At 47.7% G+C, this 50,921-nt stretch carries 48 protein-coding genes; 17 read left to right on the top strand and 31 right to left on the bottom strand.

What is annotated here, in order from left to right; all coding sequences use genetic code 11:
• Window positions 1-1,036, top strand: a 1,036-nt coding sequence (locus OXH00_17630) for a VWA domain-containing protein (protein MCY3742840.1), incomplete at its 5' end; no start/stop codon positions are given.
• A gap of 34 nt (window positions 1,037-1,070) precedes the next feature.
• On the opposite strand, the gene OXH00_17625 is transcribed toward OXH00_17630, so the two are convergent.
• The 5 genes from OXH00_17625 to OXH00_17605 all read right to left on the bottom strand — a co-directional run bounded on the left by OXH00_17625 (window position 1,071) and on the right by OXH00_17605 (window position 5,843).
• Entirely contained in the window at window positions 1,071-2,069 is a 999-nt protein-coding gene (locus OXH00_17625; GenBank protein MCY3742839.1) for a branched-chain amino acid ABC transporter permease, read from the bottom strand.
• A gap of 1 nt (window position 2,070) precedes the next feature.
• Entirely contained in the window at window positions 2,071-2,994 is a 924-nt protein-coding gene (locus tag OXH00_17620) for a branched-chain amino acid ABC transporter permease (GenBank protein MCY3742838.1), read from the bottom strand.
• 86 nt (window positions 2,995-3,080) lie between these two features.
• A complete protein-coding gene (locus tag OXH00_17615; GenBank protein MCY3742837.1) occupies window positions 3,081-4,280 on the bottom strand; it encodes an ABC transporter substrate-binding protein in 1,200 nt (399 codons plus the stop codon).
• A 64-nt stretch (window positions 4,281-4,344) separates the two neighbouring features.
• On the bottom strand, window positions 4,345-5,112 hold the full coding sequence (locus tag OXH00_17610) for a hypothetical protein (protein MCY3742836.1): 768 nt from the start codon (window positions 5,110-5,112) through the stop codon (window positions 4,345-4,347).
• A gap of 113 nt (window positions 5,113-5,225) precedes the next feature.
• Window positions 5,226-5,843 (bottom strand): phosphatase PAP2 family protein, encoded by a 618-nt coding sequence (locus tag OXH00_17605; GenBank protein ID MCY3742835.1) that lies wholly within the window; start codon window positions 5,841-5,843, stop codon window positions 5,226-5,228.
• A gap of 251 nt (window positions 5,844-6,094) precedes the next feature.
• Between OXH00_17605 and OXH00_17600 the strand changes: the two genes are divergently transcribed.
• A complete protein-coding gene (locus tag OXH00_17600; GenBank protein MCY3742834.1) occupies window positions 6,095-6,385 on the top strand; it encodes a helix-turn-helix domain-containing protein in 291 nt (96 codons plus the stop codon).
• On the opposite strand, the gene OXH00_17595 is transcribed toward OXH00_17600, so the two are convergent.
• The 3 genes from OXH00_17595 to OXH00_17585 form a co-directional block, all read right to left on the bottom strand.
• Window positions 6,327-7,772, bottom strand: coding sequence for a sulfatase-like hydrolase/transferase (locus tag OXH00_17595; GenBank protein ID MCY3742833.1), 1,446 nt, complete (start codon window positions 7,770-7,772; stop codon window positions 6,327-6,329). The two genes, OXH00_17600 and OXH00_17595, sit on opposite strands and share 59 nt — an antisense overlap.
• Window positions 7,773-7,863: 91 nt before the next feature.
• Window positions 7,864-8,685 carry a LamG domain-containing protein gene (locus tag OXH00_17590; protein ID MCY3742832.1) on the bottom strand — a complete coding sequence of 274 codons (822 nt, stop codon included), beginning with the start codon at window positions 8,683-8,685 and terminating at the stop codon, window positions 7,864-7,866.
• Window positions 8,686-8,720: 35 nt separating this feature from the next.
• On the bottom strand, window positions 8,721-9,557 hold the full coding sequence (locus OXH00_17585) for a LamG domain-containing protein (protein ID MCY3742831.1): 837 nt from the start codon (window positions 9,555-9,557) through the stop codon (window positions 8,721-8,723).
• Between the two features lie 191 nt (window positions 9,558-9,748).
• Between OXH00_17585 and kdsB the strand changes: the two genes are divergently transcribed.
• Genes kdsB through OXH00_17555 form a run of 6 tightly spaced genes read left to right on the top strand, consistent with a single transcriptional unit; the run spans window position 9,749 to window position 16,502 of the window.
• Entirely contained in the window at window positions 9,749-10,480 is a 732-nt protein-coding gene (gene kdsB / locus OXH00_17580; GenBank protein MCY3742830.1) for a 3-deoxy-manno-octulosonate cytidylyltransferase, read from the top strand.
• Window positions 10,481-10,489: 9 nt separating this feature from the next.
• Window positions 10,490-12,103, top strand: coding sequence for a CTP synthase (locus OXH00_17575; protein ID MCY3742829.1), 1,614 nt, complete (start codon window positions 10,490-10,492; stop codon window positions 12,101-12,103).
• Window positions 12,104-12,119: 16 nt separating this feature from the next.
• Entirely contained in the window at window positions 12,120-13,388 is a 1,269-nt protein-coding gene (locus OXH00_17570; protein ID MCY3742828.1) for a lactate racemase domain-containing protein, read from the top strand.
• Between the two features lie 28 nt (window positions 13,389-13,416).
• Window positions 13,417-14,676 carry a lactate racemase domain-containing protein gene (locus OXH00_17565; GenBank protein MCY3742827.1) on the top strand — a complete coding sequence of 420 codons (1,260 nt, stop codon included), beginning with the start codon at window positions 13,417-13,419 and terminating at the stop codon, window positions 14,674-14,676.
• Window positions 14,677-15,216, top strand: coding sequence for a TRAP transporter small permease (locus OXH00_17560; GenBank protein ID MCY3742826.1), 540 nt, complete (start codon window positions 14,677-14,679; stop codon window positions 15,214-15,216).
• Window positions 15,216-16,502: a TRAP transporter large permease gene (locus OXH00_17555; protein MCY3742825.1), complete on the top strand. Its 1,287-nt coding sequence runs from the start codon at window positions 15,216-15,218 to the stop codon at window positions 16,500-16,502. Before OXH00_17560 ends, OXH00_17555 begins: the two co-directional genes overlap by 1 nt.
• A gap of 86 nt (window positions 16,503-16,588) precedes the next feature.
• On the opposite strand, the gene OXH00_17550 is transcribed toward OXH00_17555, so the two are convergent.
• The 18 genes from OXH00_17550 to OXH00_17465 all read right to left on the bottom strand — a co-directional run bounded on the left by OXH00_17550 (window position 16,589) and on the right by OXH00_17465 (window position 34,351).
• Window positions 16,589-17,731, bottom strand: a complete 1,143-nt coding sequence (locus OXH00_17550) for a mandelate racemase/muconate lactonizing enzyme family protein (GenBank protein ID MCY3742824.1) — start codon at window positions 17,729-17,731, stop codon at window positions 16,589-16,591.
• A 7-nt stretch (window positions 17,732-17,738) separates the two neighbouring features.
• Window positions 17,739-18,956 (bottom strand): putative DNA binding domain-containing protein, encoded by a 1,218-nt coding sequence (locus tag OXH00_17545; protein ID MCY3742823.1) that lies wholly within the window; start codon window positions 18,954-18,956, stop codon window positions 17,739-17,741.
• Between the two features lie 261 nt (window positions 18,957-19,217).
• Window positions 19,218-19,895, bottom strand: a complete 678-nt coding sequence (locus OXH00_17540) for an alpha/beta hydrolase (protein ID MCY3742822.1) — start codon at window positions 19,893-19,895, stop codon at window positions 19,218-19,220.
• Window positions 19,896-20,054: 159 nt separating this feature from the next.
• Window positions 20,055-20,651 carry an HD domain-containing protein gene (locus tag OXH00_17535; GenBank protein MCY3742821.1) on the bottom strand — a complete coding sequence of 199 codons (597 nt, stop codon included), beginning with the start codon at window positions 20,649-20,651 and terminating at the stop codon, window positions 20,055-20,057.
• The gene (locus OXH00_17530) at window positions 20,635-21,426 is read right to left on the bottom strand and encodes a phytanoyl-CoA dioxygenase family protein (protein ID MCY3742820.1); all 792 of its coding nucleotides are present in this window, start codon (window positions 21,424-21,426) and stop codon (window positions 20,635-20,637) included. The genes OXH00_17535 and OXH00_17530 overlap by 17 nt, the downstream gene beginning before the upstream one ends.
• Before the next feature lie 91 nt (window positions 21,427-21,517).
• Window positions 21,518-23,314 carry a metallophosphoesterase gene (locus OXH00_17525; protein ID MCY3742819.1) on the bottom strand — a complete coding sequence of 599 codons (1,797 nt, stop codon included), beginning with the start codon at window positions 23,312-23,314 and terminating at the stop codon, window positions 21,518-21,520.
• A 122-nt stretch (window positions 23,315-23,436) separates the two neighbouring features.
• Window positions 23,437-24,294 carry a phytanoyl-CoA dioxygenase family protein gene (locus OXH00_17520; protein ID MCY3742818.1) on the bottom strand — a complete coding sequence of 286 codons (858 nt, stop codon included), beginning with the start codon at window positions 24,292-24,294 and terminating at the stop codon, window positions 23,437-23,439.
• Window positions 24,294-25,157 (bottom strand): phytanoyl-CoA dioxygenase family protein, encoded by an 864-nt coding sequence (locus tag OXH00_17515; GenBank protein ID MCY3742817.1) that lies wholly within the window; start codon window positions 25,155-25,157, stop codon window positions 24,294-24,296. Before OXH00_17515 ends, OXH00_17520 begins: the two co-directional genes overlap by 1 nt.
• Before the next feature lie 47 nt (window positions 25,158-25,204).
• A complete protein-coding gene (locus OXH00_17510) occupies window positions 25,205-26,062 on the bottom strand; it encodes a phytanoyl-CoA dioxygenase family protein (protein MCY3742816.1) in 858 nt (285 codons plus the stop codon).
• A gap of 113 nt (window positions 26,063-26,175) precedes the next feature.
• Window positions 26,176-27,030: a phytanoyl-CoA dioxygenase family protein gene (locus OXH00_17505; protein MCY3742815.1), complete on the bottom strand. Its 855-nt coding sequence runs from the start codon at window positions 27,028-27,030 to the stop codon at window positions 26,176-26,178.
• 58 nt (window positions 27,031-27,088) lie between these two features.
• Window positions 27,089-27,934: a phytanoyl-CoA dioxygenase family protein gene (locus tag OXH00_17500; protein ID MCY3742814.1), complete on the bottom strand. Its 846-nt coding sequence runs from the start codon at window positions 27,932-27,934 to the stop codon at window positions 27,089-27,091.
• 155 nt (window positions 27,935-28,089) lie between these two features.
• Window positions 28,090-28,743 carry a DUF1326 domain-containing protein gene (locus tag OXH00_17495; protein ID MCY3742813.1) on the bottom strand — a complete coding sequence of 218 codons (654 nt, stop codon included), beginning with the start codon at window positions 28,741-28,743 and terminating at the stop codon, window positions 28,090-28,092.
• Window positions 28,744-28,921: 178 nt separating this feature from the next.
• Window positions 28,922-29,578: a hypothetical protein gene (locus tag OXH00_17490; protein ID MCY3742812.1), complete on the bottom strand. Its 657-nt coding sequence runs from the start codon at window positions 29,576-29,578 to the stop codon at window positions 28,922-28,924.
• Between the two features lie 22 nt (window positions 29,579-29,600).
• Entirely contained in the window at window positions 29,601-30,314 is a 714-nt protein-coding gene (locus tag OXH00_17485) for a hypothetical protein (GenBank protein ID MCY3742811.1), read from the bottom strand.
• Window positions 30,315-30,414: 100 nt separating this feature from the next.
• The gene (locus OXH00_17480) at window positions 30,415-30,894 is read right to left on the bottom strand and encodes a carboxypeptidase-like regulatory domain-containing protein (GenBank protein ID MCY3742810.1); all 480 of its coding nucleotides are present in this window, start codon (window positions 30,892-30,894) and stop codon (window positions 30,415-30,417) included.
• A 49-nt stretch (window positions 30,895-30,943) separates the two neighbouring features.
• Window positions 30,944-31,792 carry an amidohydrolase family protein gene (locus tag OXH00_17475; protein MCY3742809.1) on the bottom strand — a complete coding sequence of 283 codons (849 nt, stop codon included), beginning with the start codon at window positions 31,790-31,792 and terminating at the stop codon, window positions 30,944-30,946.
• Window positions 31,793-31,841: 49 nt separating this feature from the next.
• Entirely contained in the window at window positions 31,842-33,371 is a 1,530-nt protein-coding gene (locus OXH00_17470; protein ID MCY3742808.1) for an ABC transporter ATP-binding protein, read from the bottom strand.
• A gap of 2 nt (window positions 33,372-33,373) precedes the next feature.
• Complete coding sequence (locus OXH00_17465) at window positions 33,374-34,351, bottom strand: BMP family ABC transporter substrate-binding protein (GenBank protein MCY3742807.1); 978 nt, start codon at window positions 34,349-34,351, stop codon at window positions 33,374-33,376.
• A gap of 326 nt (window positions 34,352-34,677) precedes the next feature.
• Here OXH00_17465 and OXH00_17460 point away from each other — a divergent pair, with 326 nt between their 5' ends.
• The 4 genes from OXH00_17460 to OXH00_17445 all read left to right on the top strand — a co-directional run bounded on the left by OXH00_17460 (window position 34,678) and on the right by OXH00_17445 (window position 38,001).
• Complete coding sequence (locus tag OXH00_17460) at window positions 34,678-35,121, top strand: hypothetical protein (protein MCY3742806.1); 444 nt, start codon at window positions 34,678-34,680, stop codon at window positions 35,119-35,121.
• Between the two features lie 6 nt (window positions 35,122-35,127).
• Window positions 35,128-35,358, top strand: coding sequence for a hypothetical protein (locus OXH00_17455; GenBank protein ID MCY3742805.1), 231 nt, complete (start codon window positions 35,128-35,130; stop codon window positions 35,356-35,358).
• Between the two features lie 85 nt (window positions 35,359-35,443).
• Complete coding sequence (locus OXH00_17450; protein MCY3742804.1) at window positions 35,444-36,118, top strand: DUF1080 domain-containing protein; 675 nt, start codon at window positions 35,444-35,446, stop codon at window positions 36,116-36,118.
• A gap of 35 nt (window positions 36,119-36,153) precedes the next feature.
• Window positions 36,154-38,001 (top strand): tetratricopeptide repeat protein, encoded by a 1,848-nt coding sequence (locus tag OXH00_17445; protein MCY3742803.1) that lies wholly within the window; start codon window positions 36,154-36,156, stop codon window positions 37,999-38,001.
• A gap of 119 nt (window positions 38,002-38,120) precedes the next feature.
• Here OXH00_17445 and OXH00_17440 read toward each other — a convergent pair whose 3' ends face one another.
• Window positions 38,121-38,819, bottom strand: a complete 699-nt coding sequence (locus tag OXH00_17440; GenBank protein MCY3742802.1) for a discoidin domain-containing protein — start codon at window positions 38,817-38,819, stop codon at window positions 38,121-38,123.
• Between the two features lie 648 nt (window positions 38,820-39,467).
• Here OXH00_17440 and OXH00_17435 point away from each other — a divergent pair.
• The 4 genes from OXH00_17435 (at window position 39,468) to OXH00_17420 (ending at window position 45,718) form a co-directional block, all read left to right on the top strand.
• Entirely contained in the window at window positions 39,468-40,913 is a 1,446-nt protein-coding gene (locus OXH00_17435) for a menaquinone biosynthesis decarboxylase (protein MCY3742801.1), read from the top strand.
• Window positions 40,914-41,047: 134 nt separating this feature from the next.
• Window positions 41,048-42,118, top strand: coding sequence for an NAD(P)/FAD-dependent oxidoreductase (locus OXH00_17430; GenBank protein MCY3742800.1), 1,071 nt, complete (start codon window positions 41,048-41,050; stop codon window positions 42,116-42,118).
• A gap of 18 nt (window positions 42,119-42,136) precedes the next feature.
• Window positions 42,137-45,010 (top strand): DNA polymerase I, encoded by a 2,874-nt coding sequence (gene polA, locus OXH00_17425; GenBank protein ID MCY3742799.1) that lies wholly within the window; start codon window positions 42,137-42,139, stop codon window positions 45,008-45,010.
• A 408-nt stretch (window positions 45,011-45,418) separates the two neighbouring features.
• Window positions 45,419-45,718, top strand: coding sequence for an RNA-binding protein (locus OXH00_17420; GenBank protein ID MCY3742798.1), 300 nt, complete (start codon window positions 45,419-45,421; stop codon window positions 45,716-45,718).
• A gap of 201 nt (window positions 45,719-45,919) precedes the next feature.
• On the opposite strand, the gene OXH00_17415 is transcribed toward OXH00_17420, so the two are convergent.
• From OXH00_17415 to OXH00_17400, 4 genes are all read right to left on the bottom strand, one after another.
• The gene (locus OXH00_17415; protein ID MCY3742797.1) at window positions 45,920-46,696 is read right to left on the bottom strand and encodes a LamG domain-containing protein; all 777 of its coding nucleotides are present in this window, start codon (window positions 46,694-46,696) and stop codon (window positions 45,920-45,922) included.
• Between the two features lie 376 nt (window positions 46,697-47,072).
• Window positions 47,073-48,068 (bottom strand): tryptophan--tRNA ligase, encoded by a 996-nt coding sequence (trpS, locus tag OXH00_17410; GenBank protein MCY3742796.1) that lies wholly within the window; start codon window positions 48,066-48,068, stop codon window positions 47,073-47,075.
• A 57-nt stretch (window positions 48,069-48,125) separates the two neighbouring features.
• Complete coding sequence (locus tag OXH00_17405) at window positions 48,126-48,935, bottom strand: SAM-dependent chlorinase/fluorinase (protein ID MCY3742795.1); 810 nt, start codon at window positions 48,933-48,935, stop codon at window positions 48,126-48,128.
• Window positions 48,936-48,944: 9 nt separating this feature from the next.
• Window positions 48,945-49,745, bottom strand: coding sequence for a sugar phosphate isomerase/epimerase (locus OXH00_17400; protein MCY3742794.1), 801 nt, complete (start codon window positions 49,743-49,745; stop codon window positions 48,945-48,947).
• 279 nt (window positions 49,746-50,024) lie between these two features.
• Here OXH00_17400 and OXH00_17395 point away from each other — a divergent pair.
• Window positions 50,025-50,921, top strand: an 897-nt coding sequence (locus OXH00_17395) for a CofH family radical SAM protein (protein MCY3742793.1), incomplete at its 3' end; no start/stop codon positions are given.

Here is a 50,921-nt window from a genome sequence, read left to right as displayed (position 1 = left end):
TAAAAATATGGACTGGCTCCGTTTTGGCAATCCCGAATATCTCCATCTTCTATGGGCAGTGCCACCTCTAATTTTCTTATTTCTCTTTGGACTGCGACAGAAGCAGAATGCCCTGCTACGATTCCACAGTAATGTCGATTCCACGCATCTAAAACACCATAAGATTCAAGCCGGATTGTTGCTCCTAAGTTATCTTTGCATCACGCTCGCAATTGCGCGTCCGCAGTGGGGCGCGAAACCCGAATCAGTCGCTGAGCGGTTGGATGTTATGATAGCACTTGATATTTCAACGAGTATGCTCGCGGAAGATGAGAAAACCGTTCGGCGACTTGACCACGCCAAGGCGTCCATATTCTCACTGTTAGATGCGCTTGAGGGGGACAGGATCGGATTACTCTACTTTGCAGAGGCGAGTTTCGTGGTATGTCCTCTGACGAGTGATACTGTAACACTCAGGGAATTCTTGGAGGCGATAACCGTAGAAACGCTTGCGCACAGTGGCACCCGTATTCGTAACGCTATTGAAACAGCAATAGATCGACTTATTCCAGATCAAAATCGGACAACAATCACGTCCGATTTCGGTGGACAGAAGGTCCTGATTCTTTTTTCAGACGGAGAGGATCACGGACGCGGGGCAGTTGAGGCGGCGAAAACAGCGACCCAGAGAGGTGTACATATCTATTGTGTCGGTGTTGGTAGCCCTGTCAGGTCTGTGCCTATACCACTGCCGAGCGATACCGGGACAGAAGCTACACCCTACAAGCGTGATGCCAATGGTCAACTCGTGCTTACAGCGTTAGATGAGACGCGCTTGCGAGAAATCGCCAAAGCTGGAGACGGCAACTATTACCATGCAACAGCAGGGATTACGCAGTTAGCAACGGATTTAGCACGGCTCGAAAAGCAAAAATTCAGAATCCGCGCTGATGGCGACTATCAAGACCGCTTCCAATGGTTTGTTGCTGGGGCGTTAATTTTGCTTATCTGTGAGGTGCTACACTTTACCCTATTGTTTCGCAAACCACGCCGTTAAAAACCGAACAGTGTTGGTTAGGATTCGGTTGATATTATGCTTTTTTTAGGGATAACCCGCTTGGACGGAAGCGCATCAAAAGAATGAGGATGATTCCGAAGATGAGGTATCGAGCGTTGCCGAATTGGTAGGGAATAATGAAACCAGGTCTCAAAACTTCACCTAAAGAACCGAGAATCGCTGCGCCTATCATGGCACCTCGGATACTTCCCATACCACCGAGGACTACCATACACAAGATCAAGATAGATTCCCAAAAATCAAAGAATGGCACACTGATACTAACCTGAAATTGCGCAATGAACCCTCCACCGAGTGCTCCAATCGCAGCACTCACAGCGAATGCCAGCGATTTATAGCGACTGACGTTAATTCCCATACTTTCTGCTGCCTGTTCATCTTCACGGATAGCGACCCATGCTCTACCGACACGGGAATGCTGTAGCCGATAAGTGATAAAGACAACCAACGTTAGCAGGATAAGAATATGGTAGTAGTTATGCCAATTTTGATTGAAGGATACTCCAAAAAGTGTAGGAGAGGGGATGCCACGCAGCTGACCGTTTGGCGCGCCAACCAACCACTGTTCGTTTCTCACAATACGGAAGAACAACTCAGCAAAACCAAAAGTAACAATCGCAAAGTAATCACCGGTAAGTCGCAAAGTCGGAGCACCACGCAATAACCCCCACACGGTTCCATGTAGCACAGCGAGGGGGAGGGCAACCCAATAACTAACGCCGAGCCGTGCCATCAGTATGCCTGCTGTATAACCACCGATAAGGTAAAAACAGACATACCCCAAATCGAGTAATCCAGTAAATCCGCACACAATGTTCAGTCCGACCGCGAGCAGCATGTAGACGCATGCCCGAACGATAATCCGTAGCATATACTCGCCACCCGGCCATCCAAGATAGATACCGTACTTTGACAGAAAAGTAATTATGTCATCTACACCATACATCAGTAAGGGTAAAAAACAGACAACTAAGCCAAAGGTTATAGTTTTGGGTGTGAGTTTATCTTTCATATTAAGCTCGATTTGCTGTTGATTTTCCGAACAGTCCAGATGGACGAATAACAATCACTGCAATCATGATAATATAAGCAATTGCTAACCGATACCCTGAGGAGATGTATCCGGCTCCGAAAACTTCGGCTAAGCCGATGATGATGCCGCCGAGCATTGCGCCTGTGATGTTGCCAATACCGCCAAGAACGGCAGCTGCAAACGCTGCGACCCCTTTGTAATACCCCATAGTAGGTGTAATATTTTCGCTCAAGCCTACCATTATACCAGCAACTGCCCCTAAAGCGGAACCAATAGCAAATGTTACTGCAATGACTTGGTTTGTCTTAATTCCCATTAAATTTGACGCTACACGGTTTTGTGCACAAGCCCGCATCGCTTTACCTATTTTGGTCAGGTAAATCAGTCTGTTTAAGGCGATCATTAAAACAACTGCCAGTAAGAGAATAGACACGTCACGATAAGGGAGGATACCCCCGCCCGGCAGGGGTATGGCGTTTAAAATCTCGCCTGTTTGCATATTGACTTCGCTTACGAGGAATGCTGGAAGCGTTTCGGTTGGAAATTGCTGGGGTCTCGCTGACCAAATCATCCGGGCGAGGTTTTGAAGCACAAGGGATATGCCTATCGCTGTAATCAACGCCGATAAACGCGGCGCGTCCCGAAGGGGTCGGTACGCTACGAGGTCTATCAACATCCCTAACAGTGCACATAGGAGCATACTGGCGGGTAATGCTATCCAAAACGGTATATTGAAAACCGCAATAAGCATCAGGGCGAGGTAGGCACCAAACATAAAAATCTCGCCATGTGCGAAGTTAATCAACTGGATAATGCCGTAGACCATGGTATAGCCTACGGCAATAAGTGCGTAAATGCCGCCTAACACCAACCCGTTAATAAATTGTTCCAATAATTGCGCCATAATTAACTTCTTCGGGTGTTAACCTTGTAGAAAAAAAAAGACTCTGGACGTTTCTGCTGCTTACCTTCTGCTTTGAATAAAACTGCTTATTTCAACTCAGACAGCTGTTTCTCTGCGGCAACAAATTGTCCATCTTTCACAATTTTTACGTAAGCCGGTTTGTTAACGGTATCACCTTTTACATCAAAATAGGTTAACCCTGTAATCCCTTGGTAACCTTCTTCAGGTGTGTCTAAGGAGGCTAAATGCTCACGGATGGCTTTTCGGTTATCTGCAATGGATGCTTCGGTGTTATAAGTTTTTTCAAGTGCTTCAGCGATCATTCCGACGGCATCATAGGTCAATGCAGCCCATGTATCAGGAGCTACACCGTGAAGTGTCTCAAAATCCGCTGCCATCTGTTGTGCCTCTGCGCCCCCTGCGCCAAATGTAAAAGGTGTTGTTAGATAAACACCCTCTGCGGCGGAGCCTGCGATTGTGAGGAAATCTGGTGAATCCACGCCATCGGCACCGAAAAACTGTGCGGTAATCCCAGCTTCACGTCCCTGTTTAACAATTAAGCTCGCTTCCGTGTAGAGTCCAGAGATAAAAATAGCGTCAGGATTTTTGGCTTTAATGCTCGTGAGTTGTGCCTTAAAATTGGTACTATCTCTTTCATAAGCTTCCGAAGCGACGAGGGTAAGTCCGATTTTCTCGGCTTCCGCTACGAACGCGTTTCTTAGACCACGACCATAAGCATCATTATCAAAGAAAACAGCAACCGATTCAATACCCATCAAGACGTTATCAAGATATTGCGCAATAAATTTCCCCTGAAAACCGTCGTGGTACAAATTTCGGAAGGTCCACGGGCTTCCTTCACAGACTTCTACAGCCGTTGACCCCGGGGACAGTTCAACAATACCTGCGCGGTCATAAATTTCTTGACCGGCTAATGAGCAGTCACTATTAAAATGTCCAACCACTGCGACAATTTGCGGGTTGTTGGCGATGCGTTCTGCGACGAGGCTTGCCTCTGAACCTTTGCCAGCATCATCTTCAAAAAGTAGCGTCAGTTTCATACCGTTGATGCCGCCTGCTTCGTTAATTTCTTTTTCCTTCAGCTCAGCACCGCGTCGGATCATTTCTCCAAACGCTGCAGCCCCACCTGTATAGGGTGCTGCAACGGCGACTTTTAACTCTTTTTGTGGTTTCTGTGTTTCGCTTGTATTCTTCTTATCTTGAGGTTGACATCCGAAAACGGACACAAACCCGACTATTAGCAACCCTACAAGCCAATTTCTCATGTTATCTATGCTCCCTTCATTTTCTGACAAATCTTGCGTGCTATCAATCCGAAATATGCTTATTTTACGGCAAAATCTGTCTGAAGTCAATTTTAAATTTCAATTTATCTTCTTTGCCATCTGAACGGACGATCCGAACGTCTGGCACAATAATTCTGAGATCCGTTGCATGACTCTCAAGACGGTCAAAAATTAAGAAACCGCTCCGTTTCGCGCCGGAGAATAATTTACCGCTTTCAAAAACAGTGTCCTCTATCACAATACGTCCCCACTCTAACGCCTCAGCATCTACATAAGACTGATAATAACCGTAGTAAGAGGGGTAAGTCGTAGCGGCATAGGGATACGCAGCATTCCATGGATCACCCTGCGAGAGATTCACGTCGTCGTAAAGTGAATCAAAGTAATCGTTAGGCAAATTCGCGTATTGCGCGCCGTTTGCATCCATGAGTATCGCTGCGTCTTCGACAAGAACGCGACGATTCTCGCGATTGTGGACTATAATCTCAAACACTGTGTAGATAGGTTCAACGGCACCGTTCCTCTTGACGATAAGGTAGGGATTCGCTTTCGGATCTTCGGTGAGCGTGAACAATTCCACTTCATCAAGTGGTTTGATAGTAACAGCAACGCCCTTTTTTACGACAGTTGCGGCCCCTGTTTCTGCATTGATCTCGGCGTTAAACCGTCCCGTAATAGGTTCCATATAAACATCGATTGAGGGTTGTGGTGCAGCAGCACATCCTGCCAACAATGCCCCTGTGAGCAGAAGCAAACCGATGCTGCACATAAGTTGATACCGGAAATTGATGCGATTTTTCCTGCGAGCCATGAGTTTAACCCTCCCATGTAATTATATTTTACGCAATGTGAATTTCATTGTCAAGATTTTTATTTTTTAATAGATATAGGTTGCCGGAACTACATGTGATACGCAACCTATCGTTAAAACTCCCATTTTAACAATGTGGTGCGGTTATGCCAGACGAGCATCCCTGTCGCAGTCCCGATTGCCGCGCCAACGACTACATCCGAGGTATAGTGCCGCCCTAAATAGACACGTGAGAAACTAACGAGACCTGCGCCGATATAGAGTGGAATTCGCCATTTCGGATACCGATACCCTAAAATTGTCGCAACACTGAACGTAATGGATGCATGCCCTGATGGCATCGCTGGGTTCCCGAGTGTTTCATCAAGAGGTCGTTTCCTGCCGACCAATCTTTTCATCCCAAAGGTTATGATCCCCGCTCCCATGTATGCCGAAGACAAAAGTTTTCCAGTTTCCCGATGGGATTCATTTCCATAAGAAAATAGGAGGATTGAGGCACCCATCACACCTCGGTAATCTCCGAGCCTTGAGATGCCTTTCATGCCTGTCCATATCGGCTCTTGACGTGGTGGTGAATCGTAGATACGGTCAAAAAGTGTTTGGTCCCAGCGTGACAGGAAATTTTCAGCATTCGTTTCTAATCCTGTCATGAAAGTGCAGAAAACCGTAATACATATAAACCACGGTTTAAAGCCTCTCGCGAAGATGTAACTGACATACCGATACTGCATTATGAAATTCCGCTTGACCTATGACGTTGTATCTTTTATAATTTCGTGAGATGAAGATTAAAAAATTAATTCGGTAATTTGTTGTGAAAGTCCAGTGCGGTTGCATGAAGATTAATTTATTAATTCGGTAATTTCTTGGCGAAGCCCGGTGCGGTTAGGAAACCGCCCCTACCGGGCCTGGGAAAATGTAGAATTACCGATCCATTTTCTTAAACTTCATCAAACCGCACCTACCGACCTGGGGAAAAAAGATGCAGATACGCAATGCCGTGGTTGAGTATGATATCAAGGAAGCGGCGGCGATGCTTGATATCTCACCAGCCGCCCTCAAATGGGCAGTTGACGCTGAACACCTGCAGTGTTACTATCGACGCGGCAAAAATGACTATCGGTTCCATGAAGCGAGTCTCCGCGCCAATAAAGAACTACTCTCACAAGACGATTATCGCACCGAGTTACTCAACGCGTTTTCGGTTTCAGAGATTACCACGGAGCCTGACGCTTCGGAAGCGGATCCACCGTCCAAGCCATCCGATCCATAACCCGTTCCTGCATTTCCAGCCTGATAGCCGTGTGATCAGAGGAATCCCAAAGATTGTCTGTTTCTTGTGGGTCCAAGTGAAGGTCGTAGAGTTCTCCGCCACCGGTTCCGTGGGCGACGACGATTTTATGCTGTTTGCTTCGCACCATAGTAGCATGCGCGGCAGGTTCGCGGTGCCATCCCATGGCGTTATAATACTCGCAATAGACATCATCGCGGTGTGTATTTAACGCTTTTTTGCCCATCAACAGCGGCAATAGACTCTGTCCTTGCATACCGGCATAAGGTTCCATATCGCTTGCCTCAAGCAGTGTCGGTGCCAAGTCTACTAATTCCACAAGTGCGTCCGAACGTGCGCCGTTGTTCAGCATTCCCGGTCCAGAAATAATCAGTGGCACACGGACAGCAGGTTCATAAAAGTAGGGTCCCTTTAGATAAATACCGTGGTCACCGAGCATCTCGCCGTGGTCGGATGTGAAGATAACAATCGTGTTTTCGCGCTGTCCGGTTTCTTGCAAAAAGTCCAGCAAGCGTCCAACTTGCGCGTCGATGACATCAATCATCGCCCAATATGCAGCCCGGACCCACTGATGATCTGTGTCGCTCATTTCGGCATAAGGGTATCCAGACCTATTGCCATAAGCACCGGCATGATCAACCTGTTGCCAGATCGGTTTATTGTCGAGTTCGCCTTCAACATAGTTAGGCAGCGGAATATCATCAAGTATATCGCGATATCGTTCCAATGCTGCTACTGGTGGGTCAAATGCGTGGTGCGGGTCAAACATATTCACCGAGAAAAGCCAGGGCTGCTTAAAACGTTCAGCACTTCCGATAAACGACATTGCACGCTCGATGGACCATGTCGTTTGGCTGTGTTCCTCTGACGGAATCACTTGGACATATTTCGATTCTTGAAACGGTTTACTGTCTCGGCAGAGACCTTTATCGCGTAGCCATTGGATATAGTCGTGCGTGAACCAAGCATCGCTCGGATCGTGTGACCAAAAGAATTGATCATAGCCATCATCAATCCGTTCTTCTGTCCCTTTGCAGACGCGTGGATTACAAGGTGCGAGGTGTAATTTTCCGGATAAACCGCAGACGTATCCAGCATCGCGGAGTAACTTCGTCACCAACACTTCGTCGGGTGGGATTGCTTGTCCATTTTGCCTACATCGTGTTGTACGTGGGTAGCGTCCGGTGAGAAAACTGGCTCTGCTCGGTGTGCAGACCGGACTTTGCGAGTAGGCGTGTTGAAAAAGAACGCCTTCTTGTGCCAACCGGTCCAAATTCGGTGTCTCAACAAATGGATTTCCGTAACAACCTAACGAATCAAACCGCTGTTGATCGCTACAAATCCAGAGTATATTGGGTCGGTTAGCCATGTGTCCTCTTTTTTTAATATTTAGGCAAATTTGATAGGCGCGCTTCACCAGCACGCCTACCGGAAAATGGTTTGAATCCTTCCCACTTTCGTTAATGTGCTTTAAGCCTGCCCCAAGTAGTTGCGAGTTTATCTTGTGCTTCTACTGCAGTGAGCACTGCGCTAAGCCCGTTATTCATGATGTTATTGACCTCTTCCGCTGACAAACCGCGTTTCCAGATATTGAGGTCGTCCATCAGTCCGGTGAACGGACGGTTATTGTCAATGTTATAGCCGACACGTGCCCCCTGATCCCAATCGCCTGCGATAGGCGTACCGACGCGAGCTGCTTCTTCACCGGCTTTTTCACCGTTGATGTAAAGTACCGCTAACCCATCTGCCCGACTGAATGTGCCGCCGTAATGTATCCATTCATTCGCCTTGTTTTCGCCACCACGAATGTCGAATATCGTTGTACCACCGGGACTCCGATTGAGCCAGCGATAATTTCCGCCCCCGCGCGCTTCTGGGTGGACAAGCCATGTATTATCGCCTGCGCGGGCGTTGAAAATCGCCATATCTGAAACGGCTTCAACGTTGAGCCACGCGAGAATACTCATACCTTCGGTAGGGATGTCTTCAGCCTTAACATTGGGACCATCTAAATCCAGAAAACTGCCGGATGCGAAATGGGCGGCTTTCCCGATCTTTCCATCATTAGACTGTGTAACATCTCCATTAATCTCGCCATCGTAGCCACGTCCAGACTTTTCAATGACGGTATTTCCATCAAAGTCTTCATAGTCGAAATACAGTACCAAATCCGGATCTAAAATCTGAGCGGATGCTTCCTGAATTTCTGCTATAAGCATACAGAGCGCACTGATCAGAAGTAAGCACATCAGATAAGCGGTTAGTATAAGGTTTCGTTTCATTAGTTTGGGGTACTCCTTTAATATGAATCATCCGTTTATTTTGATGCCTTAAGTTTTCCCCAGGTCGTCGCCAGTTTACCGCGTGCTTCCACAGCGAGAAACGCGTCAACGCCTTCGTTCATAATGGTATTGACTTCTTCTTCAGTCAAGCCGCGCTTCCAGACGTTCAGGTCATCCATGAGTCCAGCGAAGGGTCGGTTGTCGTCAATGTTATAGCCGACGCGAGCACCAGAATCCCAATCTCCGGCAATAGGTGTACCGACGCGAGCTTTTTCTTCCATAACGTTTTTTCCGTTGATGTAGAGAACAGCTAATCCGTCTGCTCGGCTGAACGTTCCAGCGTAATGCTGCCATTCATTGGCTTTGTTATCGCCAGCCCGAATATCAAAGATAGTTGCCCCACCGGGGCTACGATTGAGCCAACGATACTTGCCACTCCCACGTGCTTCTGGATGTACAAGCCATGTGTTGTCGCCAGCACGGGCATTGAAAATCGCCATATCTGCGATGGCTTCAACGTTGAGCCACGCGACGATACTCATGCCTTCGGTAGGGATATCATCAGGGTCGATATTGGGACCGTCTAAGTCAAGGAAGCTGCCAGTAACGAAATGGGCGGCTTTGCCAAACTTCCCGTCATTAGACTGTGTGACCTTTCCGTTGATCGCGCCGTCGTAACCGCGTCCGGATTTTTCAAGGACAGTGTCTCCCTTGAAGTCTTCATAATCGAAATACAGTACTAAATCCGGATCTAAGGCCTCCGCCGACGCGAATTCTGTCGTATGTAAACAGAGCGCGCCTATCAGAAGTAAGCATACCAGATACGGGACTAACCTACAATTCGATGTTAAAGATATTAAATTGCGTTTCATTTTAAAATCTCCTTTGACTTTGATGAATTGTTCGTTCATTTTTTTTCAAACGACTTCTCGTATTAAAAGTTTACCACTTTTCTATTCGGGTGTGCAATGGAAATCAAAATTTTCTTGATTTTAACTTCATTTTGCGGTAGACTGATTTAAAATATGGATGGGAAATTTAAGGTGTCGAACGGGGGCTAAGGTTGCAAAGTGTAGGAATTATTCCGGCTCGCTATGCCTCAAGCCGTTTTGAGGGCAAGCCATTAGTGGATCTCCTTGGAAAGCCGATGGTGCAGCATGTCTATGAAAGTGCTTGTCGCGCAGAAACGCTGGATGAAGTGATTGTCGCAACGGACGATCGCCGGATTTACGACGTGGTAGCCGGATTCGGTGGAAACGTTGAGATGACAGGTGCGTGTGAAACTGGGACCGAACGCGTCGCTGTTGTCGCGGAACACTTAGCGTGTGATATTATCGCCAACATTCAGGGAGATGAACCGTTACTTAAACCTGCGCAAATAGACCTGATGCTGCGACCTATCCTTGACAAACCAGAGATCCAGGTTTGTACGCTAAAACAGCGAGTTAAAACCATTGTAGATTATCGGGATGTTAACGTCGTGAAAGTCGTCACAGATCTTCACGGCGATGCGTTATATTTTTCACGTGCATCTATGCCCGGTAGCGTCCCTGAGACGGCGTTACATAAATTCCCTATATATCGGCATGTCGGGTTGTACGCTTACCGACGGGAACAACTCCTCGCTTTCACGAAGTGGAGCAGAACCCCCTACGAACTGGCGGAGGGTTTAGAGCAGTTACGCTTCTTGGAGAACGGTATCCCTATTCATGTCGTCGAAACTGACACTCCGCTTATTGGGGTTGATGTTCCTGCCGACTTGGAACGGGTCAAACAGATTTTGGAGGCTTCATAGGATACTTTCATGACAAAATACATTTTCGTGACGGGCGGCGTTATCTCAGGCATCGGTAAAGGCATTACGACCGCATCTCTCGGCAGGTTGCTTATCAATCGCGGGTTTAAGGTGATTGTCGTCAAAATTGATCCATACCTTAACGTTGATGCGGGTGTGATGAATCCATTCCAACATGGTGAAGTTTTCGTCACCCGTGATGGTGCGGAAACCGATCTTGACTTAGGCAATTATGAGCGGTTTCTCGGTATAGATCTGAACAAATATTCTAACTTTACCACCGGTTCTGTCTATAAGGAAGTAATTGAGAAGGAACGACGGGGCGACTATCTCGGTGAAACCGTGCAGCTGATTCCGCACATTACGGATGAGATCAAGCGACGCATCTACCAGATCGGTGAGGATAACGAAGCTGAAATCGTTATTACGGAAATAGGCGGAACTATCGGCGATTTTGAAATGCCACCTTTCGTTGAAGCCATCCGACAAATGGCAGTCGAGGTCGGACGCGAGGATACAATGTTCCTCCATGTGTCACTCATTTATACCTTACCCAATGGCGAGAGCAAGAGTAAACCGACACAGCATAGCATCCGCAAACTCCAAGAGTTGGGGGTACTGCCAGATGTCCTACTTTGTCGCACCAGCCAAATGCTGGATGAAGCTTTCCGTCGGAAAATTGCCCTTCTTTGTGGTATTACTGAAGAATGCATTTTCGAGGGATTGGACACAAAGTGTGTTGATGAAATACCTCTTAATTTTGAACGACAAGGGATGGGACATCTCGTTTTAAAGAGGCTTGGACTTGAGACACGCGCGCCGATGGATGCCGAATGGTGCGCGATGGTCGAAAAATTAAAAAACCCGAAACGGAAAGCCCGAATTGCGATTGTTGGAAAATACACGACCGGCAACGATGCTTATATCAGTGTTCAGGAAGCTCTCAAACATGGTGGAATCGCTAACGAAACCTCGGTCGACATTGAGTGGATAGAGGCGGAGTCGCTCACGGAACATCCGAACCTTGACGCTGTTTTTGAGAATGCTGATGGGATACTCGTACCGGGTGGGTTCGGTTATCGCGGTATTGAAGGGATGTTGGTTGCTGCACGATACGCCCGTGAAAATAAAATCCCGTATTTGGGATTATGTCTCGGCATGCAGTGTCTTGTAATTGAGTTTGCCCGGCACGTTGCGAAACTAAAAAATGCAAATACCACAGAAGTAGACGAGAATACACTCTATCCGGTTATAGATTTAATGCATGAACAGCGTTCAATAGCCGACCTCGGCGCAACAATGCGACTCGGACATTATCCGTGTGTACTTAAAGAAAATACTAAAAGTTATGACGCTTATCAGCAACCTATTATTTTGGAGCGTCACCGTCATCGCTATGAGTTAAATAACCTATACCGATCGCAATTAGAATCGGCGGGACTCTGTTTCAGCGGGTTGTCGCCGGACGAAAGTCTCGTCGAAATCGCTGAGGTAACGGATCATCCATGGATGGTAGGTTCACAATTCCACCCCGAATTTCAATCCAAGCCGCTTGCGCCACATCCGCTTTTTCGTGAATTCATCGCAGCGGTGCTCTCCTATCAATCCGAAATGAAAATATGAAAGGAGAAGAAGAGCAATGAACAACACAGCTAAAGTTCGTTCCCGTGCTTGGTACGGGGATGAGGAACTGACGCTGAATTTTCCGATCGATTGGGAAGTTGAGGTATTAGGTCCGAAAGACGCGCCTGCCCTTTCTGATGCGCAAATTGAAAAGGCATTTGCTGAGCCGATTGGTACCCCGCGTATAGCAGAACTCGCGAAGGGGAAAAAGAGTGCCGCTATTGTTGTTGATGATCTGAGCCGTCCGACCCCTGCCGCGAGAGTTATCCCGTTTATCCTACGTGAGTTGGCATCGGCAGGTGTCCCGAAATCCGAGATCCGATTTGTTGTTGGGCCCGGCTCCCACCGTCCGTTGACCGATCAAGAGATCGCGACAAAAATTGGGACAGATGTAGCGGCTGAATATGAAGCGACGAACCATGATTTCCTGAGCGGTGATCTACGTGCCCTCGGTAGCCTTGATAATGGGATGCCTATCTATATTAACCGTATTGTTGCAGATGCGGATTTTAAAATCTGTGTCGGTGGTATTTATCCGCACAGTTCTGTCGGTTTTACTGGGGGGGCAAAGTTGATTGTACCTGGTGTCTCAGGATTCGCGACAATATTTTACTTTCATACCTATTCATCAAGCCGCGGTCCAGGAATTATTGAGGGGGAAGAAGGCGATGAACCTGACCGACGCGCTTGTGCTGAGCTGGCAGCAAAAATTCTTGGACTTGATGCCATTGTAAACATGACGCTGAATACCCATCGTGAGATCTCTGGCGTGTTCTTAGGGGACTTTGTAAAAGCGCATCGTGCGGGTGCGCGTTTCGCTTTGGAGACTTATAGTACACCGATATCCGAAACGAGTGAAAAAGCGACTAATTTGATTGTGGCGAACTGCTATCCACTCGATTCTGATGCAATCCAACTGGATAAGGCACTGGCAGCCTTTAGTTATTTTCAGAACGCCTATACATTGGCACTCTATCCTGCCAGTGATGGCAGCTGCTACCACGGTCTGTACGATAGACTTGATTATCCGCGCTATCTCCAGCAGCGCGCGGAACAGATTCCGATGGAACCACCAGTGCCGCAAATCGGACCCCGCAACCAACTACACGTCTGGTCTGAGTACTTTGGCGCAGATGAATTCTACAAAGAATACCCAGCTGCACGCCTCTTTCGCAACCTTGAACAAGTGATTCAGCTCTTTGCAGAGAAACTTCCAAAACACGCACGCGTCGGTGTTCTGCCAGCAGCCGGAATTCAGATATTAGGGGAACAACATCGGGGTTAAAAACCTTTCTATAAGATAGAGGACGATTATGAATAACACTGCTACAGTCTACTCCAGTGCTTGGTATGGAGATGAAGAACTGACTTTGAATTTTCCGACCGGTTGGGAGGTGGAGGTACTCGGCCCCAAAGACGCGCCCGTGCTTTCGGATACACAAATTGAACAGGCATTTGCTGAACCGATCGGCACACCTCGTATATCGGAACTCGCGAAAGGGAAAAAGAGTGCTGCTATCGTCGTTGATGACTTGAGCCGTCCGACACCTGCAGCGAAGGTTATCCCTATGCTTCTGCGTGAGTTAGCCACAGCAGGTGTCCCGAAGTCCGCAATCCGATTCGTTGTCGGTGGTGGTTCTCACCGACCTCTCACTGATGAAGAGGTTGCGAAGAAGATTGGTGCGACTGTCGCCGCTGAATATGAAGCAACGAGTCACGATTTCATGAGCGGCGATCTGCGTGCGCTGGGAAATCTTAGTAACGGGATGCCTATCTATCTCAATCGTGTCATTGCGGATGCGGATTTCAAAATCTGTCTTGGTGGTATTTATCCACACGGATCCGTCGGTTTCGGTGGCGGCGCGAAATTGGTCGTGCCGGGAATCGCAGGTTTCGCCACAATGTTTTATTTCCATACGTTCTCACCCGGACGCGGACACGCCGTTATTGAAAGAAAGGGGAGTGAACCGGATCATCGAGATTTCGCTGAGGAAGTAGCGGGTGTCCTCGGGCTTGATGTGATTGTCAACACGGTACTCAACAGCCGCCGTGAAATCTGTGGACTGTTCGTAGGTGATTTTGTGCAGGCGCACCGTAAAGGGGCGCACTTCGCTTTAGACACTTACGGCACAGAGATACCGGAAGCGAGTCGAAAAGAGACCGATTTAGTTGTACTCAACTGCTACCCACTTGACAGCGATCCGATCCAAACGGGTAAAGCGTTGTGGGCGACGCGTTATTTTGAAAAAGCGTATAAAATGGCACTCAACCCCGCATCAGACGGTATCTGCTACCATGGACTGTTTGAGGAGATTGATTTCGCACGCTTCTTACAACAGCGGGCGGAGCGGGCGCAATCTGAACTCCCACCCGCACAACTCGGAACGCAAGACCAACTGCACGTCTGGTCAGAACACTTTTTAGTCGATGATTTTTACAAAAAACATCCGGGGGACCTCCTCTTTAGAGATCTTGATCAGTTGATCGCGCTGTTCGCCGAGAGACTGCCATCTCAGGCGAAAGTCGCTGTTCTACCTTCCGCTGGAATTCAGGTGTTAGCCCCGGAGAAATAGATGCCGATACGAAAAGAAAGTACGGGTAATGCTTTCCTGCAAAACGCTAATACTTTCCTCGGTAAAGTCGAGACCGGCGCGTTGTGTCTCATTGTCGCCATGATGCTCGGGCTTGCGATACTCAAAATTGTCCTGCGTTACGTGTTCAGCACCAGTCTGTTGTGGAGCGATATAATGCTGCAACACTTGACGCTCTGGCTCTGCTTCTTCGGTGCCGCGCTCGCTACCTGTGAGAGACGACATATCAGTATTGATGTACTGAGTCGGATTCTGCCGAGAAGCGTCACGCGTTGGACCCATCTCGTTATTGACTGTATCGCCTTGGTCGTTGTCGGGATTTTAGCGTATTACGGTTTTCTCTTTCTTGGAGATGAACAGTCAAGCGAGGCTGTATTAATTGGCAGTGTCCCGTTGTGGTGGGCGAAAACTATTATTCCGTACGGTTTTGTTCTCATTGGTGTTCATGTGGTACTCCAGATTGGCATCCATCTAACAGGGAGTGCGGATACGCCAGATGCTATCGAGGGGGAACCTGACTGATGGGACTCATAATTGGCATCGGTTTGATAGGTTTCGCACTCCTCGGTGGCGCGCTTTTCGTTTTACTCGGTGGTGCCTCGATTATTGGATATGCCATGGCAGGCGAACCGATTGCGACAATCCTGATTGATTTCAACCGGCTCACCCGGAATTCGACAATCCTCATTATCCCACTTTTCACCTTTGCAGGATACATTATCGCTGAAGGGAAGGCACCGCAACGGTTGGTTGCGTTCGCGCGTGCGAGTGTTGGCTGGTTACCGGGCGGTATTGCTGTCGTCGTTCTCGGTACGTGTGCTTTCTTTACTACTTTCACAGGCGCGTCCGGCGTAACGATTATTGCCCTCGGTGGATTGGTCTATCCGATCCTGCGGCAAACCTATAACGAAAAATTTTCTCTCGGCTTGATAACGGCTTCTGGAAGTATCGGGCTGCTCTTTCCCCCGAGCGTTCCGCTCATCCTCTACGCGATTATCGCCCAGGTTCCTATTGACAGGATGTTCCTCGCGGGGATTATTCCCGGTCTCCTGATTCTCGGTGTTCTGAGTTTCTATTGCTGTGGATGGAGTGTTATCAAGAAGAGTGAGACAACACCGTTTGATTTGACGGTTTTCCTAAGAACACTCTGGGAAGCGAAGTGGGAACTCCTGCTGCCGTTTATTGTGTTGGGTGGTATTTTATCGGGTATCGTTACATTGGACGAGGCGGCTGCACTAACAGCCATCTATGCCTGTATCGTAGAAATGGGCATCCACCGTTCTATTTCGTTGAGAGTGTTACCGCGTATCGTCAAGGAGAGCACCTTACTTGTTGGTGCAATCCTTATTATTTTGGGTATCGCCTTAGGGTTGACAAACTATCTCATCACGCTTGATGTACCGACAGCCGTCCTCGACTGGATTCAATCAACAACAGAAAGTCGTGTCATTACACTCATCGGACTCAACGTCTTCTTGCTCATCATTGGGTGTCTGATGGACATCTTTTCGGCGATAATTATCGTGGTGCCGTTGCTGCTTCCTATTGCTGAGCAATTCGGGATTGATAAGGCGCATCTCGGGATCATCGTCTTAACCAACCTCGAAATTGGGTATTTGACCCCGCCTGTTGGCATGAATCTGTTCATTTCCAGCATGAAATTTGATCGGTCTGTCGTGCTGCTCTACCGTTCTGTCCTCTTATTTATCGCGCTGCTACTGGTAGCACTTGTTTTGGTGACGTATGTGCCGGAGTTGAGTCTCTGGCTCCCGCGAGTCTTTGGAAAAACATCAGCACCACTTCTCTAACTCTTCTTTTTTCTCGTGTTAAGGTTTCTAACTTTGGTGAGTGCTTTTTTGATCGCTGATCTGTAAATATGCCTATAACAGTGCACTTAAACCCGATGATGCTTCAACAGTTCCCAATTCGGCTCAAAACCGATGCCGGGCCGAGGCGGAACTGTAACATATCCATCAGCATCTAAAACCATCTGCGGGAGAAACATTTCACCGCGCAACGGATCAACAACCGGTGGATAGTATTCTAACATCAGACCGTTGTCCCGACTTGCAGCGATATGGATTTGCAATTCTTGCGCACCGTGTGGGGCAATCAATTTTTCGGCTCCCGACGCTTCTTCGACGACCTGCATCGCTGGGTCATAGCCGGGGAGGATAGCGACATCCAGATTGAATACATCCGCGCCGTCGTAATCAATCAGTGTTTGGAAATAGTGTAATCCGTATCCGTTTTCGCCGGTGGCGATTCGTATACCGTAATCTTGTGCTGTTGCCCGTAATGCCTTATGTCCGCGGTAATCGTGGCTATGAATTGGCTCTTCAAACCAGAAGATTTTGTTTGCCTGCAGCGCGGGCAGAAACGCACGCGCTTCTTCAATGGACAAGGCACAATTTGCGTCCACCATCACGGTAATACCGGAGCCGACTGTTTCACGAACCACTTCAATCCGTTTGATGTCCGTTTTAATCCCTGCATCGGGGTCGCCAATCTTCATCTTAACCGCGGTAGCGTTGAACGCATTTATATTCCGCGACATCTCTTCACGGAGTTCATCAAACCCTTTCTCTCTACCGTAGTAGCCACCGGCGATATAGGTACAGATACGTTGCTGTGTGCCACCGAGTAAGGCGTGAACCGATTTCCCTTCTATTTTTCCATGGACATCCCAGCACGCTTGGTTTATGGCTGCGAGTACCTGTGTGTGATACCCACCGGGTCCGTAGATTTTGTAGTTCTCAGCTAATCGTGAGACATAGGCAGTATCCGTTACATCGTGACCAATCAAGGCAGGGCGGAACAGGTCTACAAACTTTGGGAATATGGAGAGTGGACGGGTTGCAGCGGTGCCGCCATTAAAACCGTATCCGACGTGCGCTTCTGTCCCACTTTTGGCGGTTACCTTCACCAGATGGAGCCTGCCTTTATCATAGACATGCATGCCGTTCCAGATAGGCGGTTTGTCCCATTCATAGAGTTGGCTTTCAATGGCTGTGATTTTGAACGAATCTGTAAGCATTGATTTTCTATTCTTTCGTTACTGGTGGTGGTTCTGCTGCGAAGATCGTCAAACGCAATTCTTCGTCAAACATTTCATATTCAGGGGTCTTCCCGCTCAATGCCTCGCTCTCGTTCAAGATGATACCGACACCTTCTCCTCGACGTTCTAAAAAGTGTCGCCGACTCACCTGCCTACCCATCTCATCGTCTAATGTGATTTCGGAAAGCAATCGCGCGAGCAGTTCATTACGCGTGGCTTGGCTGTAACGCAGATTATCCACCGTCACAGTGTTTGCTAATGCCCCCGGCGAATAAAGTTCCAACCGATCGTCAAACATAAACAGCCGTATTTTTGAGCCTGTTTTTGAATAATCTCTATGCACAACCGCATTGACTATCGCCTCGAATACGGCGCGCATGCTATATTCAGGGTAATCTATTCTGCCAATGTCCTTCCGCGCTGCGACGGCGTTGTATCTTTTAACAAATCTCATGGTGTGTATGATCTGTTGGTCAAGTGGTCCCTTAAAGTCCTGCGCATCAAGTTGGTGGTCTGCATCCTTTTCCTTGCTAAGATAAAAAACGGCTTGAATGAAGCTATTGTAAAGGTAGTCATCGGGTTTCTCGTGACACATCAATACACCGGCCACAGAAGCGCGGTTCTGATTACCCTCCTTGACGAGCAAATGCCTTTTAAGAAGTAAATCCTCTATCTCATCATCTGTAGCACCTTCTGTGATAAATCGCTGATAGAGGTTTTGTCTGAGTGTGTCTTTATCCGTATTTGGTACGAACTGTTCGTCAAAAGCGATGATACGTGCTTGTGAGCGGGTTTGGAACAACCGCGCTAACTGCTCGGTGGGCATCTCTCTTTTGCTACTGCCTTGACGAATAAAGTAGCCGTTAGAGGTTTTATGAACAAAAAGACTTCTCGGCACCTCAATTTTTAACAGGTTTTTGTCATCAATCCGTAGTTTTTCTGTAAAAATGAGAACGATTGGATCAATACTGTCCTGACATATTTCGACGACTGTTTTTTCTGCTGCATCCAGTTTTTGTCGGTCAACTCCAACGATTTCCCCATTGTCGTCAACGCCGATCAATATCACGCCACCTCTTGCGTTCGCAAAGGCGGCGACTTCGTCGGCAAGACTACTTCTAAGCGGCAACTCTCTTTTGAATTCAATCGTTGCATCTTCGCCAAGATGTATTTTCTCTATGAGTTCGGTCAAACTGTCATACATATCTTTTCTCCTATTGTCCGACAGTATAGCATTATTGGTGTGTAATTTCAAGAAACTTGATGCTTACGAGAAGGGTTCTTTGCGATCATTATGTCGCTTGGATGTGCGTTCCAAAATAGGATGAAAAATCCCTTACAGAAGAGAAAAGGAACGCCTAATGCCAAAAACTTTACATATTTTTTTTATTTTCTTAAGCGGTGGAAAAGAATAAAAAAGGGCGAGGTTGAGCAACCTCGCCGAGGAAATTAAATAATAGGTTTGTCAATTCAGTGTTTCAGTCCATTCGTTGAGAACTCGCGCCATCTCAACGAAAACATCTTCTTCCGTTTTACGGCGTTTGAGGACCTTGAATCCATGGTCCGCTGTGTCCAGCAGATGTAAGGTTGCCTTGTCGCCAAGTTTTTCGCAGACAGGCTCTAATAGTTCGAGGACTGCCAATTTATCACGGGTGCCAGAGAGGAACAGCATCGGAATTGTGACATCAGCGAGGTGCTCGGCGCGCTCCGTGCCTTCTCTGCCAGACGGATGCAGTGGGAATGCGAAAAACACGAGACCTTTGACGTGTTCAATAGGTTCCTTCGCTGCGGACATTGAGGACATGCGCCCGCTATAGGAGTGTCCACCGACGAGGATGGATAAATCGCTTGCGGCTTCATGTGCAGCATTGGCAGCGGATCGGACGGTTTGGAGGGCGACTGCCTCCGATTCCCTACCGCCGCCACCACGTTCCATATAAGGGAACTGGTAACGGAACGTTGCAATACTTATATCTGCTAACCGTTCTGCGATTGTTTGGAGGGTTGCACTACGCATGTTTGTACCTGACCCGTGTCCGAGCACAAGCAGCCATTTCGCGTCGTCTGGACGCATTAGTATTGAGGAGACTTCGCCTTTTTCTGGCGTTGCGATAAACTTTGACTCGACTGTTTGATAACTCATTTTTATTCCTCTATGATTTTTATAAGACAAGGCTTACGTAAAATCCTATTCTTTGTAGTTCCGGCGAGGTTGGGAAACCTCGCCTACCGTGCAGTGGGGCGTGAATACTATAACCGTCGTGAGCACAGTTTGCTCGCACAGGAAAAATGCATTCTCTAACTACGCCAAGCACTGTTGCACGATGCCTCGGTAGGTCTCTAACCCCGCAATCTCTAACCCTTTGACCTTTGCGAGATCGTCCCATCGGCGTAACGTGAGGGCGTCTCGGAAATGTGGGATCTGTTCAAACGCCTCACGTTCCTCATCTGACATCACGCCTCCCTGAACTATGAGACTCCTTTTCGATGCCTCGGATAACCCGTCGTGGTAAGACGCATCGGTCGCACATAGATATCGCTTCGCTGGAACATGCAACCGAATTGGCGTTGTGACGGCTTCTGGGAAAAACGGTGCCAGATACTCCGCCCCTATCTCCTCGTGATTCAAGTCTATGTCCAGAAAGGCTTTATCGGCATTGTGTTCGTCTAAGATGATATGTCCGAGATCGTGGAGTAATGCCCCTGTAATCAGTGTAAGACTTGCATCGTTTTGCTGTGCGAGGGCAGCGCATTGGAGCGCGTGCTCCAGCTGCGTCACGACCTCATCGTAGAACGACTGCCCTTCTGCTTCCATGTAGTTGAACAACGCATCCACCTTCTGTTCTGCTGTTGCGTTTTTCATTTCGTATGCGAGGCTCTGGTCAATGTAGTTTGCCATGATTTACTGTTTTCCCTTGAAAATGTGCGATTTTGCTAATTTGTTTGTCTCGATTTGAACCATCTTTCTCATATTGGGAGAATGCCTCCCGTTTGTCGGCATAGTACTTCTCACGCCAGTCGCCTTGTGAGATGGCGTTGTAAGTGAGATAGATGATACGTCTCGGTTGCTCTGAACGATTTGCTGGACTTTTGTGTGGGATGTAAGAACCGAAAAGGAGAATGTCTCCAGGGTCTGTTGGTACCGCGATCCACTCCATCGCTGAGGCGGTCTCAGGCGCGACGCATCCCTTTTCGTCCAGTGCGATGAATCCCTCTTGATGCCGACCCGGTGAAAAATAGAGACATCCATTTTCGGGAGTCGCTGAATCCACCGAGATTAAACAGGTGATGTGGAAATTGATAAACTCGTAGGCGGGCGCGTCCTGATGCGCAGCGTAACCGCCACCGCCCGGGTATTTGTAGTTAATCTTTTCTTTATAGAGGACTGCGGGTTCTTCCATCAACTCGGAAACAACGGCTAACACTTTGCCGCTCGTCACGGTGGTTTTCATATTGGTGTGATACGGCACGAAATTTTCTGAGCGGGAAAGCCGTGCGCCGTCCGGTGTGGATTCGTAGTGATGCATCCACTTGCCGGATGTCGGTTCCCAATCTGAGATTTCAGAGACCCAGGTTTGCAGGTCCACCACTTCTTCGGCGGAGAAGAAGTGCGGGATTTTCAGATAACCGTTCGTTTTCCAGTCTCTGTGAAGTTCTGGATTTAGGTAAGACATAACGTTTTTCCTCGCGGATAATTTTCTTGCCCCAAGTATAACGTGGAGAACGTCTTTTGTCAAATTTTGAAGGATGTGTTGCGTCAACCTCTTAATCTTCGGGATCAGTGGGTTTCGTGCTGAACTGCAACGCGTTTGTAGCGTCTGCGACTTCCATCCGATAATCCCACCAGCCATTGTAATCTGCAGACAGGATCGTTAAGGTGTTCCAACCCTCTTTCAAAGGTAATTCAAAGTGTGCCCACCAAGAAAATAGATGTTTGCCCGGAATAGCGGCACCAGAAATCTCAACGCCGTTAAGATAGAGTCTTCCGAGATTGCTTCCCCATCCGATCTGCGCAAACACACGCCGTGCATCAGGGCTTTTGATATAGGAGGTGCCGAAGCCGTACGCCAACTCAGCGTCCCCAAAAACATCATTTAAATTGACGCGCTCCGATTCAGAACGATGTTCTTGCCAAGTAATTTCTCCTGATTGTCCTTGGTAAATCTTATTGAGATCGGATTCCGGTAATGATATTTTGAGAAAACTCTGTGGGACATCGTTCTGATCGACGGGAGTTTCTGTGACATCAAGGGCAAAGGGACCGAGAAGCATCCAATCTTTAAGGATACGCATATCTTCTCCGTCAATAGGGTGGAACAACTGCCTCCTGCTCAACAATTGTTCACCACCATAGAGTGCTGAATAATTGTAGGTCGGCAGCGGGAGGAAGTCATCCGATGGGACTGAAAAGGTGACAGTTGTTTTTGCGGTTTGCCCGGGTTTGGCTTGAAGAGAGAGTTGATTTGGGGAGACCTGCCAATTCTCACTTGAATTGAAAACTATTTCAAGTTTCAGCAGTTTTTCAAGCGTGTTTTCGAGGATTATTTCAAGTTTTCCGCTGGAGAGCGGTTGATCTCTGTTGAGATTAAACTGCGGCTTAAAAGTAAGCAAGTTCGCAAGCCGATTTTTAAACGCTGCCGTCGAAATGTCCGCGGGATGGATATTCCCGGGTTCAATAATCGCGATATTAACCGCTTCGTCATCTACGGTTACAATACTATAGTGGTCAAATGCACCGTATTCTCGTACTTCCTGCGGTGTAAATCCGCCGCCGGTAGCACCGAGGACGAAGTATCGGTGATCGTTGCGTGTATGAAGCGTCAGGTTATGATAGTGCCCCGCGAAAACTGTATATGCACGTTCACCGAGTGCCGCCTCAATTTTTTCCCAACCGGAGTGTTCCTGAAGCCATAGCGGTCTGTGCAGCAGGACAAACGTATGTCGGACATCCGAGTGTTTTGCTAATTCATCTTCCACATACTTCGTCTGCTCATCTCCAAACCAGCCTTTCTCCCAGTCCCATTCCTCTGCCTGTACAGGATGGTGCCACTCCTCAGTATTCAGCATTATAAATAGACAATTTTTATAGGTAAACGCCGAATAGGTGCGTCCGAGATATTCTTTCCAATAGTCATACATCACTGGGTTGGTAATATCATGGTTACCAGGCAACGGAAGAAAAGGCACGATTAAATCGGACTGATGCCCCCAAAATTCTTTCCATTCCGCCGTGAGTTGTTTAAGGTCTCTTGTGTCTCCCTGTATTAGGTCGCCGACCATGATAGCGAAGTCGGGTTTCAATATGTTGATTTCGTCTATTGCGCGGTCAAACACTGGCCACTTATCCAAACCGCCACCGGTTTTGTCGCCGATAATCGCGAAACTGAATTTGTCTGGGTCATTTGAGAACGGTCGTTCGACGATTGGCATCCGTTCTGGAAAATTGGGTGTTTGGGCGACGGCTGTAGCAGCAATGGTAACGCATAAAGCGGCTACTGTGATAATCTTGGCAAAGTTTGCCAGTTTCCAAGATCGCGTTATCTGTTTGTATGTATGAGACATTTAATTGTGTCCCTCCTCCGTATATAAAGTAAATGGTATCTTTCAATAGGCGTGCTTTGCAAACGCGTCAATAGCGAACTCTGTTTCTTGGTAGTAATGCCTGAATTTTCTATCTTCGCCTTTCAATCGGATTCTGGAATGGGCAAAACGTCGCGATAGACCGGTTCCATCTTTTCGGAGTATGTACCCCCGCGAACCCACACGACAGGACGGATATTTTTTGCATCCTTTTTAGGGATACGTTCTGCATTTGCACTGATGTAGTGTGCAACATTACACCGTCGAAAGCGCGAACTGTGATTATCGGTGCTTTTATGGAGGAGTTGGTTGTTGAACCAAACGACTGCCCCAGGCGGTGCTTCAACAGCGACACCATCTGTGTCCTTAGCATCACGTGCAATTTTAAACTCCGCTTGTTGTGAACCTTCAAGGTCCTCATGCTTAAGAATACCGTGCTTGTGGCTACCGGGGATAACGTATAGACACCCGTTGTCTCGATCAGCGGCATCAATCGCAGTCCACGTGCCGACGGTCATTTCAGTTTTGTACTGATGGTTGAAATACCATTTATCTTGATGCCACGGGAACCCTAAGCCAATCTTTGGGGATTTCCAGATATACAGATTATTGAGACCCAGTAGATTTGGCCCGAGTAGGTCAACGATCGGATCCGTTAGGCGCGGATCACGGACACGCGCAAGGAATTCTGGGATGTAACAACTCACATGATGGATTTTGTGCATCGCATGGATACCCGATGCGTCCACTTTTCCATCTCTGACCAAGGCGTTTTGATTGATATTCGCCGTGGGGAAAGATCGTTTTCCTACAGCAATATCGTCAGCGATGTGTCGTAAACTGTCATTTTCTTTTTCTGTGAAAACGTCGTAACGGACAAAATATCCGTTTTCTTCCCAAAAAGATCGTTCTTCAGGTGTTATCGCAAATTCCTGTTGTGGTTGTGCTGTGTTTGTGTCCATTAATCCTCCTGTTCTTTGGGGATCGGCAAAGCGTCCCGATAGACGGGTTCCATCTTCTCGGAGTATGTATCCCCCCGAACCCACATCACCGGTTTGATATGATTTATGTTCTTATACGGCAGACGTTCTGAATCCGCACTGATATAATGAGCAACACTACATCTACGAAACCGTCCACTGTGGTTATTGGTGCTTTTATGGAGGAGTCGGTTGTCGAAAAAGATGACACTTCCGGGTGGCACTTCAACAGCGACACCGTCTTCGTCCTTGGCACCGCGCGCGCTCTTAAACTCGTTTTGTTGTGAACCTTCGAGCTCCTCATGCTCAAGAACGCCGTCCTTGTGGCTACCGGGAATAACGTACAAACACCCATTCTCTAAATCTGCGGCATCAATCGCAGTCCATGTGCCAACTGTCTTGTCCGTCTTATACTGTCTATTAAAATACCATCTATCTTGATGCCACGGAAAACCGAGACCGATTTTTGGCGGTTTCCAGATATACAGATTGTTGAGACCGAGGATATTTGGACCTATTAAGTCAACAACGGGATCGGTGAGACGCGGATCACGTGTGCGTGCGAGGAACTCAGGCGCGTAATTATTTATATGATGAATACAGTGCATCGCGTAGGTCCCCGATGCTTCAGTTTTTCCATCTCTGACTAACGCATTTTGGTGGACATTTTTCGTACGGAAGGGACGTTTACCGGTGGCGATGTCATCAGCGATTTGCGCCAAAAAGTCGTTCTCGTCTTTCGTGAAAACGTCGTAACGGATAAAGTAGCCGTTTTCGTCCCAAGAGGCTCGTTCTTCAGGGGTCAGTCTAAATTTCCGTTCTTCGGTTGTTGTATTTGTATCCATTCTTGCTCCTTTCAACATGATTTCTCAGTCCTTCACGTTACTGTATTCTATTCGGATTCTGAGATGGGTAAAGTGTCGTGGTGGACTTCATCAGACAGCGTTGGGTATACTTTACCCCGAACCCACGAGACTGGAAGTATATGCTTTACATTCTTATACAGGGTCCGTTCCGCCTTTGCACTCAAGTAATGTGCAACACTACACCGCCGAAAACGCTCAGTGGTGTTATCAGTGCTTTTATGGAGGAGTCGGTTGTCGAAAAAGATGACACTTCCGGGTGGCACTTCAATGGCAACCCCATCTTCGTCCTTGGCACCAAGTGCCAGTTTAAACTCCTGTTGTTGCGATCCTTCAAGTTCAACATGCTCAAGGATTTCGTCTTTGTGGCTACCGGGTATAACGTATAGACACCCATTATCTATATCTGCGGCATCAATGGCAGCCCACGTACCGACGGTAGTTGGGGTTTTAAACATAGATTGCGTATACCATCTATCTTGATGCCACGGGAACCCTAAACCGATTTTCGGCGGTTTCCAAATATAGAGAATGGTGAGACTGAGGAGATCTGGACCGAGGACATCAACAATGGGGTCGGTGAGACGGGGATCACGTGCCCGGGCAAGGAATTCAGGGGAATAAAGATTCATTTGATAGATACTGTGCATCGCGTGGATACCCGATGCTTCGACTTTTCCATCCCTGACTAACGCATTTTGATGGATGTGACGGTCTGGGTAGGGTATTTTTCCGAGCGCAATGTCATCAGCGACCTGACTTAAAAAGTCGTTTTCTTCTTTACTGAAAACGTCGTAACGGACAAAGTAGCCGTTCTCGTTCCAAAAAGCACGTTCATCAGGCGTTAAGCGGAATTTGCGTTTTTCAGGCGTTATGTTTATGTCCATCCATGCGCCTCATAATTCATGACCCACTACTTAGAACTTACGCATCTTTTCGTGTACCCTTACACAACAAGCAATGCAGGCGGGGTTTTAAACCTCACCCGCAAGGGTAAGACCTACTCCTCTAAAATCGGTATAACGTCACGTTGCACTCCATCTGCCATGCCGGGATAGATTTTACCCCGAATCCACATCGGAGGACGTTTTTTATTCATAGCCTCAGGACGTGTCCATTCTCCTTTAGCATTCATATAATGTGCGATATTTGCACGTCTGAAACGTTCACTGTGGTTATCCGTGCTTTTATGGAGGACTTGGCTATTAAACCAGATGACCGCGCCAGCAGGAACTTCTACCGCGACGCCGTCTTCATCACGAGCACCTTCTGCCTGTTTAAACTCTCCTTGTTGTGAGCCTTCAAGTTCCTTATGGTCCCGAACGCCATGCTTATGGCTGCCGGGGATAACGTATAAACAACCATTTCCTTTATCAGCGGCATCAATAGCAGACCAGGTCGCGACTGTCGTTCCTGTTTTATATTGATGGTTAAAATACCATTTATCCTGATGCCACGGGAACCCTAAACCGATTTTTGGCGGTTTCCAAATATAGAGGTTGTTGAGACCGAGGAGATCTGGACCGAGGATGTCAACGGCGGGGTCAGTGAGACGCGGATCGCGCGTCCGTGCAAGGAATTCTGGGCAATTACAACTCACATATTGGATATTGTGCATTGCGTAGATGCCTTGTGCTTTGACTTTACCGTCTCTGACTAAAGCATTTTCAAAGATATGATAACCTGGAAAGGGTCGTTTTCCATCAACAATGTCATCAGCGATTTGCGCTAAAAAGTCATTCTCTTCTTTTCTGAAAACGTCGTAACGGACAAAGTAGCCGTTTTCCTCCCAAGCGGCTCGTTCTTCAGGTGTGAGTCTAAATTTTCGTTCCTCAGATGTTATATTTGTGTTCACGCATGCTCCTATTGACAAGTTTTATACGGCACGATCCAGTCATCGACCAGTCTTTATTTTACTCGGATTCCGTGATAGGTAAAGTGTCACGATAGACACCCTCAGACAGGGTTGGGTATATTTTACCGCTAACCCACATAAGCGGACGCATATAATTCTTATGTGGCACTCGTTCTGCCTTCGCACTGATATAATGTGCGATGTTACTTCGTCGAAAGCGTCCAGTGTTGTTATCAGTACTTTTATGAAGGATCCGGTTGTCGAAAAAGATGACACTTCCGGGTGGGATTTCAACGGCGACGCCATCTTCGTCCCGCGCACCGATTGCCTGCTTAAATTCCTGTTGTTGTGAACCTTCAAGCTCAACATGCTCAAGGATGCCGATTTTATGGCTACCGGGTATAACGTATAGACACCCGTTTTCTTTATCAGCGGCATCAATAGCCGTCCACGTGCCGACTGTGGTTTTGGTTTTAAACTGCGGTCGTGTATACCACCTATCCTGATGCCATGGGAACCCTAAGCCAATTTTCGGCGGTTTCCAGATATAGAGACTATTGAGACCGAGGAGATCTGGACCGAGGATGTCAACAACAGGGTCGGTAAGACGCGGATCACGCGTGCGTTCAAGGAATTCAGGAGAGTAAAGATTCATTTGGTGGATGCTGTGCATCGCGTGGATACCGGATGCTTCAACTTTTCCGTCTCTCACTAACGCGTTCTGAAAGATACGGTGGTCTGGGAAGGGTATCTTTCCGAGAGCGATGTCATCAGCAACTTGCGTTAAAAGGTCATTTTCTGCTTCGGTAAAAACGTCGTAACGGACAAAGTAGCCGTTCTCGTCCCAAGCGGCTCGTTCTTCAGGGGTCAGTCTAAATTCCCGTTCTTTGGGAGTTGTGTTCACTAATTTTTTCCTTGCCCCTAATAAAACATGGGATGTTTGCGCGTTTGAACCTCGCCATTTTCAGGGGTGCGCTTACTGGTTATTTTCTGAGTCTTAGGGAGAATGGAAGCGTCTGTAGCTGCCGCCAACTATGGGCAACTACAGACATCAATACGTTACATCGAGAAGTCGCCGACAAAGACGTTGTTCTCAGCACCGCTTTGCTGCCACATCACCGGGAGGTGCGTGTCTTTATAGCGATAGACTTCAGATTTACCGACGATGGCGTTCTGAAGCGTTGTCAGCGGTTTATACCAAATCTGATGCGGTTGTGTGCAGCCTGCGCACGGGTAGCGGTTGGCTGAGAGCGCGAGGGCTTTTCCGACCGTTACATCGTATTTGGTTCCATTTTTTGTAAATGTGATAGGGGCGGTTTGGGTCGCAACGACTTCACCTAAAACGTCCGCGCGTTTTGTTGTGAGCATGTCTTTGAGCGCGGCACGCTGTTCCGGTGTGGTGTTTGTGTCTACATACAACACACTTTTTCGGGTTTGGGTGTCGGTTGCCAAGTTGTTTTTCGCACTGATAACAGCGACGACAGTTAAATCGTTCAGTGAAACGCCGTTCCAATTCCCTTCATGGATGTTCCAGACGGCTGTCGCTTCTCTCCCGCCTTCAACATATTCGGCACCGAAGTGGCACGCGCCGACATACACACTCGCTGACCGGGCTTCAATGTATTCGCCTTGTACTGTTGGGGTTTCAGTCGCGAAAGCGAACCCCGCTACGAAGGTCAAAGCGAGTGTTGTTAAAACAAGTATACCTTTCATGCGCTATTCCTCCTTACGCTTTGCTTGAGTGGCGTGTAGTTTACAAACCGGGTTCGCGTTACCGGTCTCGAACAGAATACTACACCGTTTACTGTTATTATACCCTGACGCGTGTAGGATGTCAACCTTTTTTATTACAGCGGAGGCATTCAATTCTCTATTTTTTCACCTAATCTGGTCACGGCACTTTATGCTGATTATCGGTAAAGTATTTCGAGCCATCAATTTGATGAATGCGCCACTCACCTGACTTCTTTGTGAAGTAAAAACGTCCAAGTGCGTTGTAACACTTAGAGGGTAAATCCGGGGTATAGTAAAACATGGAGCCCTTTGCACTCGCTTCTACCCAAGGGGCACTAACATTCTCAGGGCGAATATAAAAATCTATCAGTTCCCAATTTGGATCGCCCTGACAATCTAATTCCTCCCATCTTCCTTGAATATAAATTTTGACATCGTTCCACCCATAGACAACGCCAGTAGTGTTAGTCCCAAATTCAATGCCCGCTGTGATATCCAATGTATCTTGGAGTGCCGTCATGTCTTCTGTTACATAGGCTTTAATGAAAGCGCGATAGACCTGCTGAATGGCTTGTTTTTCGGCTTCATAATCAATTTGTTTAACGACGACTTCCTCTTCCGGTACTTTTTCTACGTAGGACTTATCAATGTAGGGTGCTGTCGGAAACAGGACAAATTCAATAAATTTGAGTGGCTCCTCAGTTTGTTCTTGGTCAATGTCGAGGTCAACATCACCGCAGCTCAGAAGGCATACCGATACGGCTATCACCAATAATACGATCACTCCAGTTCCAAAACTTCTTTTTCTGCACACGATTTCACCTCCAGAAAATGTGCTAATAAGCGAGCATATTGAGGTTTACTGAAAAAGTGAGAATTTCATCGTTGAATATTATCTCACTCGGGTCATCAACTCTCGTTGTCTTGGCGTTGCCAGAATTCACTGTGAAGTCAATACTCCAGTGAGACAGGAATTCATAACCGATACCACCTGAGACAGAGACTCCGGTCTGTCTGGCATTTTCCAATGTAAGCGGCGGTTGCCACGTTACGAGTGTTGCCAACCCGATATTGCCGACGAGGTAAAGACCTATCCTTCGGAATGGAAAATACATGAATCCCATTCCCGCGGCACCATTGGCAACCATCGTATCCTTATAGAAATGCTGGAGTGGAAGCCATGAAATGCGGCTCGTGTAGTAGAGTAAGAACTGATCGGAAAGTCCGTGGCCGATTTTCAACTCTGTTACCAATGCGGATCTTGTTTGACGTTCGGTTGACCATTCGCTTTCGTACGCATGTCTCCAATAGTATTCGGCGAGCGGTTTCGTAAAACTGGTGCTACCCACACCGACACCCAGACCAAAAATAAAGCCTTTACGCCTCCCACGGTAGTTTTTCCTTACCAACCGGACAAGCGTGTCTTTGCGTTCTTCATAGATGAAGTCGCGCTCCTGATCTCTGAAAGCGTGGGCACTATCGAATGGATAGAGTATTAAAAAGGTGGCAATTAATACGAAATATCCCAACGGTAATGTGATTGTTTTCAAGCGTCTAATCCTCCTTAACACTCTTCTGTCAAATCTCCATCCTTTAGGTTTGGGCACCTTGACGAGAACCGACTGCTGATAACTGAACGCCTTTGGTCTGTCATCTATTTGTGCGCGCGAAAATTAAAATGACTATGATAACACAAAGGATCAGCACCCAGTACATAGGGACGGGGGCTTCGAGAAAGTCAACAATAGTGTCCTTTTTGGTCATCTTGAGCGGAACATAATAATGTCCACCCTTACCAAGTATAACGGCCCTAACTCGATCATCGTATCCATCTTTGTAGATACTGATAAGGTATTTACCTGCGGGGATGCCAGCATGTTCAAAATCGCCGTTGGGATCTGTTGTGGTTGTAAACTCCGTGCCATCTGTAGCAACAATGATGACTCTAACGCCTTCAATTGGGTTCTGTTCCACGGTCGTATCAACAATCTGTCCGCGGACGGTGCCACCTTGTTGTAGGGAGTCGTCGCGGATTGTGCCTCCCTGTAGGAAGTCGTTTTGTGCAAAGGCAATATCAACAGAGAGGACCAGATATGAAACGCAGATTAACGCTAAATTTAAACGGGGCATCGGATCTATCCTCCTTTAATTTCGCGATCGTCCTTCGCAAGGAGGCTAATTATTTTCCTGCTTCTGCTAATAGACGTTGGAGCGTTCCGCCTAAAATCTCCGCTTTATCTGCCTCTGGGATAAAAGTACAGTGCGTACGAAACGCCTCAAGCGCGTGTTGATACGTCATAAAGTTGCGAACAACTGGATAGTCGGATCCCCAACAGAGACGACCGGGACCGAAATGTTCGTAAAGGGCGCGCACAATCCAGTGTGTATCCGAATGCGGATAATCCCACGAGACCTGCGAGACATAGGCAAAGCCTGACATCTTAATATGAATATTCGGGACATTTGCTGAGGCGAGCACCTGCTTGAGTTGGGGATACGGGTGTTCTTCGCCTGCCCGCGCGCCGCCCATGTGATGACACAGAAATGGAATACTCGGAAACTCTGCAGCGATTTTACGGAGTGCCTCATGTTGGTGGCTTCCCATGGCAATGCTCGCAATGAGTCGCATTTCAGATGTTGTGTGAAAGAAACGTTCTCCCTCTTCAGAGAAAAACCAGCTCCCATCATCATCGCCTCTGAGGTAATGCGTGTAGCCTTTAAGGTTGTACATTTCTGCTGCCGTTTTCAACCGATCCGCTGCGCCATCTGTATGATACGTGTCTGTCCATGAGCAATCCACATCGGCGAATTGAATCAACCGTTCCGGATAACGTTTGACGCATGCTGCGACGTAATCGTTGTTGTCAGGGTTTCTCTCAATGCGTGCACAGATAAGCACTGCTTTGTCAACATTGTGCAGATCCATTTCGTGGAGGAGTTGTTCAATTTTACCGCGGCTTTCGTCATCAGGGACGGGTGGTTGGTAGGGCCACCGGGGCCATGCGTGTGTATGTGAATCAATTATCATTTTTTTCTCCTGAGAATGTTTCTCTTCGCTGGTGAGTTTCCAACTTCGCTTAATTTAGCCCCAGCATCAAGGCACCTAATTCTTCTTTATTGGTCTCCGTAGGTTTCACAGTCCCGACAATCTTGCCATCATACATGACTGCGATCCTGTCACTGAGATGGAGCAATTCATCTAATTCGGCGGACACCAGTAAAACCGCTTTACCACGGTTGCGGGCATAAATAAGTCGCCTATGGACAAATTCCGCCGCGTGAATGTCCAAGCCGCGTGTCGGATGCGCGGCAATAATAACTTCAGGATTTGCCTCTAACTCCCGCGCAACAACGACTTTCTGTTGATTGCCACCAGAGAGTGTTCGAATCGGATACGTGATGTTCCCCACACGAATCTGGTATTTATCCAGTGCGTTCAAAGCAGATCGCTGAATTGATTTCCGCTGGAGTAGCCCATTCCGACAAAACCGTCTCTTTTTGTGGTGACCGACGATAAAGTTATCATCAATACGATCATTCAAACTAATGCCGTGTCGGTGCCTATCAGCAGGTATGTGTGCAACCTGTTCGCCATGTAATGTGAGTGTGCCGCTATCAATCTCTCGTAGACCTGTCAGGACCTGAACCAGTTCTGTCTGTCCGTTCCCTTCCACGCCTGCTACCCCGACGATTTCACCGGGGAACACTTCAAGATTGACTTCATTGAGGGACTGTTTGCCGGGGTCTCTATTTGACAAGACTTTTTTCCATTTATGCTTTCTTAGGAGCTCTGAACTTTTAGAGAGCGTAACGCCTTCCATCCGCACCATTGGCGTTGTCTCCTCTGTCTGCTCGCGCGTGACAGCGGTTGGAATGATAGGTTCACCAAGCATCATTTCTGCCAATATTGCCGGATCGGTATCAGCGATAGGACAGCTGTGGACAGATTGCCCGCGTCGCAGTACTGTGACAGTGTCAGCGATTGCCATCACTTCGTCGAGTTTATGCGTGATGACGATGAGACTCCTCCCCTCACTTTTGAGGTTTCGCATACAATTAAAAAGCCCTTCGACCTCTTGCGGTGCCAGTACCGCTGTCGGTTCGTCCATGATGAGAATGTCCGCGCCGTGATAAAGGACTTTCAAGATTTCGGTGTGCTGCTGCGTACCAATCGGTAGAGACTCAACAGGTGCGTTCAGTGGCACATCAAATCCGAGCTGCGCCGCGAGTGCAGTAATCGTTTTTTCTGCCTGCTGGTAATCAAGGAGAGCACCGAATTTGCGCGGTTCTTTGGCAAGAACGATATTCTGAAGTGCTGTGAACACCGGAATGAGCGTGAAGTGTTGCTGCACCATTCCCAAACCGAGATGCATCGCACGCCGCGGTGAGGGTATATTCACGCGATTTCCATTAACGAAGATCTCACCTGCCTGGGGTTGGTAGAGTCCATAGAGAATTTTCATCAACGTAGATTTACCAGCACCGTTTTCGCCAACGATCGCATGAATTTCGCCGCGTTGGAGCGTGAAGTCCACCGAGTCGTTTGCTTGTACATGTCCAAACTGTTTGCTGATGCCGTGCATCTCAATGATGGGTGTGTGTGTCATCGTTACTGCCGTTGATGCGGGACGACGATATCGCCCGCGATAATTTTCGCCTTGAACGCCTCAACCTGTTTCAAAACCTCATCTGGAAGAAGTTCTCGGTTCACATCGTCAACGATATACTCAACACCGCCCTCTTTGAGTCCGTAATCTTTGAGACCGCCAGAGAAATTGCCTTCTTGGACACTCTTTATCGTTTCGTAAACAGATATTTCCACACCTTTGATGACGCTTGTGAGCACTAAACCCGGGGCGAGATTGTTGCCGTTGGCGTCAACCCATATAATTGATTTTTCTTTGGCTTTCGCGGCTTCAAGCACGCCGAGGCCACTCGCGCCTGCAGCGGCGAGGATAATATCTATCCCGCGATTATATTGTGTCAGGGCAAGCTCTTTGGCTTTCGCTGGATCGTTGAACGCTTGCGGCGTGACACCGACGTAATCCGCTGTCAGTTCAATATCAGGGTTCGTTGCCTTAATGCCAGCGCGGAAACCTATTTCAAACGCCTCGACCAGCGGTACCTTCATGCCTCCGATAAACCCGATCTGTTTTGTCTCTGTTTTCAAGGCTGCGATGACACCGGCAAGGAATGTTCCTTCGTGTGCGCGGTAAGTGAGCGATGCGACATTGGGTTGTTCTATAACCGCGTCGATAAGGGCAAATTTGACATCCGGAAATTCGTTTGCGACCCGTTTCATCGGTTCTTGAAAAAGGAATCCGACACCAATGATAAGATCGTATTTCAGTTTCGCTAATCTGCGGAGTGTCAATTCGGAATCAGTGCTTTGGCTTGGGGTGACCTCTGTGAGTTTAAATCCCCACTCGTCTTCTGCTTTTTTCGCGCCAGCGTAGGCAGCATCACAAAATGAGAGGTCACCGCGCCCGGTGACATCGTAGATGAGACCGACTTTCAGTGCCGCCGTGCTTGTCTCTATCACAGCAAAGCAAACGATAAAAACTGTAACTAAAATTCTTATGTGCAAAATGTTCTCCTTTCCATCTGATAATTTTTTCAAAAACACGGAAAATGTATGTTTCAATACTATCTATCATACATCATAGTAGACGCAAATGCAAGTTTTCTTATTCAGCAGCGTAGCACCATTCAGTTCTCCCATAATTTCGATTTTCCGCTGATAGCATCTTACCTGATTCAGACCCCTCATAACTGACCGTTGACTGCTGATGACTAACCACAAGTTAATGTTGACTTTTTTATTGTTTAAGGTTATTCTATTTTCAGAATTCTCGCTGTTATCGTGATAGCGAGGAATGTATAGACTATAGCGGAAAAGATGGAGGAGCGACTATGAGAATGGCTATCACAGTGCCGAAGTTAGCGGCATTAAGTCTCGTTGTGCTTTTCGGTATCGCGCTTTCGCTACCGACGTACGCAGGGACCCAATTATGGGACTTTGAGGAAAAGCACGATGACTGGAAAGTTGCCAATGGAAAGTGGGAAATCGCAAAAGGCGTCTACCACGTTGATAAGGGTGGACAAGCGGAACACTCTCTCGTTGGTGAAGAAGACTGGGATAATTACACGATTGAGGCGAAAGTTCGATTGGATAACCACCATTGGGCGGGTATTGTTTTTCGCGCTGAAAGCGAGATGGAGTACTACGTCTACTATCTCAATGTTCCAAATAACAAAACGGAACTCTGGCGACACAAAGATGGTGCCTGGAATGCCCGCGACAATATCGCGCAAATCCCGGCTGTTGAGAAGGTCCAAATAAAGAACGGCGAATAGATTGATATGAAGGTCGTCGTTGAGGGCAGTGAATTTGAGATACACCTCAACGGTAAACTTCAGGGCGAACATGAAGATGATGCCTACAAAACCGGCCAAGTCGGTGTGTGGGCATGGGAAACCGAGGCGAGTTTTGACGATTTCACCGTCTACGGTGATAATATAGAGGATACCCTTGCCGTTGAGCCGAATAACAAACTCGCAACGACATGGGGTCGTCTCAAACGGGTTTACTAATTTTGCGTAAGGTTTAGCCTCAGAAGTTTTCTGCGTAAGAACCGCGTTGAAAACTTTTGAGGCAATTTTCTATAAAGGGAGCGATATGATGAAATATCTATTTTCAACTATTGTGATGTGTTCTCTCCTCGTACTCGTAGCGCCTTTTGCTTTTGCAGGCGAACAGTCTTGGTCATTTGAAGCGGATGCAGCCGATTGGACACCCGCTAACGGTGCTTGGAGTGTTGAGGACGGCACTTATAAACTTGCTAAAGGCGGTAGAGCCGAGCATTCTCTCGTCGGTGAGGTTGGATGGGAAGATTACACCGTTGAGGCGAAAGTTCGACTTGATGAAGGGAATTGGGCAGGTGTTGTCTTTCGCGCACAGGGCGAGATGGAATACTATGTCTACTATCTCAACGTCCCAAATAACAAAACTGAGCTTTGGCGGCATAAGGAAGGCGCGTGGGATGCTCGCGACAAGATCGGTGAACTTGCTGGGACTAACGTTACTATCGCGAACGGCGAATGGTTTGACATGCGGGTCGTTGTGGAAGACGTTTCGATGAAACTCTGGATTAACGGTGAGGACCAAGGCGAACTTAAGGATGAAACCGGTGCCGGGTACGCCGCTGGGCAAGCCGGTGTCTGGGCATGGGAGACCGCCGCGAGTTTTGATGATGTCAAAGTCTCTGGTGATGAGATTGTTGGCGGTGAGACACCAGTCGAACCACAGGGTAAATTAACGACGACATGGGGACGTATCAAACAACGTCTTTAGGTGGTATTCCCGTTTCGCCATACGGACGGTAACAAGTGCGACCGAAACTTTCCTATTATACAGTTGTATGGGTGGTATTCTTAGGGTACCACCTTACCCTCTATCAACTTCCAGACGCATTCTGCCAAGAAACTGGTGCCTCAGACATCACCGCACAAATTCGCGCCCATAAAGCACAACTCGCTGCAGATGGCACTCAGATTGAGGTTCGCTTGAGACTCGCTAAGGTCTACCTCCAAATTGAGGCTTATGCTGAAGCGGTTAACGAGTACCAGCAAGTCATAGCAGCTGTAGCACCAAACGGAATTCCGAGCACCACAGCAACTACACCCGATTCGGATATTCCGGCGGCTTACTACGGTTTAGGATTGGCGTATACCGGGCTTGAAAAATTTGAGGATGCTATTGCGGCATACCAGGGCGCGATTGCGTCTGCTCCCGACTGGGCATATACACACGCGGCTTTAGGGAGTGCTTACGCGAACACACACCGTTACGCCGAGGCTCTTGATGCCTACAAAGTAGCGGTTGCGTTGGATTCTGACGATGAGATGATTCATCATCAAATCGGGAACGTCTATAGTAAACGTGGGGAACACGCAGCTGCGGTCCGACATCAACTACGGGCAATTGGAATCGCACCACAGTTCGCAGCTGCACACTATCAGTTAGGACTTCTCTACGTACACGAAAAGCGGTGGACTGACGCTATCAGTGCGTATCGCACCGCGTATCAGAACGATCCAGCACTTGTTGAGGCACTCTATAATCTCGCACAAGCGTATCTCCGTGCCGGGGACGCTGCAGCGGCGCGTGAACAGATGGCACTGTTTGAGGAACGGAAAGCCGCGCTTACGCCGCTCCACGAGTTGCGCGGCGCACTGCAGCGGACACAAGACACAACCGAACGCGCGCAGATTCTCGCCAATATCGGCAGATTTTACCTCAAAGATGGGCATTATGAGAAAGCCGTCTCGGCGTACCAGAAAGCACTCGGTATGGATCCGCAACTCGTCGTTGCTTATAACGGTATCGGTGTTGCCTATACCATGCTTGAAAAATACGAGGCAGCGATCACTGCACAACAGAAGGCGTTGGAACTTCAACCGAACTTTGCAAAGGCACACGCAGGCATCGGATTGGCGTATTTCAGGCAGAATAAGACACGACTCGCCCTAAAACATTACCGACAGGCGGTTAAGCAGGACCCTCAATTTTTGGAGGCACATCTAAAAATTGCGATAATTTTGTTGAATCAGAAGCGTCATGCCGAGGCAACGGATACATACCTAACCATTATCTCACTGCAACCGGACGATGCCGAAGCGTATCACAATCTCGGTTTATGTTATGCGTATCAGGCAATGGGGAAGCGTCATCCGCATCAACAACCCGATCAGGATTTGACCGCTGCAGCACTAAAAGCCCTTGAAAAGGCTGTTGATCTCTCGTTATCCGAGACGGGTGATTTGCAACCGACGGAACGATTACCCCTTCAACCATCGTTTTTGACAGAAACCTATTATCTTATCGGTGAACTTCAGGCGAGTCAAGGCGATTTCGGTGCGGCGGAGCAGGCTTACTTAACATCGGGTTTACCGAAGGCGTATCATGCTTTAGCACAGTTAACCGCGAAGGTTGCCAGCGGAAATAAAGCGGATACCAAACGCGTGTTAGAAACGGCGCGGCGTTACGCACAAAAGTCGATTGATATGGATCCGAATGTCGCAAGCTACTACAATACACTCGCACTTATTGAATTTCGGCGTGGGGATTATCGGCGAGCCGAACAAGCGATCCGAAAGGCATTGGAACTTGAACCGGAAAATCGGAACTATCAACAAGGGTTAAAACAAATTTCTGGTAAATTGGCGGCTGACTGAAGTACACGCTGTCCGCTTTTAGGCAGTTCATTGAAACGGTCGGAAATGAAAAACGGAAACCCAAACCGAGTTATTACTCGATTCAGGTTTCCGATTTAGAAAATGTCCGATATTTGCGCTTATCGGGCGTTTTTGATGCGCCCCCATGTGGTTGCGAGCTTGGTTTTAGGATCTACCGGATAACTATCATCGCCGAAGAACTCAATTTCGCCAATTTGGAAGTATGCCCCAGCTGGGTTCGCTGCGGTGTCAAAAGTAACATGCCGAAAAAACCGATACCCGGTTTTTTGCTTGTCGTAATCTTCCCCCGCCTCAAACAGGACGACTTGCAGTCGCTGATCCCAAAAACTATCGCCATCGTGGGCATAGATGGTCTCAAATTTCTTACCGTCGTTCGAGCCCTGAACCTCCCACACTGTAGGATCCCTTGCAGGCACATCGTTCGCTGAAGATACCGTGAAGTGTGTCAATGCGTACTGCTCCTCAAACTCAGCCATTATCCATAACCCTTCATCTGGGATGCCGCCTCCCTTTCCGCAGCACCATTTGTCATTGATGGGACCCAGGCGGTTATCGAAGACATTAAACGAAAATTCGCCGCCCCCGAACCCGGGTTCCTCATTAGATGAGAATTCGGCATCGTACCCCTTATCTGCGTCAGGCTCGCCATTGTCTTCTGGGTCGGTTAGGTCGCCTCCGAGCAGTGACTCCGTTCCCGTTCCCAAGACTTCCTCCGCCTGTGCCATGTCGATCGGGTTTCCGATAATACAGTAGGCCATCATCAACACAAATCCTGCTAATACTAACATAATTTTCATGCCGTTCAATCTCCTAAGAGAAATGAATCTCACTTTTACGTGAGCTTCGTGTTAAGTAGGTGAGTTTGAATAAACTGCACCCATTTTACTATACCAATCCTTACGAATCTGTATTTTATAGTAACATATTATATGATATTATATCATAGCATTATGGAAAATTCAATGTCATTTTTGAAAAATATAGAAAACAACGCAAAGCATTAGATTATCATAGAAAACTTTGTGCAGTTACCGAAACTCCCCTTCGTCGGAAGAACTGCGTTGTAACGCGGAATCCACATTTTTTGTTTGACACACACAAGCAAATGTGATTTACTATAACGCAAGTTGCCACCTATTTATTTTCACTGCGAAGCAATGGCACTCCTAATGAAGATTAAGAATTTAATCGGGTAATTTTTTCCCGATGTCCGGTGCGGTTAGGAAACCGCACCTACCGGACCTGGGAGTTTCTATTCTCACTGCGCAGCAATACCACCCCTACGGGGTGAAGAAAGTGTGGGAAAAACCGTGTTATAATGCTCAAAATCCATTGGTAGCAACTTGGGTTACTATACACAAAGAAGGCACGCAATGAACAGGAAAATCAATTTACTGATTGCTGACTGCCGATCGCTGACCGCTGATTAAAATGAAAGGATTTTCATGGCATACGATAGCCTCACAGAGTTTGTGAAAGCCTTGGATCGTGCAGGCGAACTCAAACGCATTAAAACGACTGTATCCCCGGACCTCGAAATTGCCGAAATTACCGATCGCGTGAGTAAGGCAGAGGGTCCCGCCCTCCTGTTTGAAAAGGTTGAGGGCAGCAAGATGCCGCTCCTGATTAATACCTACGGCTCGTATCGGCGGATGGCGATGGCACTCGGTGTTGACGATCTTGGACAGGTCGCGTCCGAAATTGAGAGTATGATTAAATTGGATGCCCCTGATACGCTCCTTGATAAAGTGAAAATCCTTCGGATGCTATCCCAACTGACGAACTTTCCACCGAAAACAGTGAAAAAAGGCGCGTGTCAAGAGGTCGTCTTGACCGGTGAAGACGCATCCTTGGATGTCCTACCCCTTATTAAATGCTGGCCCCTCGATGCTGACCGGTATATCACCTTACCCCAAGTTTTTACGCATAGCCTCAAAACAGGTCAACGAAATGTCGGGACGTATCGTTTGCAAAAGATAACCCCACACGCATTAGCGATGCATTGGCAGATTCACCACGATGGTGCCGCGCATCATCGCGAATATCGTCAAGCCGCGCAACAGATGCCTGTGGCAATCGCGCTCGGCGGCGATCCGGCAATGTCTTACATCGGTACGGCACCGCTGCCGTCCGGTATTGATGAACTCTTATTTGCAGGGTTTCTCCGTAAATCGAATGTTGAGATGGTGCCTGCTAAGACGATTGATATGCTTGTCCCAGCAGATGCCGACATCGTGATTGAGGGGTATATTGAGCCAGACGAGACTTGCATAGAAGGCCCGTTTGGTGATCATACGGGGTTTTATTCTTTAGCAGATGAGTACCCACTGATGCACATCACGGCGATTACGCACCGCAAAAACCCCATCTATCAGACAATTATCGTCGGTAAACCGCCGATGGAGGATTGCTACATGGGGAAAGCGACTGAGCGGATATTTATGCCGTTGATTAAGACGCAGCTCCCGGAACTCGTAGATATGAATCTACCCTTGTTCGGCGTATTCCACAATTTCGCACTGATTTCTATCGACAAACACTACCCTTATCAGGCAAAAAAGATGATGCACAGTTTTTGGGGACTCGGGCAGCTGATGTTCAGTAAAATCATCATCGTTGTTGATAAAGATGTCGATGTTCAGAATGTTGAAGAGGTGCTTTTCTATGTCGGCAGCAATGTTGATCCGAAACGGGATGTGACAATCGTCGAGGGACCTGTTGATGTGTTGGATCATGCTTCTCCACTTATGGGTGCCGGTTCTAAGATGGGTATTGATGCGACGACGAAGTGGGCAGAGGAAGGGTATCAACGCGAGTGGCCCGAGGAGATTCGGATGTCTGACGACGTGATTGCGTTAGTTGATGAGAAGTGGAAAAAATATGGGTTTTAAGGATGGTTATCGGAGGAATGGTTATCAGTTAAGAGTTACCTTGTGGCAGTTACGTTGATCTCACTGCGAGGCATGAAAGATTTTTTCGCAGAAAAAATCGCTCTGACAACTGATAACTTTAAAGGAGAAAAACGATGGCAGAAACGATTTACGATGTTGCAGTGATTGGCGCGGGACCTGCTGGCACACAAGCCGCAGTCTCAGCGAGCCATCAAATGCGGCATGTCTTGATGCTACACTCTGGAAAAGTCAGTTTTAGTCGCGGGCGTGCTTACTGGTCAAAGTCGGTGGAGATTGAAGACGCGCCGGTCTTTCCCGGTATCATCGGCCCCAATTTTGCGAAGGAACTCATGAAGTGGATGGAGAGCCGCCCGGTTGTCGATTTCATGCTCGGATCGGAAAAACGAAAAACTGGCATTGATATACGCGATGGATTGGTGCAAAAACTCACACGGAGCGGTGATCTCTTTGAACTTGAAGCCTCTACAAAAACACTTAAACAAAATACACCTTTAGAGGTCACACATTTTAAATCTCACACCGTGGTCGTTGCTGCCGGGTTTGATGACAAATGGCCCGATATTGAGTTTGAACAAGGTGAAGAACGCCTCTATAAGCAGTATGCGACCGTCTTCCGCTACGCCGGTAACAAAAAAGGGTGGCACGTCTGTATCCGGTGCGATGGACATCTCCATGTCAATGAACATTTAGCACTCCTCGGTGTCGGCGACTATATTTATGAGGCAGCGATCGGTGCGCAAGACTTTACCGATAAAATCACAATCCTAACAAACGGCAGACCGCACGGTATGTCGCCGCCTGTGTTGGAACAGGTGAAGGCACGTAAAATTAATATCATTGAGACAAAGATTAAACGGCATATTGGTGAAAAAACAGACCTTTTAGGGTTTGAGATGGTTGATGGAAGCGAGTTATTTTTCCACGGTTTCCTTGTTGATGAAGGCTTAATCCCGAATACGAAGTTTCTTGACGGATGGGATTACCAGAAAGACGAAGAAGGTTTGATTATCGCAAACGAAGATATGCAAATGTTAGATAGCAATGGGGACCCGATTCCTGGACTCTTTGCCGCGGGCGATATTATATCTGGTGAGCGAAACCTGATCGCAACGGCGTTCGCACTTGGCCAGGAAGCAGGTTTGTCGGCATCAGACTCCTTGCGTCGGTGGCACTTTCCGGATTAGGAGGGACACATAGAAATAATGCAGAACGAGCAAAAGGATACTGTCTATATTATTGACACGCACGCCGAAATATTTCGCGCTTACTACGCGATTCGTAGTGGGTTAACAAGCAGCATTACCGGTGAAGCGACACATGCGGTCTTCGGATTCGCTGGAACGCTGATTAGAATTTTAACCGAGCTTCAGGCAAAGTATGTCGTCGCTGCAATTGATACACCCGGCGACACGTTTCGCAATGAACTCTATTCGGAATACAAGGCGAATCGTTCTCCTGCCCCTGATGACCTCGTGACCCAGATTCATCGCATCCTGCAATTGCTTGAGGCATTTGGTATTTTGACGCTCGGTAAACCGGAATTGGAGGCAGACGACATCATCGCCTCTGTTACACAAGCAATACTTGACGATCCAAACGCACAAAATGTTGATGTTTCTATTATTTCCAGAGACAAAGACCTGGAGCAGCTGATTGAGGACCGGGTGACAATGCTCGACCTCCACAACAATAAGATTGTTGATGAGCGATCGTTGTGGGAGACGAAAGGTATAAAACCGGACCAAGTTATTGATACGCTTGCGTTGATGGGTGATACTTCTGATAATGTTCCCGGTGTCGAAAAAGTAGGCTTGAAAACCGCTGCACAATTGATTCAGCAGTACGGTTCTATTGACGGTATTTTTGAAAACATTGATGAGATTAAAGGGAAACGTCGCGAGAATTTGGAAAAGGCGAGAGCGCAACTTCCGCTTTCAAAACAACTGGTAACCTTGATACGAGACGCTGATTTGGACTTTTCCTTAGAGCAGGCACGCGTCAAACCGCTTGACCTTCAGAAAATCCGCCCGCTGCTTCAGGAATTGGAACTCAAACGTTATGAACAGGTTGTAACAAAACTTGCAGGCGGGGATACTGAGTCTGTAACCGCACCGGCAACACGCAAGGAACGGGTTGCGGAATTAGCACAAAAAACGGATGCTATTTTGGACAAGGGCAGCTACGGCACCGCTGAAACAGGCGATTATTCAGCGGTTGTTACGCTCGAAGATCTGAACGCGCTCGTTGAGACGCTATCGGTACAAGAAATCATCAGTTTTGATACCGAAACAGATGGCTTGGATCGTGAAGCGAAACTTTGTGGGTTAAGTTTCTCTTGGAAACCGAAACGAGGCGTTTATGTACCGGTGCGTTCCCCGCAGCCTGAAAACCATTTAGATATAGACACCGTGCTTTCGGCACTCAAGCCGATTCTTGAGGATCCGGCGCGACCGAAATGTGGACATAACCTGAAGTTTGATGCAAGTATCCTCATTAGGAACGGTGTTAAACTTCAAGGTGTGGTTTTTGATACGCTGCTCGCAAGCCAATTGGTCGATGCGCGGACACCCTCTCACAACCTTGATACGTTGGCACTGCTCCATTTAGAGCATAAAATGATCTCGTTTGAGGAACTAACGCGGGATTCCAACGATCCAACGTCTACTGACGAAGCAGAACAATTGGATGGACTGTTCGAGGCAGAGAACACACGGCAGAAGACAATTGATGAAGTGCCTTTGGCGGAAGCCACAGTTTACGCTGCAGAAGATGCAGACATCACGCTCCGTCTCTATCACTTCCTTACGCCGAAACTTGATGCGTTGGGTATTACAGAATTGGTGCGCGAGATCGAATCACCGCTCGCGCCGATTCTCGCTGAGATGGAATATAACGGCATCGTTTGCGATAAAGCGGAACTCAAACGCCAAAGCGGGGTCATTGAAAAACTCGTTAATGATCGGCAAGCAGAAATTCACGAAATAGTCGGGTATCCGTTTAATATTGATTCACCAAGCCAATTGGCGCAAGTCCTGTTTGATGAGCTCGGTTTCAAACCGGTAAAACGGACACGCGGCGGCAAAGTCTCCACGGATGTCACTGTGTTAGAAGCACTTTCCCTCAGAGAGGATGTCAACGATCCGAAGACGAGTGTACCACGCTTAATTATTGATTACCGCCAGTATCGTAAGTTACAGAGCACCTATCTGGCACAGCTCCAGAGTGCTATTGATGAAAGAACAGACCGTATCCATACACATCTCTATCAGTTAACGACAGCAACGGGTCGTTTGAAGTCCGACGGTCCGAATCTACAAAATATCCCTGTCCGTACGGAGATCGGCAGACAGTTACGGCGTGCATTTACGGCACCAGAAGGACATAAGTTAATCTGCGCGGACTATTCGCAGATCGAACTCCGTATTTTGGCACACTTTAGTGAAGATGAAAGTCTGATTGAGACATTCACCGAAGATTTGGACATCCATACAACTGTTGCCTCACAGGTGTTTCAGTTGCCGACGGAATTGGTTACACGAGAACTCCGTGATAAGGCGAAAACTATTAATTTCGGTATCATCTATGGGGTCTCCCCGACAGGTCTGGCGCGTCGGATTAAGGGGATGCGTGTAAAAGAGGCATCAGCTCTCATTGAGGATTACAAAACGCGTTTTCCGGGAATAGATCGTTTTCTGCAGCAGTGTGTCCAAGAAGCATCAGATCACGGATATGTGCGTACACTCACCGGTAGACGACGCGCGATTCCTGAAATTTATTCCACCAACCGAAGTCGGCGCAGTCTCGGTGAACGCTTGGCAATCAATACCGTCGTGCAAGGTTCTGCTGCGGATCTGATGAAGGCGGCGATGGTACATGTACAACATCGAATTGATGCGGATAAATTGCCGTTAAAAATGCTGCTACAGATTCATGATGAGTTGGTACTTGAGGTACCGGAAACAGTCGCTGCGGAGCAGGCTGAGATTGTTTGTGAAGAGATGGAAAATGCGATGTCGCTGCTCGTACCGCTTCGGACAGAAGCAGGAATTGGGGATAATTGGATGGTCGCGAAGTAAAAATTTTCTAAAAATGAAATTTAAAATTGACAAACGGCAAAGGTTGTGATATAATTTATGGTACATTTTAAGGAAAATGTGATAGTGTCCGCTGGCAAAGTTACGAGTAGTGTTTTGACAGTTTTACGGTTTGGAACCAAAACTGCTCTCTTTTGTGAGAGGGGCCAAGGGTTCCGAAAAGAGATTGATGATCGCTAATTTTGAAATCTTTCCTACGCTTGCTGCCAAATTTCTGCCTTTGAAAATGCTGACAGTGCTCAGTTTCTCATTTTCCCGTATTTTCATTACCCTATGCCGCTATGCTGAAAAATATCGGTTCGCATGGACGCACCGTGTGTTCTGCGGGTATACCGTAAGTGCTTATAATGTCGGGTTAGGGTACATATAGTTTCTAAAAGGAGAAACGAGATGAATATCTACGTTGGCAACGTGCCTTACGCCGCCACGGAAGAAGACCTCGAAACACTCTTTGGTGAGTATGGTCCAGTTGCTACCGCTACGATTATCCGTGACCGGTACGACGGTCGCTCCAAAGGGTTTGGATTTGTTGAAATGGAAAACCAAGAGGATGGCGAGCGAGCAATAGAAGCGTTGGATGGTCAAGAGATGATGGGACGTCCCCTGAAAGTCAATCCTGCGCGTCCTCGCACAGAACGCCGCGAGCCACGCCGGTACGACGATAGAGACGACAACGATATGGAAATATAGGTTGTTTCCTGTTAGCTTCGGTGCTACTGCACCTGCATGAATCTCTGAAGTAGGAAGGAAATGCCGCGAGGCATACGATGTTCTCTGCGGTTCATAAGTTTGCCCCGGTCTCGAACCGGGGCTTATCTGTGCAACAGTGGGACAAAGCGGGGAAATAGTAACGCGTACCATTTCCCCAACATTTCCGCTGTCCAGAGGTGTTTAATACTCTGTTTCTTTCAGCGACCCCCAAGTTAGCGCAAGTTTACCCGCCGGTTCTACTGCAACCCCCAAAGCGTTCAAGCCGTTATTCATCAGGTCAACGATATCTGCATCGGTCAAAGGCGCGTGGAAAAGACCGACCTCGTCCATTGCCCCTGTGAACCAGTTCCCGCTACCGTCCCAAACGCCGCATCCACCGATATTCACATTGAAATCGGACCTGCCGTGATTGATCCAGCTGCCTTCCTTCGTCGTCGGATTGCCATCAACGTAAACCTTCGTGAAGGTTCGGGTCGCAACGGCAGCGACATGATGCCACTCACCCGGCGGGTGTTCGTAAGGATTTTCGTTACCGCCAGCTGTAGGTGTCCACAGCATGACAGATGTCGGGTTAATAAAACCGAATTCTGGTGAGTCGTTCTGACCTATCACCCCAACACGATTGGTGGTGATATTCCCAGGTTTCACCCAAGCAACGACTGTAAATTCACGCACACCGTTGAGGAGTTTCGCGTTGGTGTTCACGCAGTTGCCTGAGCCATCAAAGCCTAAGGCACCGCCAAATCGACCATCTACCCAAATCGGGGCGTTGACAATCGTCCCGTGATTATTATTTCCTGACGAGTCCATCGCCACGCTTCCGGCTCCATCGTCGAACAGCCAGATGCCGACAACATCGTTCTGGCTAATTTCGGCGTTACTGCTATTGACAATGAAGAGGCTTAAAGCCATCAGTCCCAGACTGAACAGGACAACTGTTAAAGCGTTAAATTTCATTTTAATTCCTCTCACTTTCTTTAAAGATTTACCGCGACGCAGCGCGGATCTGTTTCGTTGACTCATCCGCTATTTGTAAAACTATCAGTGCGCATTAACTGCCTGATGTTCCCCGCAACGTTAAAAATAGGAGATATAGACATTTTCACACATTTTGCATAAAAACACAAGTTTTTTTTTCTGGCGATGCCATTTTTATAATTATAACATATTTCTATATTGATTTCAACGCAAATTAATCCGAACAGTTTCTGAACCAGAGAACTTTACCAAACCGCGAAGAAACCCCCTATCAAAAACCCTACCAATAGATGTCAATGTACTTCGATAATTCAGTATAAAAGAGATGGTGAGGCAGCAATGCCTCGTTTTATGCTTAACCACGCACACCAACGGCTTTACGGACTTTTGCCATGATCGGTGCCGCGATGGCACGTGCTTTTTCCGCGCCTTCTCCAAGTATTTTGTCCAATTCAGCGGTGTTGTTCATCAAGTCATTATACCGATCGCGTTTCGTGGCAAATGTAGATTCCAGTAATTCAAAGAGTTCCTGTTTCATGGCACCGTAGGCAAGCCCACCCTCAAGATAGAGTTTCCGCTTCGCAGCAACGGCATCCGCATCCGCGAAGTGCTGATAGATTGCAAAGATGTTGCATTCATTGGGGTCTTTCGGCTCTTCGGGACGCATGGAATCCGTTACAATACGTTTAACGGGCTTAAGCACTTGGTTTGACGGTGCGAAGATCGGAATAACGTTGTTATAACTTTTGCTCATCTTCCTACCATCAATACCGGGGATAGTCATCACTTCTTTCCGAATTACGGCTTCTGGGATTGTCAAGACGTTGCCATAGGTATTATTGAAGATAAGGGCGACATCGCGCGTAATTTCGAGGTGTTGCTGCTGGTCAAGCCCGACGGGTACAACGTGTGTGCCGAAGAGCAGGATATCTGCCGCCATCAAAACCGGGTACGTAAAGAGTCCAATGTTAATGTTTTTGTCCTCTTCGCGTCCCTCAGCAATATTGTCATCAACTATCGCCTTGTAGGCATGCGAGCGGTTCAACAAGCCTTTTGCTGTGAAACAGGACAAAACCCACGCCAACTCAAACACCTCTGGAATATCCGATTGGCGGTAGATAATCACCTCATCTGGATTTAATCCCAATGCTATCCACGTCGCTGTTGCTTGATAGGTGAGATTGGTCAACTCTTCACGGTCTCTGACGGTGGTCAAGGCATGATAGTCGGGTATAAAGTAGAGTGCCTGATACCGTTCTGCCAGTTCCAGCGACGGTTTAAGCATACCGAGGTAGTTGCCGATATGCGGGGGACCTGTCGGTTTGAGTCCTGTTAAAGCAATCTGTTTCAATTTTTTTTATCCTCCTTTTTGTTCCTGACTTTATTATACCTTGCTGAGCCTGAGATGTCAATTATACCTCTGAATTTCAACGACATCTCCCCATTTTAACCCCAAACTAACTTCGGCACTGCCACCATTAATGGCAATTTCTAACAACCCAAAACTCCCAATAATCGCCAAAGGCTTACCGATGCCAGATTCAGCGTAAGCACGATTGAGCCGCATCAATCGCGTACCTCCAACCCTAATCTCGTAAGTAGAGCCAATTCCAGCAAGCACGCTTTCCGATATGTTCGTTATCGCGTTCCCAAATCTATCAATTTTGACAATTTGTCCGATTATTGTGCTTCCAGAGACTTGAGGTATCGGAACAGGGAGTTGAACGAGATCCTCCACCGGTGGACCGATGTCCAGAGGCGGCACACCAAGAGATAAGTGTGCTGCAACAGGTGCGAAAATATCTCTACCGTGGAAGGTGTTGCTCACTTCTGGTAGATAGTAAGCCTGGTTCTGAATTGCCACCGCATTTATTGACTGTCCACCAGTGTTCTCAATCTCTTGCAGTAGATAGGTCAATATTCCATTGTCAGGACAGACGAAAAAAGCATGGTCTGTTTGGCAAACCACCGCCTGCCGGTCGCTCCCGACACCCGGATCAACGACGATGGTGTGGATCGTACCTTCTGGAAAATAGCGATGCGCAGAATGGATTGAAAGTGCAGCATCGTGAATATCCTGCGGTGGGATCGCATGTGTGAGATCGACCGCCTGCACCTCTGGATTGATGCCGAGGATCACTCCCTTCATGATCCCAACATAAGCATCACTTGTCCCGAAATCCGTTGTCAGTGTAATGATACCAGATGGATTGTCCATTACCAATAACTATAAGTTCGCTTGCATCCAAGCAAAACTTTTTCGCTGACCCGTGCCGTCGTTTTCTCTACCTTCATACTCGCAGCACCAGACACCATCGTACCCCGCTTCTCTTAGGCAGTGAATTGCCTTCGCGAGATCTATTTCACCTTCGCCGAGTGCCTCGCCGCGATAATCACCACGTGAACCTGTCCCGTCTTTCAGGTGTGTGTGCAACGTATACGGCGCGACAATTTCATAGTATCTGCCTACGGTTTCTAAATCGTGACCCGCCCAGCGGTAATTCATCGTATCCATATTCGCACCGACATACTTGGAACCGACCCGCTCAAAGAGTTCTACCTGCAAATCGCCATCGTTTGTAACGATACCGTGGTTGTCCACAGCCAAGTAGACCGCGTCGCGTTCAGCAAATTCGAGGCATCGCTTTAAGCAGCCAGCCATCGCTTCGACCCATTGACTTTCGGGGACAGCATCTTTCGCTGCACCACCTTCCGTACGGAGTACTGAAGTGCCAAGCAGTTTAGCGAGTCCGGCAATACGTTCCATCCGCTCAACTTGGGCACGGATCGTCTCTTCTTCGAGCAGAACAAAATCGTTCCCCGCTGCCAGTGCCGAGACTTGCAAGCCATAACCTTCAACTTGTGCCCTCACGGCTTCGGCGTTCTTTTCAGGATCAGCCGTCTCTGAATTCCATACATCGCTGATCTGGAGTTCAACATAACTGAAGCCCGTTTCGCTCGTAAATTTCAGGAAATCGTCAAGCGATTTACTGGCGTAGTTGTAGTGAATCAGTCCTAACTTTGACATAAATTTATCTACTCCTCTTTGATACCCCAATCCGATAAGAGCGGTTGCAAACCACTCTTACCGTGTACGGTTGACTGCTGACTGCTGACAACTCAGAGCCATTCAGTTTAATGTCCAATTACTTCTAAGCTTCACGATAAAAAAGACTTGCATCTTTAAAGTTATTATGCTATAATACCTGTAGTCAGAGGCAAGTGTCAAGTAATTTTTAATTTTACAATAGCAGGCTTTGGCTTGCGAGTTCCGCCGAAAATTGATAACCAATCAGGATAAAAAATAATGGAGCACTATAGTTGTTTTACGGATCCGAAATTGTCTGCCATCTATGAAAAAATTAAGGCAGAACAGCGGCTCTCTTTTGAGGAAGGGGTCACACTTTACGAAAGCCCGGACATTACCGGTGTTGGGTTTATTGCCACCCATGTCCGTGAACGTTTAAATGGGAACGTTGCCTACTATAATATCAATCAGCACATTGACTATTCAAATGTTTGTATCCTCCACGCACGGTGCCACTTTTGTGCTTTTGCACGAAAAAACATGCAAACGGAAGGGGCATGGGAAATGAGTGTTGATGAATTCTTAGATAAAGCGATGTATTCTATAGAGCACGGATGCACCGAAATTCACAGTGTCGGCGGATTACACCCTAAACTGCCGTTTGATTATTACCTTGATATTATCCGTGGTCTCAAAGAACGGATGCCACAAGTACACCTCAAATTTTTCACCGCTGTCGAAATCCACCACTTCTCACGCATCTTTAAAATGTCGATAGAAGAAGTTTTAACGGCATTACGAGCGGCGGGTTTGGATTCCTTGCCCGGTGGGGGTGCTGAAATTTTTGCAGAGGAGACACGCGAAAAAATTTGTCCAGGAAAACTCAGTGCTGACGGTTGGTTAGAGGTCCATGATATAGCACATCGCCTCGGTATTTCCACAAATGCAACAATGCTGTATGGACACCTTGAAACAAACGAGGATCGGGTAGATCATCTGATCCGGCTACGGGAACAACAAGATAAATCCGGTGGGTTTGTGACCTTTATTCCGCTCGCTTTCCACCCTGCGAATACCCGTATGGCGTATCTACCTTCAACGACGGGATTAACAGATCTCCGTAACATTGCGGTCGCACGCCTCATGCTTGATAATGTTCCGCATATTAAAGTCTAT

The organism is Candidatus Poribacteria bacterium, from assembly GCA_026706025.1.
In the GTDB taxonomy this organism is placed as follows: Bacteria; Poribacteria; WGA-4E; order WGA-4E; family WGA-3G; genus WGA-3G.
Note: the sequence above shows the minus strand (reverse complement) of the source record. Positions and strands in the feature narration are given on the sequence as shown.

Excerpts from the sequence above, each read along its gene's own strand:
- OXH00_17625 (MCY3742839.1), bottom strand. The coding sequence starts at position 2,069 with ATGAAAGATAAACTCACACCCAAAACTATAACCTTTGGCTTAGTTGTC.
- OXH00_17620 (MCY3742838.1), bottom strand. The coding sequence starts at position 2,994 with ATGGCGCAATTATTGGAACAATTTATTAACGGGTTGGTGTTAGGCGGC.
- OXH00_17615 (MCY3742837.1), bottom strand. The coding sequence starts at position 4,280 with ATGAGAAATTGGCTTGTAGGGTTGCTAATAGTCGGGTTTGTGTCCGTT.
- OXH00_17610 (MCY3742836.1), bottom strand. The coding sequence starts at position 5,112 with ATGGCTCGCAGGAAAAATCGCATCAATTTCCGGTATCAACTTATGTGC.
- OXH00_17605 (MCY3742835.1), bottom strand. The coding sequence starts at position 5,843 with ATGCAGTATCGGTATGTCAGTTACATCTTCGCGAGAGGCTTTAAACCG.
- OXH00_17600 (MCY3742834.1), top strand. The coding sequence starts at position 6,095 with ATGCAGATACGCAATGCCGTGGTTGAGTATGATATCAAGGAAGCGGCG.
- OXH00_17595 (MCY3742833.1), bottom strand. The coding sequence starts at position 7,772 with ATGGCTAACCGACCCAATATACTCTGGATTTGTAGCGATCAACAGCGG.
- OXH00_17590 (MCY3742832.1), bottom strand. The coding sequence starts at position 8,685 with ATGAAACGAAACCTTATACTAACCGCTTATCTGATGTGCTTACTTCTG.
- OXH00_17585 (MCY3742831.1), bottom strand. The coding sequence starts at position 9,557 with ATGAAACGCAATTTAATATCTTTAACATCGAATTGTAGGTTAGTCCCG.
- OXH00_17575 (MCY3742829.1), top strand. The coding sequence starts at position 10,490 with ATGACAAAATACATTTTCGTGACGGGCGGCGTTATCTCAGGCATCGGT.
- OXH00_17570 (MCY3742828.1), top strand. The coding sequence starts at position 12,120 with ATGAACAACACAGCTAAAGTTCGTTCCCGTGCTTGGTACGGGGATGAG.
- OXH00_17565 (MCY3742827.1), top strand. The coding sequence starts at position 13,417 with ATGAATAACACTGCTACAGTCTACTCCAGTGCTTGGTATGGAGATGAA.
- OXH00_17560 (MCY3742826.1), top strand. The coding sequence starts at position 14,677 with ATGCCGATACGAAAAGAAAGTACGGGTAATGCTTTCCTGCAAAACGCT.
- OXH00_17555 (MCY3742825.1), top strand. The coding sequence starts at position 15,216 with ATGGGACTCATAATTGGCATCGGTTTGATAGGTTTCGCACTCCTCGGT.
- OXH00_17550 (MCY3742824.1), bottom strand. The coding sequence starts at position 17,731 with ATGCTTACAGATTCGTTCAAAATCACAGCCATTGAAAGCCAACTCTAT.
- OXH00_17545 (MCY3742823.1), bottom strand. The coding sequence starts at position 18,956 with ATGTATGACAGTTTGACCGAACTCATAGAGAAAATACATCTTGGCGAA.
- OXH00_17540 (MCY3742822.1), bottom strand. The coding sequence starts at position 19,895 with ATGAGTTATCAAACAGTCGAGTCAAAGTTTATCGCAACGCCAGAAAAA.
- OXH00_17535 (MCY3742821.1), bottom strand. The coding sequence starts at position 20,651 with ATGGCAAACTACATTGACCAGAGCCTCGCATACGAAATGAAAAACGCA.
- OXH00_17530 (MCY3742820.1), bottom strand. The coding sequence starts at position 21,426 with ATGTCTTACCTAAATCCAGAACTTCACAGAGACTGGAAAACGAACGGT.
- OXH00_17525 (MCY3742819.1), bottom strand. The coding sequence starts at position 23,314 with ATGTCTCATACATACAAACAGATAACGCGATCTTGGAAACTGGCAAAC.
- OXH00_17520 (MCY3742818.1), bottom strand. The coding sequence starts at position 24,294 with ATGGACACAAACACAGCACAACCACAACAGGAATTTGCGATAACACCT.
- OXH00_17515 (MCY3742817.1), bottom strand. The coding sequence starts at position 25,157 with ATGGATACAAATACAACAACCGAAGAACGGAAATTTAGACTGACCCCT.
- OXH00_17510 (MCY3742816.1), bottom strand. The coding sequence starts at position 26,062 with ATGGACATAAACATAACGCCTGAAAAACGCAAATTCCGCTTAACGCCT.
- OXH00_17495 (MCY3742813.1), bottom strand. The coding sequence starts at position 28,743 with ATGAAAGGTATACTTGTTTTAACAACACTCGCTTTGACCTTCGTAGCG.
- OXH00_17480 (MCY3742810.1), bottom strand. The coding sequence starts at position 30,894 with ATGCCCCGTTTAAATTTAGCGTTAATCTGCGTTTCATATCTGGTCCTC.
- OXH00_17475 (MCY3742809.1), bottom strand. The coding sequence starts at position 31,792 with ATGATAATTGATTCACATACACACGCATGGCCCCGGTGGCCCTACCAA.
- OXH00_17470 (MCY3742808.1), bottom strand. The coding sequence starts at position 33,371 with ATGACACACACACCCATCATTGAGATGCACGGCATCAGCAAACAGTTT.
- OXH00_17460 (MCY3742806.1), top strand. The coding sequence starts at position 34,678 with ATGAGAATGGCTATCACAGTGCCGAAGTTAGCGGCATTAAGTCTCGTT.
- OXH00_17455 (MCY3742805.1), top strand. The coding sequence starts at position 35,128 with ATGAAGGTCGTCGTTGAGGGCAGTGAATTTGAGATACACCTCAACGGT.
- OXH00_17450 (MCY3742804.1), top strand. The coding sequence starts at position 35,444 with ATGATGAAATATCTATTTTCAACTATTGTGATGTGTTCTCTCCTCGTA.
- OXH00_17440 (MCY3742802.1), bottom strand. The coding sequence starts at position 38,819 with ATGAAAATTATGTTAGTATTAGCAGGATTTGTGTTGATGATGGCCTAC.
- OXH00_17435 (MCY3742801.1), top strand. The coding sequence starts at position 39,468 with ATGGCATACGATAGCCTCACAGAGTTTGTGAAAGCCTTGGATCGTGCA.
- OXH00_17430 (MCY3742800.1), top strand. The coding sequence starts at position 41,048 with ATGGCAGAAACGATTTACGATGTTGCAGTGATTGGCGCGGGACCTGCT.
- polA (MCY3742799.1), top strand. The coding sequence starts at position 42,137 with ATGCAGAACGAGCAAAAGGATACTGTCTATATTATTGACACGCACGCC.
- OXH00_17420 (MCY3742798.1), top strand. The coding sequence starts at position 45,419 with ATGAATATCTACGTTGGCAACGTGCCTTACGCCGCCACGGAAGAAGAC.
- OXH00_17415 (MCY3742797.1), bottom strand. The coding sequence starts at position 46,696 with ATGAAATTTAACGCTTTAACAGTTGTCCTGTTCAGTCTGGGACTGATG.
- OXH00_17405 (MCY3742795.1), bottom strand. The coding sequence starts at position 48,935 with ATGGACAATCCATCTGGTATCATTACACTGACAACGGATTTCGGGACA.
- OXH00_17400 (MCY3742794.1), bottom strand. The coding sequence starts at position 49,745 with ATGTCAAAGTTAGGACTGATTCACTACAACTACGCCAGTAAATCGCTT.